At 69.7% G+C, this 54,091-nt stretch carries 58 protein-coding genes (2 of these 58 cut by a window edge); 33 read left to right on the forward strand and 25 right to left on the reverse strand.

Annotated elements, in window-relative coordinates; all coding sequences use genetic code 11:
- Both ASD78_RS11110 and recC read right to left on the reverse strand, forming a co-directional pair.
- On the reverse strand, positions 1-2,676 hold the 5' portion of the coding sequence (locus tag ASD78_RS11110) for an exodeoxyribonuclease V subunit beta (RefSeq protein WP_056101334.1). The gene continues 1,020 nt to the left of window position 1, outside the view; 2,676 of the gene's 3,696 nt are visible here — the first part of the coding sequence; it begins with the start codon at positions 2,674-2,676; its stop codon lies off the left edge, out of view.
- Positions 2,673-6,011: an exodeoxyribonuclease V subunit gamma gene (gene recC / locus ASD78_RS11115; protein WP_056101455.1), complete on the reverse strand. Its 3,339-nt coding sequence runs from the start codon at positions 6,009-6,011 to the stop codon at positions 2,673-2,675. The genes ASD78_RS11110 and recC overlap by 4 nt, the downstream gene beginning before the upstream one ends.
- A 306-nt stretch (positions 6,012-6,317) precedes the next feature.
- Here recC and ASD78_RS11120 point away from each other — a divergent pair, with 306 nt between their 5' ends.
- The 6 genes from ASD78_RS11120 to ASD78_RS11145 all read left to right on the forward strand — a co-directional run bounded on the left by ASD78_RS11120 (position 6,318) and on the right by ASD78_RS11145 (position 10,803).
- On the forward strand, positions 6,318-7,106 hold the full coding sequence (locus ASD78_RS11120) for an ATP-binding cassette domain-containing protein (RefSeq protein WP_056101338.1): 789 nt from the start codon (positions 6,318-6,320) through the stop codon (positions 7,104-7,106).
- Positions 7,106-7,855 carry an MlaE family lipid ABC transporter permease subunit gene (locus ASD78_RS11125; RefSeq protein WP_055905449.1) on the forward strand — a complete coding sequence of 250 codons (750 nt, stop codon included), beginning with the start codon at positions 7,106-7,108 and terminating at the stop codon, positions 7,853-7,855. Before ASD78_RS11120 ends, ASD78_RS11125 begins: the two co-directional genes overlap by 1 nt.
- A gap of 95 nt (positions 7,856-7,950) precedes the next feature.
- Positions 7,951-8,514, forward strand: coding sequence for an outer membrane lipid asymmetry maintenance protein MlaD (gene mlaD, locus ASD78_RS11130; protein WP_056101342.1), 564 nt, complete (start codon positions 7,951-7,953; stop codon positions 8,512-8,514).
- Entirely contained in the window at positions 8,511-9,167 is a 657-nt protein-coding gene (locus tag ASD78_RS11135; RefSeq protein ID WP_056101345.1) for an ABC transporter substrate-binding protein, read from the forward strand. The genes mlaD and ASD78_RS11135 overlap by 4 nt, the downstream gene beginning before the upstream one ends.
- A gap of 2 nt (positions 9,168-9,169) precedes the next feature.
- Positions 9,170-9,451, forward strand: a complete 282-nt coding sequence (locus ASD78_RS11140; protein WP_055905457.1) for an STAS domain-containing protein — start codon at positions 9,170-9,172, stop codon at positions 9,449-9,451.
- Between the two features lie 74 nt (positions 9,452-9,525).
- A complete protein-coding gene (locus ASD78_RS11145; RefSeq protein ID WP_343123538.1) occupies positions 9,526-10,803 on the forward strand; it encodes a VacJ family lipoprotein in 1,278 nt (425 codons plus the stop codon).
- 492 nt (positions 10,804-11,295) lie between these two features.
- Here ASD78_RS11145 and rmuC read toward each other — a convergent pair whose 3' ends face one another.
- Positions 11,296-12,651 (reverse strand): DNA recombination protein RmuC, encoded by a 1,356-nt coding sequence (gene rmuC, locus ASD78_RS11150; RefSeq protein WP_056101349.1) that lies wholly within the window; start codon positions 12,649-12,651, stop codon positions 11,296-11,298.
- A 95-nt stretch (positions 12,652-12,746) separates the two neighbouring features.
- Here rmuC and ASD78_RS11155 point away from each other — a divergent pair, with 95 nt between their 5' ends.
- Positions 12,747-13,094 carry a hypothetical protein gene (locus ASD78_RS11155; RefSeq protein ID WP_056101351.1) on the forward strand — a complete coding sequence of 116 codons (348 nt, stop codon included), beginning with the start codon at positions 12,747-12,749 and terminating at the stop codon, positions 13,092-13,094.
- 53 nt (positions 13,095-13,147) lie between these two features.
- On the opposite strand, the gene ASD78_RS11160 is transcribed toward ASD78_RS11155, so the two are convergent.
- Positions 13,148-14,089, reverse strand: a complete 942-nt coding sequence (locus ASD78_RS11160) for a LysR family transcriptional regulator (protein WP_082575565.1) — start codon at positions 14,087-14,089, stop codon at positions 13,148-13,150.
- A 94-nt stretch (positions 14,090-14,183) separates the two neighbouring features.
- Between ASD78_RS11160 and ASD78_RS11165 the strand changes: the two genes are divergently transcribed.
- The 3 genes from ASD78_RS11165 to ASD78_RS11175 all read left to right on the forward strand — a co-directional run bounded on the left by ASD78_RS11165 (position 14,184) and on the right by ASD78_RS11175 (position 16,290).
- On the forward strand, positions 14,184-15,116 hold the full coding sequence (locus ASD78_RS11165; protein ID WP_056101353.1) for a DMT family transporter: 933 nt from the start codon (positions 14,184-14,186) through the stop codon (positions 15,114-15,116).
- Between the two features lie 28 nt (positions 15,117-15,144).
- Complete coding sequence (locus ASD78_RS11170) at positions 15,145-15,843, forward strand: hydrolase (protein ID WP_082575566.1); 699 nt, start codon at positions 15,145-15,147, stop codon at positions 15,841-15,843.
- A gap of 114 nt (positions 15,844-15,957) precedes the next feature.
- A complete protein-coding gene (locus ASD78_RS11175) occupies positions 15,958-16,290 on the forward strand; it encodes a hypothetical protein (RefSeq protein ID WP_056101355.1) in 333 nt (110 codons plus the stop codon).
- A 432-nt stretch (positions 16,291-16,722) separates the two neighbouring features.
- On the opposite strand, the gene ASD78_RS11180 is transcribed toward ASD78_RS11175, so the two are convergent.
- Positions 16,723-17,892, reverse strand: coding sequence for a class I SAM-dependent rRNA methyltransferase (locus ASD78_RS11180; protein ID WP_055905470.1), 1,170 nt, complete (start codon positions 17,890-17,892; stop codon positions 16,723-16,725).
- A 214-nt stretch (positions 17,893-18,106) separates the two neighbouring features.
- Between ASD78_RS11180 and ASD78_RS11185 the strand changes: the two genes are divergently transcribed.
- From ASD78_RS11185 to ASD78_RS11205, 5 genes are all read left to right on the forward strand, one after another.
- A complete protein-coding gene (locus ASD78_RS11185) occupies positions 18,107-18,871 on the forward strand; it encodes a rhomboid family intramembrane serine protease (protein WP_056101359.1) in 765 nt (254 codons plus the stop codon).
- Positions 18,872-18,953: 82 nt separating this feature from the next.
- Positions 18,954-19,325: a hypothetical protein gene (locus ASD78_RS11190; protein ID WP_055905476.1), complete on the forward strand. Its 372-nt coding sequence runs from the start codon at positions 18,954-18,956 to the stop codon at positions 19,323-19,325.
- A 23-nt stretch (positions 19,326-19,348) separates the two neighbouring features.
- Entirely contained in the window at positions 19,349-19,909 is a 561-nt protein-coding gene (locus tag ASD78_RS11195; protein WP_056101361.1) for a cysteine hydrolase family protein, read from the forward strand.
- Between the two features lie 35 nt (positions 19,910-19,944).
- A complete protein-coding gene (locus ASD78_RS11200; protein WP_056101363.1) occupies positions 19,945-21,663 on the forward strand; it encodes a M28 family metallopeptidase in 1,719 nt (572 codons plus the stop codon).
- A gap of 150 nt (positions 21,664-21,813) precedes the next feature.
- Positions 21,814-22,506, forward strand: a complete 693-nt coding sequence (locus ASD78_RS11205) for an aspartate/glutamate racemase family protein (RefSeq protein WP_056101366.1) — start codon at positions 21,814-21,816, stop codon at positions 22,504-22,506.
- A gap of 468 nt (positions 22,507-22,974) precedes the next feature.
- On the opposite strand, the gene ASD78_RS11210 is transcribed toward ASD78_RS11205, so the two are convergent.
- The gene (locus ASD78_RS11210) at positions 22,975-23,451 is read right to left on the reverse strand and encodes an Lrp/AsnC family transcriptional regulator (RefSeq protein ID WP_055905489.1); all 477 of its coding nucleotides are present in this window, start codon (positions 23,449-23,451) and stop codon (positions 22,975-22,977) included.
- 123 nt (positions 23,452-23,574) lie between these two features.
- Between ASD78_RS11210 and phhA the strand changes: the two genes are divergently transcribed.
- Positions 23,575-24,468, forward strand: coding sequence for a phenylalanine 4-monooxygenase (phhA, locus tag ASD78_RS11215; protein WP_056101368.1), 894 nt, complete (start codon positions 23,575-23,577; stop codon positions 24,466-24,468).
- Between the two features lie 171 nt (positions 24,469-24,639).
- On the opposite strand, the gene ASD78_RS11220 is transcribed toward phhA, so the two are convergent.
- Positions 24,640-25,365 (reverse strand): hypothetical protein, encoded by a 726-nt coding sequence (locus ASD78_RS11220; protein ID WP_156087713.1) that lies wholly within the window; start codon positions 25,363-25,365, stop codon positions 24,640-24,642.
- A 145-nt stretch (positions 25,366-25,510) separates the two neighbouring features.
- Between ASD78_RS11220 and ASD78_RS11225 the strand changes: the two genes are divergently transcribed.
- Positions 25,511-26,647, forward strand: coding sequence for a histidine kinase (locus tag ASD78_RS11225; RefSeq protein ID WP_055905498.1), 1,137 nt, complete (start codon positions 25,511-25,513; stop codon positions 26,645-26,647).
- Positions 26,644-27,276, forward strand: coding sequence for a response regulator transcription factor (locus ASD78_RS11230; RefSeq protein ID WP_055905500.1), 633 nt, complete (start codon positions 26,644-26,646; stop codon positions 27,274-27,276). Before ASD78_RS11225 ends, ASD78_RS11230 begins: the two co-directional genes overlap by 4 nt.
- A gap of 221 nt (positions 27,277-27,497) precedes the next feature.
- On the opposite strand, the gene ASD78_RS11235 is transcribed toward ASD78_RS11230, so the two are convergent.
- The 7 genes from ASD78_RS11235 to ASD78_RS11260 form a co-directional block, all read right to left on the reverse strand.
- Positions 27,498-27,884 (reverse strand): HU family DNA-binding protein, encoded by a 387-nt coding sequence (locus ASD78_RS11235; RefSeq protein WP_055905503.1) that lies wholly within the window; start codon positions 27,882-27,884, stop codon positions 27,498-27,500.
- Positions 27,885-28,006: 122 nt separating this feature from the next.
- Positions 28,007-28,135 (reverse strand): hypothetical protein, encoded by a 129-nt coding sequence (locus tag ASD78_RS21695; RefSeq protein WP_255355392.1) that lies wholly within the window; start codon positions 28,133-28,135, stop codon positions 28,007-28,009.
- A gap of 25 nt (positions 28,136-28,160) precedes the next feature.
- Positions 28,161-28,859 carry a YafY family protein gene (locus ASD78_RS11240; protein ID WP_055905506.1) on the reverse strand — a complete coding sequence of 233 codons (699 nt, stop codon included), beginning with the start codon at positions 28,857-28,859 and terminating at the stop codon, positions 28,161-28,163.
- 320 nt (positions 28,860-29,179) lie between these two features.
- Complete coding sequence (locus tag ASD78_RS21215; RefSeq protein ID WP_056101375.1) at positions 29,180-30,541, reverse strand: NIPSNAP family protein; 1,362 nt, start codon at positions 30,539-30,541, stop codon at positions 29,180-29,182.
- A 67-nt stretch (positions 30,542-30,608) separates the two neighbouring features.
- On the reverse strand, positions 30,609-31,094 hold the full coding sequence (locus tag ASD78_RS11250; RefSeq protein ID WP_056101465.1) for a hypothetical protein: 486 nt from the start codon (positions 31,092-31,094) through the stop codon (positions 30,609-30,611).
- Positions 31,095-31,309: 215 nt separating this feature from the next.
- Positions 31,310-32,689 carry an ATP-binding protein gene (locus ASD78_RS11255; protein ID WP_055905512.1) on the reverse strand — a complete coding sequence of 460 codons (1,380 nt, stop codon included), beginning with the start codon at positions 32,687-32,689 and terminating at the stop codon, positions 31,310-31,312.
- On the reverse strand, positions 32,686-33,351 hold the full coding sequence (locus ASD78_RS11260) for a response regulator transcription factor (protein ID WP_055905515.1): 666 nt from the start codon (positions 33,349-33,351) through the stop codon (positions 32,686-32,688). Before ASD78_RS11260 ends, ASD78_RS11255 begins: the two co-directional genes overlap by 4 nt.
- 166 nt (positions 33,352-33,517) lie before the next feature.
- On the opposite strand from ASD78_RS11260, the gene ASD78_RS11265 reads away from it, so the two are divergent.
- The 3 genes from ASD78_RS11265 (at position 33,518) to ASD78_RS11275 (ending at position 35,563) form a co-directional block, all read left to right on the forward strand.
- Complete coding sequence (locus tag ASD78_RS11265; protein WP_156087714.1) at positions 33,518-33,874, forward strand: hypothetical protein; 357 nt, start codon at positions 33,518-33,520, stop codon at positions 33,872-33,874.
- Positions 33,871-34,413: a GNAT family N-acetyltransferase gene (locus ASD78_RS11270; RefSeq protein WP_055905520.1), complete on the forward strand. Its 543-nt coding sequence runs from the start codon at positions 33,871-33,873 to the stop codon at positions 34,411-34,413. The genes ASD78_RS11265 and ASD78_RS11270 overlap by 4 nt, the downstream gene beginning before the upstream one ends.
- A gap of 121 nt (positions 34,414-34,534) precedes the next feature.
- Complete coding sequence (locus ASD78_RS11275) at positions 34,535-35,563, forward strand: MBL fold metallo-hydrolase (RefSeq protein WP_082575574.1); 1,029 nt, start codon at positions 34,535-34,537, stop codon at positions 35,561-35,563.
- Between the two features lie 193 nt (positions 35,564-35,756).
- Here ASD78_RS11275 and dinB read toward each other — a convergent pair whose 3' ends face one another.
- Positions 35,757-36,872 (reverse strand): DNA polymerase IV, encoded by a 1,116-nt coding sequence (gene dinB / locus ASD78_RS11280; protein WP_056101379.1) that lies wholly within the window; start codon positions 36,870-36,872, stop codon positions 35,757-35,759.
- 21 nt (positions 36,873-36,893) lie between these two features.
- Positions 36,894-37,334: a hypothetical protein gene (locus ASD78_RS11285; protein WP_055905526.1), complete on the reverse strand. Its 441-nt coding sequence runs from the start codon at positions 37,332-37,334 to the stop codon at positions 36,894-36,896.
- 151 nt (positions 37,335-37,485) lie between these two features.
- Between ASD78_RS11285 and ASD78_RS11290 the strand changes: the two genes are divergently transcribed.
- From ASD78_RS11290 to ASD78_RS11330, 9 genes are all read left to right on the forward strand, one after another.
- On the forward strand, positions 37,486-37,983 hold the full coding sequence (locus ASD78_RS11290; RefSeq protein WP_055905529.1) for a hypothetical protein: 498 nt from the start codon (positions 37,486-37,488) through the stop codon (positions 37,981-37,983).
- A 74-nt stretch (positions 37,984-38,057) separates the two neighbouring features.
- Positions 38,058-38,300 carry a hypothetical protein gene (locus ASD78_RS11295; RefSeq protein ID WP_055905534.1) on the forward strand — a complete coding sequence of 81 codons (243 nt, stop codon included), beginning with the start codon at positions 38,058-38,060 and terminating at the stop codon, positions 38,298-38,300.
- Positions 38,301-38,441: 141 nt separating this feature from the next.
- On the forward strand, positions 38,442-39,485 hold the full coding sequence (locus tag ASD78_RS11300; RefSeq protein ID WP_055905539.1) for a class 1 fructose-bisphosphatase: 1,044 nt from the start codon (positions 38,442-38,444) through the stop codon (positions 39,483-39,485).
- A gap of 185 nt (positions 39,486-39,670) precedes the next feature.
- Entirely contained in the window at positions 39,671-41,158 is a 1,488-nt protein-coding gene (locus tag ASD78_RS11305; protein WP_082559785.1) for a sigma-54 dependent transcriptional regulator, read from the forward strand.
- A 306-nt stretch (positions 41,159-41,464) separates the two neighbouring features.
- Positions 41,465-42,190 carry a 2OG-Fe(II) oxygenase gene (locus ASD78_RS11310; protein WP_056101382.1) on the forward strand — a complete coding sequence of 242 codons (726 nt, stop codon included), beginning with the start codon at positions 41,465-41,467 and terminating at the stop codon, positions 42,188-42,190.
- A 94-nt stretch (positions 42,191-42,284) separates the two neighbouring features.
- Positions 42,285-42,785, forward strand: a complete 501-nt coding sequence (locus ASD78_RS11315) for an ankyrin repeat domain-containing protein (RefSeq protein ID WP_056101387.1) — start codon at positions 42,285-42,287, stop codon at positions 42,783-42,785.
- Positions 42,786-42,905: 120 nt separating this feature from the next.
- Positions 42,906-43,160 (forward strand): DUF2164 domain-containing protein, encoded by a 255-nt coding sequence (locus tag ASD78_RS11320; protein WP_056101389.1) that lies wholly within the window; start codon positions 42,906-42,908, stop codon positions 43,158-43,160.
- A gap of 156 nt (positions 43,161-43,316) precedes the next feature.
- The gene (locus ASD78_RS11325) at positions 43,317-43,913 is read left to right on the forward strand and encodes a hypothetical protein (RefSeq protein WP_056101392.1); all 597 of its coding nucleotides are present in this window, start codon (positions 43,317-43,319) and stop codon (positions 43,911-43,913) included.
- A gap of 270 nt (positions 43,914-44,183) precedes the next feature.
- Positions 44,184-44,666 (forward strand): GNAT family N-acetyltransferase, encoded by a 483-nt coding sequence (locus ASD78_RS11330; RefSeq protein ID WP_056101394.1) that lies wholly within the window; start codon positions 44,184-44,186, stop codon positions 44,664-44,666.
- Between the two features lie 89 nt (positions 44,667-44,755).
- Here ASD78_RS11330 and ASD78_RS11335 read toward each other — a convergent pair whose 3' ends face one another.
- From ASD78_RS11335 to ASD78_RS11350, 4 genes are all read right to left on the reverse strand, one after another.
- A complete protein-coding gene (locus ASD78_RS11335) occupies positions 44,756-45,190 on the reverse strand; it encodes a response regulator (RefSeq protein WP_055905564.1) in 435 nt (144 codons plus the stop codon).
- A complete protein-coding gene (locus ASD78_RS11340) occupies positions 45,183-46,325 on the reverse strand; it encodes an ATP-binding protein (protein ID WP_055905566.1) in 1,143 nt (380 codons plus the stop codon). Before ASD78_RS11340 ends, ASD78_RS11335 begins: the two co-directional genes overlap by 8 nt.
- A 144-nt stretch (positions 46,326-46,469) precedes the next feature.
- Positions 46,470-47,573, reverse strand: coding sequence for a PA0069 family radical SAM protein (locus tag ASD78_RS11345; protein WP_055905570.1), 1,104 nt, complete (start codon positions 47,571-47,573; stop codon positions 46,470-46,472).
- Positions 47,574-47,668: 95 nt separating this feature from the next.
- The gene (locus tag ASD78_RS11350; RefSeq protein ID WP_056101398.1) at positions 47,669-48,439 is read right to left on the reverse strand and encodes an SIMPL domain-containing protein; all 771 of its coding nucleotides are present in this window, start codon (positions 48,437-48,439) and stop codon (positions 47,669-47,671) included.
- Between the two features lie 429 nt (positions 48,440-48,868).
- On the opposite strand from ASD78_RS11350, the gene cls reads away from it, so the two are divergent.
- The 3 genes from cls (at position 48,869) to ASD78_RS11365 (ending at position 51,507) form a co-directional block, all read left to right on the forward strand.
- Positions 48,869-50,305 (forward strand): cardiolipin synthase, encoded by a 1,437-nt coding sequence (cls, locus tag ASD78_RS11355; RefSeq protein ID WP_056101401.1) that lies wholly within the window; start codon positions 48,869-48,871, stop codon positions 50,303-50,305.
- A 127-nt stretch (positions 50,306-50,432) separates the two neighbouring features.
- Positions 50,433-50,711, forward strand: coding sequence for a hypothetical protein (locus tag ASD78_RS11360; protein WP_055905577.1), 279 nt, complete (start codon positions 50,433-50,435; stop codon positions 50,709-50,711).
- Positions 50,712-50,763: 52 nt separating this feature from the next.
- A complete protein-coding gene (locus tag ASD78_RS11365; RefSeq protein WP_056101406.1) occupies positions 50,764-51,507 on the forward strand; it encodes a pyridoxine 5'-phosphate synthase in 744 nt (247 codons plus the stop codon).
- Positions 51,508-51,532: 25 nt separating this feature from the next.
- Here the strand turns inward: ASD78_RS11365 and ASD78_RS11370 are convergent, their stop codons facing one another.
- The 5 genes from ASD78_RS11370 to ASD78_RS11390 all read right to left on the reverse strand — a co-directional run.
- Entirely contained in the window at positions 51,533-51,943 is a 411-nt protein-coding gene (locus tag ASD78_RS11370; protein WP_056101408.1) for a biopolymer transporter ExbD, read from the reverse strand.
- A gap of 131 nt (positions 51,944-52,074) precedes the next feature.
- Entirely contained in the window at positions 52,075-52,491 is a 417-nt protein-coding gene (locus tag ASD78_RS11375) for a biopolymer transporter ExbD (RefSeq protein WP_055905585.1), read from the reverse strand.
- Between the two features lie 18 nt (positions 52,492-52,509).
- Positions 52,510-52,929 carry a biopolymer transporter ExbD gene (locus tag ASD78_RS11380; RefSeq protein WP_055905587.1) on the reverse strand — a complete coding sequence of 140 codons (420 nt, stop codon included), beginning with the start codon at positions 52,927-52,929 and terminating at the stop codon, positions 52,510-52,512.
- 51 nt (positions 52,930-52,980) lie between these two features.
- Complete coding sequence (locus ASD78_RS11385; RefSeq protein ID WP_055905590.1) at positions 52,981-53,733, reverse strand: MotA/TolQ/ExbB proton channel family protein; 753 nt, start codon at positions 53,731-53,733, stop codon at positions 52,981-52,983.
- 74 nt (positions 53,734-53,807) lie between these two features.
- On the reverse strand, positions 53,808-54,091 hold the final stretch of the coding sequence (locus ASD78_RS11390) for an energy transducer TonB (protein WP_055905593.1). It continues 388 nt past the right edge of the window; the window shows 284 of its 672 coding nt (coding positions 389-672); its start codon lies off the right edge, out of view; its stop codon occupies positions 53,808-53,810.

The following is a 54,091-nucleotide window of genomic DNA, read 5'->3' on the forward strand; positions in this document are numbered from 1 at the left end:
GATGTCGTCCAGCATCGGCGCCAACGGCGTAGCCGCGCCCAGGTACAGCGGCCCGGTCGCCAGCCACAAGGCGTGCTTGGCACGGGTCAGGCCGACGTAGAGCAGGCGCGCATCCTCGGCCGCGGCCTCGCGCAAGGAACGGCTGCGCGCTTCGTTCCAGCTCGGGGTGGCCGCGTCGTCGTGCTCGCCTTCCAGCTGCAGCACGCGACCGTCGTCGTCGGGGTATTCGCAATGGCGGCCGCCGCGCGATTCGCGCCCGATCGCCGCGAACGGCAGGAAGACCAGGCCGAACTCCAGGCCCTTGCTCTTGTGCAGGGTCAGGATCTGGACCCGGCGCGCGTCGGATTCCAAACGCAGCTGCTGTTGTTCGTCGTTGTCGTCGGCCTCGGCGATGCGCAGGCGCAACCAGTCGACCAGGCCGTGCAGGCCCAGCGCCCGGGCGTCGGCCTCCTGCAGCGCTTCGCCCAGTTGCAGCAGGTTGGTCAGCCGGCGTTCGCCGTCGTCGAGCGCGAGCAGACGCGGCGCCTGCTGCGCGCACAGGTCGGCGACCAGGGCCAGCGGGCCGTGGCGCTGCCAGCGCTCGCGCCATTCCAGCGCGCGCAGCTGCCAGTCGCGCTGCCACAGCTCGTCGCTGTCCAGGCGCGCGATCGCGTCCGCGTCCAGGCCCAGGAATACGCTCGCCAGCGCCGCGCGCAGGCGGCCGCCGTCGCCGGGTTGGAGCAGGGCGTCGAACAGGGCCAGCAGTTCCTGCGCCTGTTCGGTCGCGAACACGCTGCGGCGCCCGGCCGCGACCGCCGGAATGCCGGCGGCGACCAGGGCGCGCTGCACGCGTGCGGCCTCGTCGTGGCTGCGCACCAGCACGGCGATGTCGGCCGGCTGCAGCGGACGGCCGTCGAGAGTGGCGCGGCCGGCGCGGGCGTCCACGAGCCAGGCGTGGATGGCGGCGACGCAGGCGCGGGTCGCGAGTTCGCGCGATTCCGGCGCGCTCCACTGCGCTTGCTTGCGGCCGTCGTCGGGCGCCGGCAGGCGACGCAGGGTCAGCGCAGGCGCGCGGCGGCCGGCGCGCAGCAAGGCCTCGTCGGCGACCACGCCGCCGGGCTCGACCGCATGGAAACCGATGCGCGCATCGACGAAGGCGTCCGCGCCGGCGCGCCGGTACAGGGCTTCGACCGCGCGCAGCAGCGACGGCCGCGAGCGGAAGTTGCGGCGCAGCGGCGGCGCCTGTTCGGCCCGGCCCGCAGCCGCGAGGTAGGTGTGGACGTCGCCGCCGCGGAAGCCGTAGATCGCCTGCTTGGGATCGCCGATCAGAAACAGACTGTTTAGGGGCGGGGTATTCAGAAGCGGGGTATTCAGAAGCGGACTATCCAGGAGCGCGCTGCCGTCGTCGCGGCTAGCCGGGCCGAACACGCGTTCGAAGATCGCCCACTGGCGCGCGTCGGTGTCCTGGAACTCGTCGACCAGGGCGACCGCGTACTGCGCGCGCAGCCGAGCGATCAGCGCGTCCGCGTGCGGGCCGGCCAGGGCATCGGCGACGCCGTCGATCAGGTCGTCGTAGGTCTGCACGCGGCGCACGCGCTTGAGCTCGGCCAGGCGCGCCGCGGCTTCCTCGCGCACGCGGTGCACCAGCGCCAGGCCTTGCGCGTCCAGCCATTGCGCGCGCGCGGCGGCGGCGGCGAGGTAATCGGCGAGGGCGGCGAACAGCGGCGAACTCGGAGTCTGCGCCTGCTTGCCCTTGTTGGTGCGGTCGGCCAAGGCGGCCGGGGTCATGCGGTCGATGCGCGGTTCGATGCGTGCGCTGGCGTCGCCGTTCGCGCACCAGCGCGCCAGCGCCTCGCGCAGGGCGCCGGGCAGTTCGGCGCGCCAGGTCTGTCCGTTGAGCACCTTGGCGGCCATCGCCGCTTCCAGATCGGCGAAGGCCTGCGCGCCGTGTTGCAGATAACTCCGGCGCAGGGCGTCGGCGCGCGTCTGCAGCAGCGGCAGCGGATCGGGCGTGGCCGCGGGCAGCGGCGGCCGTAGCCGCGCTGCGCGCAGCAGCGCGCCCAAGTCGGCGGCCAGCGCCGGGGGGCCGGCCGGCCAGCGCGCCTGCAGCAGTTCGGCGGCGACCGCATCGGTGCCGAGCGCGCGCCACAGGTCGACCGCGACCTCCTCGCGCAGCTCGCGGTCGCTGCCGATCATCTCCGGCGCCAGGAAGGCCTGCCCGGTTTCCAGGGCGTGCTCGCTGAGCACGCGCGCGCAGAAGCCGTGGATGGTGACCACCGCGGCCAGGTCGATCTCGCGCGCGGCGCGTTGCAGGCGCACGCGCAACGCCGCCGGCGCTTCCTCGTTCAGACGCGCGGCGATCAGGGCGCGGGTGACCGCGCGCTCGCCGTCGTCGTCGGCTGCGGGCAGCGCGGGATCGTCGGCGGCGATGCGCGCGGCCAGCAGCAGGCGCCGGCGCAGGCGTTCGCGCAGTTCCTGGGTGGCCGCGTCGGTGAAGGTCACCGCCAGGATCTGGCCGACGCGCAGGCCGCGCTCGATCACCAGGCGCGTGACCAGGGTCGCCAGGGTGTAGGTCTTGCCGGTGCCGGCGCTGGCTTCGATCAGGTGCAGGCCGTGCAAGGGCAGGCGCAGGAAATCGTCGTCCGCGACGGCGGCGACCGGCGCCGGGTCGAACAGGTCGCGCGGGCGTTCGCTCATCGCGCGTCCTCCTCGCTGCGGCCGTGCACGACGGCATCGAACACCAGCCGCGCGATGGCGCGGAACTCGTCGGCCAGGGCCGCGCCCTCGGCGGTGGCGGCGAACGGATCGCGCCCGCGCAGCGCCAGACGCGCGCCGCCGGCCTCGGCCTCGCTCCAGCTGTGGCTGCCGCCGTGCCATTGCAGCGCGGCCTGGTTCCAGGCGTCGCGGCCCTCGCTGTCGGCCAGGTACCACAGCCAGCCCGCGCGCGGCAGAAACGGCAGCGGCTCGCGCAGGCCGTGCGCGCGCAGGCGCAGCAGCGCGTCCAGCGCGGCGCGCGCCTGCGCGGGTGCGAGCGCCGCGCGCAGGCTGGGCCCGACCCCGGCGCCGGCCTGGGCGAACTGCGCCAGCGGGCGCGTGTCGCCCAGCGCCGACAGCACCAGCCAGTCCAGGCCGTGGGCGATCTGGGCCGGGCCGTGCAAGGCGCCGAAGCGCAGGCGCGCCAGACCGGCGGCGTAGAGCTCGTCGATGCGGCCGTGCAGCCGCTGCGCGCCGAATTCGAGTTCGAAGTGCCGCGACTGCGGCGCCTGATCCTCGCGCCAGCGCGCGAAGGCCTCGGCGTAGGGCCGCACTTCGGCGAGCAGGCTGTCGAGCTGGCGCCGGCCCAGCGGCCCGGACGGCAGCAGCGCGCGGGCGCGCAAGCGCGCCTGCAGGCCCTCGCCTTGCCCGTCCAGCAGGGCGTCGTACACCGCCTGCTGCAATTGCTGGCGCTGCAGGCCGCGGCCAGGCAGCAGCAAGGGTTCGACATCGTCGTCGGCGTCGCCCGCGTCGGGCAGGCGCAGGTTGAGGCGCTGGCGCAGGAACGCGCCCGGCGGGTCGCGCAGGAACGCGCGCAGGTCGGCCAGCGCGATCCGCGGCGCGGCCTCGACCGGGGCCAACGGACGGTCGATCCAGGGCCCGAGTTCGCTGCGTTCGCCGGCGCCGGCCTGCGCCGCCGGGCGCCATTCGCCGCGGTAGCTGTAGCGGCGCGGTTCGAGCGCGCCGTCGGCCCCGTCGCCGGCGCCGAACGCGGCCGGCGAGAACGGCTGCAGCGGTTCGTGCACGATCAGGGCGACGCGCGCGGCGTCGGGTTCGCGGTGGTAACGCGCGGCCACGTCCAGCAGTTCCGACACCAGCGGCGAAGGCTCGCGCGCACTGCCGTCGCGCGGGTCGGCGCCCAGGTAGCTCAGGTACAGCACCTCGGACGCCGCCACGAACAGCTGCAGGAACAGGAAGCGATCGTCCTCGCGCAGCGAGCGGTCGCCGTGGCGGCGCGCGGTGGTGCCCAGTTCGGCGGCGAGGCGGTTGAGGCCGCCGACCGGATCGCGGCGCGGGTAGTCGCCGTCGTTCATGCCGAGCAGGCAGATCGCGCGGAACGGGATCAGGCGCATCGGCACCATGCGGCCGAAACTGACGCCGCCGGTGAGCAGCGGCGCGCGGGTGTCGGCGTCGCTCAGGGCGGCGCGGAAATGCGCGCGCACCACTTCGGCCGGCACCGGCGCGTCGAAGCCGGCGCGCCCGGCATCGCGGGCGAAGCCTTCCACCAGCAGGCGCAGGCGTTCCAGGGTGCGCAAGTCGCCGGACTCGCGCGGCCGCTGCGGCAACAAGGCCTGCAACAGGCTCAGCAGACGGTCGCGCCACTGCGCCGGCGTCATCGCCGCGGCCAGCGCGCGTTCGTGGCGGGCGAGCACGCGCAGCAAACGGATCAAGGCGTCGAGCGCGTCCAGCGCGCTGCCTTCGAGTTCGGTGTACGGCGCGACCCCGGCGATGTCCTCGTCGCCACCGCTGGCATGCCCGATCAGCAGGCGGTCGAGGGCGAAGCGCCAGGTGTAGGCGTCGTCGGCCGGCGCCTGGTGGCGGGCGCGGTGGGCGTCGTCGATGCCCCAGCGCGCGCCGGCCTCGTGCAGCCAGGCATGCAGGCGTTCGAACGCGGGCGCGTCCAGGCCGGCGGCGTCGGCAATCGCGGGCGTGGCCAGCAGGTCGAGGATCTCGCTCAGGCCGAAGCGCGACACCGGCAGCGCGAGCAGGCGCAGGAACACGTCGGCCAGCGGTTCGGCGGCGAGCGGGCTGACGTCGGCCAGCGCATAGGGAATGAAGCCCGGGCGCCCGGCCAGGCCGCCGAACACCGCGGCGATGTGCGGCGCGTAGGGATCGATGTCGGGCGCCAGCACCGCGATCTCGCGCGGCTGCAGCGGCGGATCGAAGCGCGGGTCTTCGAGCAGGCCGCGCAGTTGGTCGTGCAGCACCTGCACTTCGCGCAACCGGGTATGGCAGGCGTGGACCTGCAGGCTGGGGTCGGCCGTATCGACGCTGTCGCGCCAGGCCGGCAGCGCCGGCGCGCGCCGGTGCAGCAGGTCGCGCTGCAGGCGCTTGAGCAGGCTGTCGCGCGCAGGATCGTCGGCCGGATCGGTTTCCGGATCGGCATAGGCGGCGATCTCGCCCGAGGGGTGCACCACCTCGTAGCCGCCCAGCACCGCCATGAAGTCGCGGCCGGCCGCGCCCCAGGCCTGCAGCAGCGGGTTGTCGTCGTCGGCCTCGGCCGGTGCGCCGGCTTCGTCCAGGCGCAGGCGCTCGGCGTAGCTCGCCAGGTCGCCCCAGTACTTGCGGGTCGGCGTGGGCAGATAGAAATGCAGCACGCCGGCGCGGGCCTGGGTCGCGATCACCCGCAGCACGTCGGGCGAGACGTTGAGGGTGGCGAAGGCGAACAACCGCGGCGGCAGGCCGGCCGGCGCCGGCGCATCGTCGCCGCCGTGGCGCGCCAGGTAGTCGCCGATGCGGCGCGCGCGGTACAGGCGCCCGCCGGCGACGCGGCGCCACAGCGCGGCCTGGGCATCGTCGCGCGCCTGGCCCGCGTCCCAGGCCAGCAGCCAGTCGCGGCGCCAGGCCTGGTACTTCTCGAACAGGCCCGCCAGCTCGCCGGCCAGCGACCAGGGCTTGAGCGGGTCGGCGCCGGCCAGATAGCCGCGCAATTCGGCCAGCGCCGGTTCGCGCAGCGTGGCCGGATGCGAGAGCTCCTTGTAGAGGCGCCAGCGCAGCGCGTCGGCGCCGATGTCGTCCTCCACGCCGGGCACGTTGGCGTCGAGCGCGCGCTGGACGAACTCGCCCGGAGTCAGGAATTCGAGATTGGCGGCGATGCCGTAGGCCTGGGCCAGGGTCGCCTGCAGCCAGCGCCGCATCGCCACCTGCGGGATCAGGACCACGTCCGGCGCCAGCGCCGACTGCCCCGGCGCGGGCGTGCGCAGTTCCTGTGCCAGCAGCCCGGCCAGCACGTCCAGCGCATTGGAATGGTAGAGACGGAAGTCGGGACGGCCGGGCATCGCGACATCTTGCCGCAGCGCGGACACGGGTGTGGCGATCCTTTGCGGCGATCAAGCCTGCGCCAGCGGGCGGTCCGATGCCGCCCGGCGCCACGCCGCATGCGTAGCGCCGGCGCTTAAAGCCTTCTTAATCCGTGCCGTCCAGCATCGACGGCACGACGATGGTGCCGTTTGCGTGGCGTCGCCGTGGAACCTGCGACAATGACCGCGCTGCATCCCCGTTCAGCCTCAGCCCGCCAAGCTGCCGAAACTTGCGACCCCACGCGGGCCGCGTACGGCCGCACCTCTCCGGATGACGCCCACAGCATGACGACCGAAACGCCCATCGTCCGCCTGACCGACCTGCGACTCGATCGCGGCGGCCGTGCCGTGCTGCGCGACATCAACCTGTCGATGCCGCGCGGCAGCATCGTCGCGGTGCTGGGCCCCTCCGGCAGCGGCAAGTCGACGCTGCTGTCGGCGCTTACCGGCGAACTCGCGCCGGCCGCGGGCCGGGTCGAAGTGCTGGGCCAGGACGTGCCGCGCCGTTCGCGCGCGCTGCTGGAACTGCGCAAGGGCCTGGGCGTGCTGCTGCAGGGCAACGGCCTGCTCACCGACCTCACCGCGGCCGAGAACGTGGCCCTGCCGCTGCGCACCCATACCGATCTGCCCGATGCCCTGATCCAGCGCCTGGTGCTGATGAAACTCAACGCGGTCGGCCTGCGCGCCGCCGCCGACGCCTACCCGCGCGAACTGTCCGGCGGCATGGCGCGCCGGGTCGCGCTGGCACGCGCGCTGGCGCTGGACCCGCCGCTGATGATCTACGACGAACCGCTGACCGGCCTGGATCCGATCGCCTCCGGCGTGGTCATGAGCCTGGTCCGCCGCCTCAACGACACCCTCGGCCTGACCAGCATCATCGTGACCCATCACGTCCACGAAACCCTGCCCGTGGCCGACCACGCCATCGTGATCGCCAACGGCGGCATCGTCTTCTCCGGCACCCCGGCGCAGCTGGAAGCCAGCACCGACCCGCTGGTGCAGCAGTTCCTGCGCGGCGAACCCGACGGTCCGATCGCGTTCGACGCCGCGCCGCGCACGGCGGAGGCCGCCTGATGGCCTTCGTCGAAGCCACCCGCCAGCTCGGCCGCGCCGGCCTGTTCACCCTGTCGGTGTTCCGCGCGTCCAAGCCGACGCCCGACTTCTTTCGCGAGCTGACCCGCGAGATCTACAAGATAGGCGCACGTTCGCTGCCGATCATCGCCGTTGGCGGCGCGTTCGTGGGCTTGGTGCTGACCCTGCAGGGCTACCGCACGCTCGCCACCTTCGGCGCCAGCAACTCGCTGAGCACCCTGCTCGGCCTGTCGCTGTACCGCGAACTCGGCCCGGTCCTCACCGCGCTGCTGTTCATCGGCCGCGCCGGCAGCTCGATCGCCGCCGAACTGGGCCTGATGCGTGCCACCGACCAGATCACCGCGCTGGGCCTGATGGCGATCGACCCGGTCGGCAAGGCGGTCGCGCCGCGCTTCTGGGCCGCGGTGCTGAGCGTGCCGCTGCTGACCGGCTTCTTCTGCAGCTTCGCGATCGCCGCCAGCTACCTCGAGGCGGTGCACGTGATCGGCCTGGACCCGGGCTACTTCTGGCCCGCGCTGAAGGACAACGTCGATTTCGTCGACGACTTCTGCGTGGCCTTGTTGAAGTCCGGCGTGTTCGGCGCCACCTCGGCGCTGGTCGCGGCCTACGTCGGCTATCACGCCGAACCGACTATCGAAGGCACCTCGGTCGCGACCACCAAGGCGGTGGTCAACGCGTCGCTGCTGGTGCTGATGTTCAACTTCGTCATGTCCGCGTTGCTGTTTAGATAGCGAGTCCCTTCGCAAGAACCCGCACATCCCTGTGCGGACTTTCCAATGCAACACCCGCTGTTACGCGACAACGCTCGACACCTGGAGATCCACCCATGTCCGTCCGCAGTCCCCGCATCGAATTCGCCGTCGGCGCGTTCCTGTTGCTCGCCCTGGCCTCGCTGCTGGTGCTGGCGATCGCCTCCACCAACGGCAAGTGGGGCTTCGGCGGCGACAGCTACGCGCTCAAGGCCCGCTTCACCACCATCGGCGCGCTGCGCCCGAACGCGCCGGTCAAGATCGGCGGCGTCGCGGTGGGTCAGGTCGCCCAGATCGAGCTCGACCCCAAGACCTTCGAGTCCAAGGTCACCCTGGCGATCAACAGCCAGTACAAGGACCTGCCCGCCGACACCTCGGCCGGCATCTTCACCAGCGGTTTGCTGGGCGAGAGCTATATCGGCCTGACCCCGGGCGGCGATCCGGAGCCGCTCAAGCCCGGCGACGAGATCTTCCTGACCCAGCCCGCGGTCGACCTGATCCAGTTGGTCGGCAAGTACATGTTCAGCGGCGGCGGTGCCCAGGGCGGCGACAAGAAAGACGCCGCGGCGCCCGCCACCAACGACGTTCCGGCGTACCTGCAAGGCGACGCCGCCCCCACCCAAGACGAGAGCAAGAAATGAAGCGCACCCTTATCTCCCTTGTGATCGCGTCGGCGCTGCTCGCCGCCGCGCCCGTCACCGTATTCGCGCAGTCGGCGCAGGCCGCGACCACCGCACCGGCCGGCTCGCCCAGCCAGATGGTGCTGGCCAACAGCACCCGCATCCTGAGCACGCTGGAAGCGCGTCGCGCCGAGTTCACCAAGAACCGCGCCGCGCTGAGCCAGTTCATCAGCACCGAGTTCAACCAGATGTTCGACCGCGACTACGCCGCGCGCCTGGTCCTGGGCACGCACGGCCGCGGCGCCTCCGACAGCGACGTCAAGCTGTTCGCCGACGCGCTCAGCACCAGCCTGATGCAGCGCTACGGTTCCTCGCTGCTGGACTTCAACGCCAAGCTCAAGGTCCGGATCAAGTCCGAAACCCCGCTGCGCGGCGGCGCGATCGTGAAGGTGTCCAGCGAATACCTGCGCCAGGGCGGCGAGCCGGTGCCGGTCGACTACCTGATGCGCAAGATCGGCAGCAACTGGAAGGTGTTCGACGTGATGGTGGAAGGCGTCAGCTTCGTGCAGACCTTCCGCAACCAGTTCGACACCCCGCTCAAGCAGAAGTCGATCGCGCAGGTCGCCGCCGACATCCAGGCCGGCCGTCTGCAGGCCCAGGCCCAGAGCAACTGAGCATGAGCGCGGCCACCGTCCGACGCGAAGGCGAAGCGCTGGTGTTCACCGGCGCGCTCGACCGCGCCGCGGTGGCGGCGCTGTGGCGGCAGGCGCTGCCGTTGCTCAAGGACCTGCGCCGCCTGGAGCTGGGTGCGGTCAGCGAAGTCGACAGCGCCGGCCTGGCGCTGTTGGCCGAACTCGCCGCGCGCGCGCCGGGCGTGAGCGTGATCGGCACGCCGCCCGGTTTGACCGAGCTGCGCACCGCGTACCGACTCGACGAGGGACTGGGCTTTTCCAGCTGATCCCGAACACACCGTTGCGGTCGCTATCGCCCCAGGGATGTGGCCAGGCCGCCCTTAGCGAATAGACTGCGACCATGCGCTCCCCCACCCCCACGCTTTCCTCCGCCATCGCTCTGGCTTTGGCCCTGGCGCCGCTCGCCGCCAACGCGCAGCAGATGTCGGCGCAGCAGCGCACCACCTACGAAGCCTGCCTGGCGGCCGGCGACGGCAGCGCCGACGCGGCCCTGGCCTGCCGCCTCAAGATCGAGGACGGCAAGACCGGCGCCGACGCAAGCGCGACGCCGACACTGGACGAACTTGCGGCCAGGACCGAAGCCGACGCAGCCGCCAAGGACGCCGCATCCGCGGCGGCCGACGCGAGGGCCTCGGCCACCGAAGCCGCGGATGCTTCAAACGCGGGAACCGCCGCGGTCGACGCTGGCGCGGTACCCGAACCGGTCTCCGCGCTGGAGGCCTCCACGCCGGCCGAGGTCGAGCACGCGTCCGACACCGCCGCCGCCGCGGGCACCGCTGCCGCGCAGGCCAGCCCGGCCGACCCGCGCACCGACGCCGAGCGCGACTTCGATGCGCTCTACGGCGCGCAATCGCAGGAATACGATCCGGTCGCCGACCCGACCCTGCCGGCGCCGGCCTCGCTGCCGACGATCTACGACCCGTGGGAGCGCTACAACCGCAAGATGCACCGCTTCAACAACGCGGTGGATCGCATCATCGCCAAGCCGCTCGCGCGCGCCTACGTGCGCGTGGTCCCGCGCCCGGTGCGCCTGGGCGTGAGCAATTTCTTCAACAACCTCGGCCAGCCGGTGTCGGCGGTCAACGCGCTGCTGCAGGGCAAGCCCAAGCAGGCCGCGCAGTCTTTGGGCCGTTTCGCGCTCAACACCACGGTCGGCATCGGCGGCATCTTCGACCCCGCCAGCGACGCCAAGCTGCCCAACCGCAGCGAAGACTTCGGCCAGACCATGGGCGTGTGGGGCTGGAAGCGCTCGCGTTACCTGGAACTGCCGCTGTTCGGCCCGCGCACCGTGCGCGACGCCTTCGGCGCGGTCGGCGACGCGCCGCTGAGCCCGCTGCGCCAGGTCGATCCGGATCGCATCCGCATCCCGCTGCAGGGCCTGCAACTGGTCGACGTGCGCGCCCAGCTGATGCCCACCGACGCCCTGCGCGAAGGCGCCGAGGACGACTACACCCTGGTCCGCGACTCGTGGATGCAGCGCCGCGACTACCAGATCTTCGGCGACCGCATGGACGCCGAAGACCAGGGCCTGCCGGACTACCTGCGCGACGACAGCAACCCCAGCGTCCCGGCGGATGCGATGCCGATGATGCCGACGGACGCGAATTACAACCGTTGATGGTGGCTGCGCGCGCTCAAGCAGCCGCGCAGTAAAACGCCCGACGCTCTATAGCCCCTCTCCCGCTGGCGGGAGAGGGGTTGGGGTGAGGGCCGTCGCAAGCGCGTAGCTCCAACCTAAGCCGCTGCCCTCATCCGCCCTCCGGGCACCTTCTCCCGCAAGCGGGAGAAGGGAAAGCTCAAGCCTCGTCGTCGCCCTCGACGAATCTGTAGCCCCTCTCCCGCYCGCGGGAGAGGGGTTGGGGTGAGGGCCGCCRCAAGCGCGTCACTCCAACCTCAACCGCTGCCCTCATCCGCCCTTCGGGCACCTTCTCCCGCAAGCGGGAGAAGGGAAAGCTCAAGCCTCGTCGTCGCTCGACGAATCTGTAGYCCCTCTCCCGCTCGCGGGAGAGGGGTTGGGGTGAGGGCCGMCGCAAGCGCGTCACTCCAACCTCAATCGCTCCCCTCATCCGCCCTTCGGGCACCTTCTCCCGCAAGCGGGAGAAGGGAAAGCTCAGGCCTCGTCGTCGCCCTCGACGAAATCGTCGTTACCCAGCAAGCGCCGCGCCTCGTCCGACGGCATCGTCTCCACGCCCTTGAGCTTGCGTTCGATCGCGCGCGTACGCACGCCGGCGCCGTCGATGCTCTTGCGCACCGTGTCCAGCTGCGTGCGCGTGCGTTCGAGCACGTCGGCGAACTTGCCGAACTCGCTCTTGACCGCGCCCAGCAGCTGCCAGACCTCGCTGGAACGCTGTTCGATCGCCAGCGTGCGGAAGCCCATCTGCAGGCTGTTGAGCAGGGCCAGCAAGGTGGTCGGTCCGACCAGGGTGACGCGGAAGTCGCGCTGCAGCGCCTCGAACAAACCGGGCCGGCGCAGCACTTCGGCGTACAGGCCTTCGGTGGGCAGGAACAGCAAGGCGAAATCGGTGGTGTGCGGCGGCGCCAGGTATTTGTCGCGGATGCGCTTGGCTTCGACCCTGACCTGACGCTCCAGCCCGGCCGCGGCGATCGCCAAGGCCTCGGCATCGGCACGGTCCTGCGCGTCGAGCATGCGCTCGTAGTCCTCGCGCGGGAACTTGGCGTCGATCGGCAGACGAACCGGCTGCTCCGGCGTGGTGCCCGGCAGGCGCACCGCGTACTCGACGCGCTCGCCGCTGCCCGGCACGGTGGCGACGTTGCTGTCGTACTGCTCGATCGTCAGCACCTGCTCCAGCAGTGCGCCCAACTGCACTTCGCCGAAGGTGCCGCGGGTCTTGACGTTGGTCAGCACGCGCTTGAGGTCGCCGACGCCGTTGGCCAGCTGCTGCATCTCGCCCAGGCCGCGCTGGACCTGTTCCAGGCGCTCGGACACCAGCCGGAACGACTCGCCCAGACGGGTTTCCAGCGTGGTCTGCAGCTTCTCGTCCACGGTCGCGCGCATCTGCTCGAGCTTGGCGGTGTTGTCGGCCTGCAGTTCGCGCAGACGCTCCTCCAAGGTCGTGCGCAACTCGCCGATGCGCAGCTCGTTGCGCTGGGTGAGTTCGTTGAGGCGCTGGCCCAAGCCCTCGGCGAACCGCTGCTGCGATTCCGCCGCCTCGCTGCGTCCCTTGCGCGCGTCGTCGGTCAGCGTGACCACCAGCTGATCCAGACGCTGGTCGGTGCGCTGGGTCAGTTCGGTCAGGCGCCCGCCGAAGCCTTCGATGCGCTGCTCCTGCGCCGACGACAGGCTATCGAGCTGCTGGCGCAACTCGCCGCGCCCCTCGCGCTGCTCCTCGCGCAACGACTGCTCCAGCCGCCCGTCGGGCTTGCGCAGCAGGAGCACGATCAACAACACGATCGCCGCCAGCACGGCGATCAACAACAGGGTCAGCAGCAGCGGGGTTTCGGCCATGGCGACAGTGTAGCCCGGGGCTTCTCAAGGACTAAGAATGCGCGGTGTCCCGAGGCTATGCTTGGCCCAGCCGCACCATCGATCCAGGAGATCCGATGCTTACCCCGCGTCAGCGACTGGCCAGAATCGCGCGCATAGGGCTGGCGATCCAGGTCATCGCGATCCTGCCCGCCGTTGTGGCCATGATGGTCAGCTGGAACTCGTCGAATCAGGATTCGGCGTTCGTGCAATGGTGCGTTTCTTACTGGTGGTCGCTGTTGCTGTTGGCTGCCTTCGTCTACACCGCAGTCGCGTATGCACTGAGCTTCCTGCTGCGCTGCCCGCATTGCCGCTATCGGCTGTCGCGCGCGCACACGCCCACCTGGGCCATCACCAGCCACAACGCGCACATCCGGTATTGCGCGCATTGCGGTCTGGCACTGGACGCCTCGCGCAGCGACTGACGAAACCGGCGACGAATCGCAGCGGCGCCCTTGCCGCTCGACCCTGCGCGCAGTCACGGTGCGGCGCTTAGCCACCCCGGATTCTCCTTCCACCGCGCCTCCAAAAACTCCACGAACGCCCGCACTTTCGCCGGCACGTAGCGCCTTTCCGGCATCACCGCGTGCACATCCAGCCCGTTGATGTGCCAGTGCGGCAGCACGCGTTCCATGCGGCCGTCGCGGATCTCGTCGGCGATGGCGAATTCGGGAATGCGGGCGATGCCGGCGCTGGCCAGCACGGCGGCCTTGAGGGCGAGGCTGGAGTTGGCGTCCAGGCGCGCGCCCAGGGCGACGCGGACGACTTCCTCGCCGTGGCGCAGTTCCCAGGTGCGGCCGGTCGCGGCCAGGCTGAAGTGCAGGCAGTCGTGCGCGCCGAGTTCGTCGGGGCGCTGCGGGCGGCCGCGGCGGTCCAGGTAGGCGGGTGAGGCGCACAGCAGCACGCCGCTGTGGGCGATGGTGCGCGCGACCAGGCTGGAGGCCTCGAGGCGGCCCAGGCGGATCGCCAGGTCCTGGCTTTCCATGACCAGGTCGGTCGGGCGGTCGTCCAGTTGCAGGTCCAGGTCGACTTGCGGATGCAGGGCCAGGAACGGCCCGACGTGCGGGGCCACGTGCATCACGCCGAAGGTCATCGGCACCGACACCCGCAGCCGGCCCTGGGCGAGATCGCCGGTGCCGGCGACCGCGTCCTCGGCCGCGCGCGCCTCGGCGAACGCCGACTGGGCATGGCGCAGGTAGGCCTGGCCGGCCTCGGTCAGGCTGAGCCGGCGCGTGGTCCGGTGCAGCAGGCGCGCGCCCAGGCGCCCTTCCAGCGCCGAAACCTGCTTGCTGACCGCGGCCTTGGACAGGCCCAGGGCGTCGGCGGCGCGCACGAAGCTGCCCAGTTCGGCCACCCGCACGAAGGCGAGCAGGCCGGCGAGATCGGGGACGGGCAGGCGCCCCTGCGGGATTGTTGACATGGGGAAACAGTCTAACCACGTCCGGGCCGATTATCCGCAGGTCCAGAATCCGTAACTTGGCCTCGTCCCGCCCATCCCGCCCCGGTACGACGCCATGAACCTCACCACGAAGCGCTTAATTCTCACCCTGCTGGCCGGCAGCCTGGTCGGTGCCATCTTCGTGATCGGCAAGCTGCTGCTGGGCCGCGGCCTGAGCCCGCTGATTGTTTCCCTGATCCAGACCGGCGGCGCCGCCGCGGTGCTGATGGCGGTGCAGACCGTGCGCGGCGAACGCCTGCCGTTGGACCCGGCCTCGCGCCGCTTCTATCTGATCGCCGCGCTGATCGCGGTCGCCGGTTCGGCCCTGCTCGGCAACTGGGTGCTGGCGCGGATCCCGGCCGGCATCTTCACCGTGGTGGTGACCCTGTCGCCGCTGTTCACCTCCTTGTTCAACGCCCTGGTCGAGCGCCGCTGGCCGAGCCCGACCGCCGCCCTGGGCACCGCCCTGGGCCTGGCCGGCGTGCTGCTGGTGCTGGTGCCGCGCGCGCGTTCGGTCGAGGCCGAACAGGCGCTGGCCCTGACCATCGCCCTGGGCGTGCCGGTGCTGCTGGCGATCGGCAACGTCTACCGCAGCCGTTACTGGCCGAGCGGACTGAGCGCGCCGATGTCCAGCGCCGGCACGATGCTGGTGCAGGCCCTGGCGGTGCTGCCGCTGATCGCGGTCAGCGGCCAGCGCGCGGACCTGCAGCAGCTGGCCGCCTCCTGGCCGCTGCTGCTGGCGATGGTGCTGGTCACCCTGTCGGCCAACGTCGCCGCCGCCGCCCTGCAGCGCATCGCCGATTCCGTCGCCTACAGCCAGATCGGTTACGTGGTCGCGCTGACCGGCGTGATCTGGGGCGCGCTGCTGTTTGGCGAGCGCCTGGGCTGGGGCTTCGCACCGGCGGTGGCGCTGGTGTTCGTCGGCGTGGTCCTGGCCAACCGCCGCGTCGCCGCTCCCGTTTCTGTTCCCGCTGCGTCCGCACTGCCCGCTCTGGGCGTCGCGCGCTGATCCATCAACCCCCACTCGGACTTCTGTCATGTACCTCGCATTCGCCCGCTACGCCTTCGCCGCCATCGTTGCCCTCGCCGCCGCCGCGCCCGCCCACGCCGACCTGCGCGAGCCGCTGACCCGCGACAACAGCGTGCTGCTGATGGTCGACTACCAACCGCAGTTCGTGTTCTCGGTGCAGTCGATCCCGGTGGTCGAACTGATCAACAACGCGGTCGGCCTGAGCAAGGCCGCCAAGGCCTTCGAGGTGCCGACCACCTACGCCACCATCAGCGCGCAGAGTTTCGGCGGCCCGCTGTTCCGCCAGTTGACCGACGCGCGCCCGGAGTTGACCCCGGTCGACCGTACCTCGATCGACGCCTGGCAGGACCCGCGCGTGCGCGCCGCGATCGCCGCCACCGGCCGCAAGAAGCTGCTGGTCAGCGGCCTGTGGACCGACAGCTGCGTGACCCTGCCGGTGCTGTCGGCGCTGAAAGATGGCTACGAGGTCTACGTGGTGGTCGACGCCAGCGCCGACGTGTCGCGCGAATCGCACGAGATGGCGGTGCAGCGCATGATCCAGGCCGGCGCGGTGCCGGTGACCTGGATGGCGGTGATGCTGGAATGGCAGGGCGACTGGGCGCGCGGCAACACCGGCGCGCAGGTGCAGAAGATCGCCCAGGAGCATGGCGGCGCCTGGGGCCAGGGCATCGACTACCACCAGCGCATGGTCGCGCCGCGCAAGTAATCGCGCACCGGCGCAGGCCGACGGCCGGATCGCGACAAGTCGTTGCGGCCGTCGGCGTTACAGTGGCGGCTCCCTCATCGTGATCGCGGCGCCTTGCCGCCGCCCGGAGTCGCCATGGCCGCCTGGTTCACCGTCGCCGCACCTTTGATCCCCGAAATCCTGCGCCTGGCGCGGCCCTACTTCACCCGCCCGCCGCCGCAGGCCATCGCCCCGCCTTCGGACGTGGTTGCGCTGCAGATCACCGAATTGCAGGACGTGGCCGCGCAGAACGCCGAATCGATCAAGGTGCTGGCGGCGGAAATGCAGAAGACCATCACCTCGCTGCAGCAGGCGTCGATGACGCTGGAGCAGCGGCTGCGGCGCGCGCATCGCTTGAGCCTGGCGTCGCTGGCGGTGGCGGCTGTGGCCCTGGTAATCGCGGGGGCGGCTTACGCGACCGCGGCTTGAGGCCGGGCTTGCTTCGGATGGGAGCATGGTCGCGGTGACGGCTTACACCCCAGCGACTGAGGCCGAGCCCGCTTCCTGTGGAAGCGGCGTAAGCCGCGATCGATGACCGGCGCGATTACGACCCGCATGGATCGTGCCGCCATGAATGGCATTCACCAACGACGCGGACCGTGCCCGCTTCCTGTGGGAGCGGCGTAAGCCGCGATCGACGACCGGCGCGATTACGACCCACAYGGATCGTGCCGYCATGAATGGMATTCACSARCGACGCGGACCGTGCCCGCTTCCTGTGGGAGCGGCGTAAGCCGCGATCGACGACCGGCGCGATTAGCTTACGCCGCTCCTACAGAGAGCAGGACGCGCCCATTCGAGCTTTCGCGAGGGCGCGGCTGTCGCCGCAGCCCGCGACTCGCGCGAGTTACGACGTTCCGCTCAGTCCAGCACGCGGCAGAACACCGCCTTGAGATAACGCGATTCCGGCACCTGCGCCAGCCAGGGGTGGTCGGCGCCGGCGCCGGACACCTTCAGCACCTGCACCGTGCGCCCGGCGTAGAAGGCGGCGCGGCGGATCATGTCGAGGAACTGCTCCTCGCTGACCAGGCCGGTGCAGGAGAAGGTCGCGAACAAGCCGCCGGGCTTGACCACGCCCAGGGCGAGCTTGTTCATATCCAGATACTTTTTCAGCGCCGGGATCACCTGCTCGCGGTCGCGGGTCATCTTGGCCGGGTCCAGGATCACCACGTCGAAACGCTCGCCGGCGTTCCCCATATCGCGCAGGTAGGGAAAGATGTCGGCCTGGACGAACTTGACGTGGGCGTTGTTGAGCTTGGCGTTGCCCTTGGCGATGTTGATGACGTCGGCGTCGATGTCCACGCCGATCACTTCCTCGGCGCCGCGCGCCTTGGCGTAGACGCCGAAACCGCCGGTGTTGCAGCACAGGTCGAGCACGCGCTTGCCTGCGACCTGCTGCGACAGCCATTCGCGGTTCTCGCGCTGGTCGGCGAAGAAGCCGGTCTTGTGCGCGCCAGCCGGGTCGGCGCGGAAGCGGATGCCGTACTCGGTGATGACGGCCGGCGGCACGGCCTCGGTGCCGCGGAAGTCGAAGCTCTCCTGCTTTTGCACGTGCTCGTCGGCGAAGGCGTAGAAGCGGCAGCCCGGGAACTGCGCGCGCAGGGCGTCGTAGATCCATTCGCGGTAGCGGAACGCGCCGGCGCTGAAGTACTCGACCACCAGCAGGTCGCCGTAGCGATCCACGACCAGACCGCTGAGGCCGTCGCCTTCGCTGTGGACCACGCGCCAGGCGTCGCTGACCTCGTCCAGGCGCAGCACGTCGCGGCGCAGCGACACCGCCGCGGCGATCTTGCGCGCGAACCAGTCCGCGTCGACCGCCACGTTCGGATCGTTTTCGAGCATGCGCAGGGCGATGCGCGAATGGCCGTTGTAGAAGCCGCGGCCGATCCAGTCGCCGTCCACGCCGAAGACTTCGACGATGGAGCCGGGCTTGGGACGCTGGGCGGGCTTGTCGACCAGGCGCTGGAAGATCCAGGGATGGGTGGATTTCCAGGCGTTCTTGAGGCGTACGGAGGGCAGGTCGCTATTCATCGGCGCATTTTACGCGGGTTGCGTGCGCAGCCGGGGGATTTGCCCGGAAATCGCCGCAGTTGCCGGCCTTTCGACGCGGCGCGCGCTTGCGCCCCGCCGCAGGCCCCGCCGGTCGGGCGACGAAACGTGCGCGGCATCCCTGTCCCACCCGCGGGACGAACTGGCCCGCGGGGCGCGGCTTGTATTCGCCGGCGCCGGTGCCAATCTCGCAAACATGCACCTGCCCACTCACGAAGCCCCGCCCGACACCCCGACCCAGCGCAAAGCCGACCGCGGCCGGCTGTTGCGCGCGCTCAACGCCAGCCTGGCCTTCGTGCTGGTGCTCGCCGCCGTCTACACCGCCCAGGGCCAGTTCGACGTGGGCGCATGGGCGGTGCAGCCGTGGTCGCCGGAGGGCCTGCTCGGCGTGCTGACCGCGCCGCTGCTGCACGGCTCGATCGAGCACCTGGCCACCAACGCGATCTCGCTGCTGATGCTGGGCACGCTCGCCGGCGGCGTGTATCCGCGCGCCACCGTGCGTGCGCTGCCGCTGATCTGGCTGGGTTCGGGCCTGGGCGCGTGGTTGCTCGGCAGCGTCGGCAGCCATCACCTCGGCGCCAGCGGCCTGACCCACGGCCTGATGTTCCTGGTGTTCGTGCTGGGCCTGCTGCGTCGCGACCGGCCGTCGATCGCCGCGGCCATGATCGCCTTCATGTTCTACGGCGGCATGCTGCTGACCATCCTTCCGCGCGAGCCGGGCATTTCCTGGCAGGCGCACCTGGGCGGCGCGGTGGCGGGCGTGATCGCGGCCTTCCTGTTCCGCCGCAGCGACCCGCTGGCGCCGCGCAAGCGCTACAGCTGGGAAGACGAGGAAGACAGCATGGTGCCGGCCGTGGACGAGCTCGAACCGCCCAGCCCGCGCGAAGTGCCGGTGCTGTGGAACCGCCCCGATCCCGAACCGGGCGTGGTCCTGCGCTTCCCGCCGCGCCGCGAACCATGAACGCCGCGGCTTAACCCCATCGCGGCGGCAGGCTAGAGTGATGCGTAGATCGCACCACTTTCGGCCACAAGGAGTCCGCCCAATGCGTCTGGTTTCCCCCAGCCTGGTCCTGTGCGCGCTGGCGCTCGCCAGCCCGCTCGCCGCCGCCAAGGGCGCCTGCCTGATTCAGGGCAATCTCTACGGCGCACCGTTCATGGAATGCAGCGAAGTCGACACCGCCAACCCGTCCGGCGCCTACAAGGCGCAGTGCGAATCCAACGTCGGCTCGATCCAGAACGCCGGCGGCAACGCCACCGCCACCGTCGGCCCCGCTTGCCCGGCCGGAGCCGGCGGCGTCTGCGAGAACCCGATGGGCCAGAAGGTCCGCACCTACTACTACGCCCGCAACGCGCAGATGCTGGCGATCACCCAACGCAGTTGCGAAAGCACCGGCGGCACCTGGCGCACGCCCTGAGCGCGTCTTTCGGCGGATCCCCCATGACCCCTGCCCTGCTGGTGATCGACGTCCAAAGCGGCCTGTTCGACGGCGAGCCGCGCCCGGACGACGCCGACGCGGTGATCGCGCGCCTCAACGCGCTGATCGCACGCGCGCGCGACGCCGGAACCCCGGTGATCTTCGTCCGCCACGAACGCATCGGCACGCTGCTCGAACCCGGTACGCCGGGCTGGGCGTTCCAGGCCAAACTCGACGTGCACGACGACGACCTGGTGGTCGGCAAGACCTCGCCCGACGCATTCCTGCACACCGGTCTGGAATCGCTGCTGCAATCGCTGGGCGTCGACCATCTGGTGATCGGCGGCTATGCCAGCGACTTCTGCGTCGACACCACCACCCGTCGCGCCGCCGCGCTCGGCTACCCGGTGACCCTGGCCGCCGACGCCCATACCACCCACGACAAACCGCACCTGACCGCCGCGCGCATCCGCGAGCACCACAACGCGACCCTGGCCGACATCGTCAGCTTCGGGGTCGAGATCCGCGCGGTCGACAGCGCCGATATCCAGTTCGTACGCAACGGCGGCGTCGCCCTGCGCTGAACCCGCGTGCGGCCGCGCAGCGCGGATCCCATGCGATGCTACCGGCCTTCCACGCGCCCCCGCCGAGCATGCCGCGCCTGTCGATCTTCCGCCGTCCGCTGCTGCTGCTCGCCGCCGCCCTGGCGTTGAGCGCCTGCCAGCGCGCGGCGCCCGACGAGGGCTACGACGAATCCGCCGCGGCCGATGCGCGCCGCATCGAAGCCGATGTGCGCTACCTCGCCGACGATCTGCTCGAAGGCCGCGAGACCGGCAGCCGCGGCCACGACCTGGCCGCGCTCTACGTCGCCCAACGCCTGCGTGCGATGGGCCTGCGTCCGGCCGGCGACGACGGCGGCTACACCCAACGCGTGCCGCTGCTGCGCGCGCAGCGCCTGGCCGAGGGCAACGAACTGGTGATCGAGCGCAACGGCGCGACCACCGCGCTGCGCTTCCGCGACCAGTTCCTGCCGCTGCTCAACTACGACCAGCCCGAAGCCCGCGTCGAAGCGCCGGCCGTGTTCGTGGCCCAGGCCGTGCACGCGCCGGAACTGCGCCACGACGATTTCGCCGGCCTGGACCTGCGCGGCAAGATCGCGGTGCTGTTCGGCGGCGCGCCGGCGCGCTTCGCGCCCGATCAGCGCGCGTTCTACGCCAGCACCGAAGAGAAGCTGCGCGCCGTGGCCGAACGCGGCGCGGTCGGCGCCGTGTTCGTGGCCACCACCGGCGACGAGCAGACCTACCCCTGGGCGCGCTCGGCCGAAGACTGGCAACGCCCCGGCATGCGCCTGCGCGGCAGCGACGGCCGCGCGATCGACAGCACGCCGTCGCTGCGCGTGGTCGCACGGGTCAGCGCGGCGGTGGCCGACGTGCTGCTGTCCGGCAACGGCCACACCGCCGCCGAGCTGTACCAGGCCACCGATGCCGGCCGCCTGCGCGGTTTCGATCTGCCCGGCCGCATCGTCCTGGCCGCACGCAACACGGTCGCGCCGCTGGAATCGCGCAACGTGGTCGCGCGCCTGCCCGGTTCCGACCGCCGGCTGTCGGCCGAGCACGTGGTGTTCAGCGCGCACCTGGACCACGTCGGCATCGGCCCGCCGGTGGACGGCGATGCGATCTACAACGGCGCCGTCGACAACGCCCTGGGCGTGGCGGTGATGCTGGAGGCCGCGCGCAAGCTCGCCGCCGCGCCGACCCCGCCGCGGCGTTCGATCCTGTTCGTCGCGGTCACCGGCGAGGAAAAGGGATTGCTGGGCGCGCAGTGGTTCGCCCAGCACCCGACCGTGCCGGCCGCATCCCTGGTCGCCAATCTCAATCTCGACATGCCGATCCTGCTGGCGCCGACCCGCGACGTGGTGCCGGTCGGGATCGAGCATTCCAGCCTGGCGCCGCTGGTGCGCCAGGCCGCCAAGGACGTCGGCGTGGCGCTGTCGCCGGACCCGGCGCCGGAACAGAACATGTTCGTGCGCAGCGACCAGTACGCCTTCATCCGCGCCGGCGTGCCGGCGGTGTACCTCAACGGCGGCGTCGAGGGCGCGCGCTTCGGCGCCGACCCGCGTGCAGCGCAACGCAACTACTTGAGCCAGCGCTACCACCAGCCCGGCGACGACACGAGCCAGCCCATCCAGTACGCCGACGCGGCGCGGCTGGCCCGCCTCAACGCACGCCTGGGGCGGCTGATCGGCGACGCGCCGCAACGCCCGACCTGGAACGCCGGCGACTTCTTCGGCCAGCGTTTCGGCACCGATGGTTCCGGAGGCGATGCGCATGCCGATTGATCGCAACGTCCGCCTCGCTCCGCTGCGGCGATGGTCGTTCCTGCTAGCGCTCGGCGTGAATATGGGCAGCGGCGATGATGCGGTTCGCTACGCTCACCACATCCTACCCATGGCCGACGCGGCGACTGCGCCCGTCCTTATACTCGGCCCATGAAAACACTCGGCCTGCTCGGCGGCATGAGTTGGGAATCGACGGTTCCCTACTACCGCCAGATCAACGAAACCGTGAAGGAACGCCTGGGCGGCCTGCATTCGGCGCGGCTGCTGCTGTACAGCGTCGACTTCGCCCAGATCGAGCGCCTGCAGCATGCCGGCGACTGGAAGCAGGCCGGGCGCGTGCTCGGCGAGGCCGCGCGCGGGCTGCGCCTGGGCGGCGCGGAGCTGCTGGTGATCTGCACCAACACCATGCACAAGGTCGCCGCGCAGGTCGAAGCGATCTCCGAGCTGCCGCTGCTGCACATCGCCGATCCGACCGGCGCGGCGATCCGCGCCGCCGGCCTGCAGCGCGTCGCCCTGCTCGGCACGCGCTTCACCATGGAGCAGGACTTCTACCGCCGGCGCCTGAGCGAAAACCATGGCCTGGAGGTGCTGGTGCCGGACGAGGCCGGGCGCGAGCTTGTCCATCGCGTGATCTACGACGAGCTGTGCCTGGGCACGATCCGCGACGCCTCGCGCCAGGCTTACCGCGAGATCATCGCCGGCCTGGTCGCGCGCGGCGCCCAGGGCGTGATCCTGGGCTGCACCGAGATCGGCCTGCTGATCGGCCAGGACGATATCGAGGTGCCGGCCTTCGATACCACCGCGCTGCATGCGCAGGCGGCGGCGCTGGCGGCGATCGGGTAGTCCACCGTGCGGCCATGGGCCGCTCTCCGTGGGAGCAGCGTAAGCCGCGATCGTCTCTCCACTCCCCAGCGCACCACCCGCCTTGGGGTAGGAGAGGCGTAAGCCGCGACCGCGAACTTCGCCTGCTGGCGGGTTTCGCTCCGAATTCGCCTTCTGCCTTCTGTGGGAGCGGCGTAAGCCGCGATCGTCTCTCCACTCCCCAGCGCACCCCCGCCTTGGGGTAGGAGCGGCGTGAGCCGCGACCGCGAACTTCACCTGCCGGCGGGGTTTCGCTCCGGGTTCGCCTTCCGCCTTCTGTGGGAGCGGCGTAAGCCGCGATCGTCTCTCCACTCCCCAGCGCACCCCCGCCTTGGGGTAGGAGCGGCGTGAGCCGCGACTCGTCCATGAAGCGGCGCATCCGCCCAACTCCCATCGCGGCTCACGCCGCTCCCACAGACAGCTCCGGTCCTTTGACGCCTCGACTCCGCGCTACTTCGCCGGCAGCGGCAGCCCGCGGAACGCTTTCACCGTACGCAGCACGAAGCTGGAATTGATGTCGGCCACGCCCGCCTGGTTGAGCAGGCGGTCGAGCAGGAAGTGCGAGAAGTGCTCCAGGTCGCGCACCGCCACCAGCAGCAGGTAGTCCATGTCGCCGGTCAACGCATGACAGGTGACGACCTCGTCCCATTCGTTGACGAAACGCCGGAACGACTCCAGCGCGTCGGTATCGTGGTGGTTGAGCTGCACGCGCACGAAGGCCTGCAGGCCCAGGCCGATGCGTTCGGGATCGACCTCGGCGCGGTAGCCGGCGATCACGCCCTCGCGTTCCAGGCGCTGGACCCGGCGCAGGCAGGCCGAAGCCGACAAGTGCACGCGCTCGGCCAGTTCGGCATTGGTCTGGCGGCCCTGGCGCTGGAGTTCGGCCAGCAGCAACAGGTCGGTGCGATCCAGCTCGACGGCGGCCATATTCGTGCAACTATTTCGTTAATGACGCAAGAATCATGCGCCACAACCGAGTTCCGGCGCAACAACGCAAGCTTCTTGCGCGTATCCGGCGATACAGTCACGGATCAACCAGGAAACACCGCCATGAACGCCACCACGCCGCAGCGCGTCGAACACCAGCTCACCGACAAGGGCTACGTGCCGGTCTATACGACCGCCGTGGTGGAGCAGCCGTGGTCGACGTATAGCGCCGGCGACCATGCGATGTGGGCGCAGCTGTTCGAGCGCCAGCAGCAGGTGCTGGTCGGCCGCGCCAGCGACGAGTTCCTGACCGCGCAGCGCGCCATGCACATGACGCCCGACCGCATCCCCAAGTTCGACGACCTCAACGCCGTGCTGCGCGCGGCCACCGGATGGGAGCTGGTCGGCGTCGAGGGTCTGCTGCCGGAACTGACCTTCTTCGATCACCTGGCCAACCGCCGCTTCCCGGTGACCTGGTGGATCCGCAAGCCCGAGCAGATCGACTACCTCAGCGAGCCTGACCTGTTCCACGACCTGTTCGGTCACGTGCCGCTGCTGATGAACCCGGTGTTCGCCGACTACATGCAGGCCTACGGCCGCGGCGGCGTGAAGGCGCACGCGATCGGGCCCGAGGCCCTGGTCAACCTGACCCGGCTGTACTGGTACACGGTGGAATTCGGCCTGATCAAGCAGGCCGACGGGCTGCGCATCTACGGCAGCGGCATCGTCTCGTCCAAGAGCGAGTCGATCTACTGCCTGGATTCGGACGCGCCCAATCGCATCGGTTTCGATCTGGAGCGGATCATGCGCACGCGCTACCGCATCGATACCTACCAGAAGACCTACTTCGTGATCGACAGCTTCGAACAGCTGATGGACGCGACCGCGCCGGACTTCACCCCGCTCTACGCCCGGCTCGCCGAGCAGGGCTCGGTGCCGGCCGGCGACGTGCTGGCCGGCGACACCGTCTACCACCGCGGCACCGGCGAGGGTTGGCTCAACGACGGCGACGTCTGAGCGGAGCCGGGTGCCGGAACTCCGCGACACCGACGCGCGGACGACTGGATGCAGCGCAAGGAGCGGCCGGGGCGCCGCTCCATCGGGCCTGCGACGGCCGTGACGGACATGCCCGCGACGCACCGGCGTAGGTGCCCCTAGCCGAACGCAATGTCGTCGCCGTGGCCGCGATCACGCCGGGCGCGAACTTCCGTCCGCGATCGCGGTACCCGACGCAGCGACGGGTTTGCGCGGCGCATGCTTGCGGTCCAGCCACACCTTTGCGATCACCGCCGCGACCAGCGGACCGAACCAGGCGAAGTAATGCAGGGCCACGCCGTCCGCCGCCGGCAGCAGGCGCGGCAGGCCGATCGCCAGGAAGGCGACGTGAGTGGCGATGCCGTTGCCCAGCATCGCGCTGTAGTGCTCGATCATCCACCAGCGCGGGCGCGCGGCCAGCCGCTGGCGATGCCGGCGCTTCTTGAGCGTGTCGTAACCGATGAACAGCCCGATCGATGAGAAGCCGATGAACAAGGGCGAGCCGTCGCGCACGCCCAGCGCGAGCACGCCCAGGCCGGCCAGCAGCGCCAGCACGCCGGAGGCGACGTACACCGGTCCGGTGTAGCGCACGACATCGTGCTTGTCGCGGATCGCGCGCCACGCGGCCCAGACGCCGTTGGCGGTGATCGCCACCAGGTATCCCAGGAACACCGCGATGTAGAGCTGTCCCTGCAGGTAGCGCACCATGGCCATCGGCACCGCAGTGATCAGGATGCCCAGCATCGCCAGCAGATAGACCTGGCCGAAACGGCGATGCAGCGGGCTGCCCTTGCGCAGCGCGGCGGCGGCCCAGAACGTGCCCAGCGCGACCACGCCGATGGTTCCGTGCGTGGCCACCAGCATCGAGTAAGCAGTCATGACAGCGGCTCCTTGGCGGTTTCGCACAGCCTCCGCTGCTGCCGCGGCGCGGCGCAGTGTCGGCGGTCACCGCCGCGACCTGCCGGAAGTCACCTTTCGCCGAACGGGCATTGCCAGCGGTCGCGGGCGCACGCAGCATGGCCGCATGAAGTCGCTATTCGAACGAGTGATCCTGGGCAACGCGTTCCTGCGCGTGATCTTCCAACCGCTCAACCTGCCGGCCTTGCTGACCTGGCTGGCGGTGGCGCTGTCGTTGCGTTACGACAACGCCGACGACGGGCTCTGGCAGTGGCTGGCGATGGCGGGTTTCGGCCTGGCCTTCCTGATCGGCGATTTCGTGCCGCGCGACCGGCGCGTGGCGACCGCGCTGCTGCTGGCGGCCGAAGCAGTCTGCGCGCTGGCGGTGACCTGGACGGCGCCGCGCGGCGGCACCGCGCCGGCGCTGCTGGTGATCCTGTCGGCGCAACTGGCAATGATCTATCCGGCGCGGGTCACGCTGACGGCGACCGTGTTGATCGATCTGGCCCTGTACCTGCTGCTGCGCGCATCGGGCCACAACTCGGCCCTGATCGTGGTGCTGATCTTCGCCGGCTTCCAGGCATTCTCGTCGCTGATCGCGCACTACGCGCGCCGAGCCGAAGAGGCCCGCGACCAGCTCTCGCGCGTCAACGCCGACCTGCTGGCCACGCGCGCCCTGCTGGCCGACAGCGCGCGCGACGCCGAGCGCCTGCGGGTGGCGCGCGAACTGCACGACGTCGCCGGGCATAAACTCACCGCCATGACCTTGAACCTGCGCGCGCTCGCCGCCGATCCGGACTACGCCAAGCGCTCCGAAATCGCGATCGCGCAGCGCCTGTCGACCGAACTGCTGGGCGACATCCGCAACGTGGTCCAGGCCCTGCGCGACACGCGCGGGCTGGACCTGGGCGTGGCCCTGCGCGCACTGGCCGCGCCGCTGCCGCGGCCGCGCCTGGAGCTGAGCATCGCCGACGATGTCCACCTCACCGATCCGGCCATCGCCGAAACCATCCTGCGCCTGGTCCAGGAAGCGCTGACCAACAGCGCCCGCCATGCCGATGCCGAACACGTACGGGTGACGATCGTGCGCGACGGCAAGCGGCTGCGGGTCGGCGTCGAGGACGACGGCCATCTGCGCGGCACGCTGTGCGAGGGCAACGGCCTGGCCGGCATGCGCGAGCGCGTGACCGCGGCCGGCGGCACCCTGGTCCTGCAGACCACGCTGCGCGGCGCGCTGCGGATCGACGCGGAGCTGCCCGCATGAGCCCGCCGCGGATCGCACTGGCCGACGATCAGGCCCTGGTCCGCGCCGGTTTGCGCGCCTTGCTGGAGCTGCAGGGCGTGAGCATCGCGTTCGAAGCCGACGACGGCCAGGCGCTGCTGGACCGTCTGCAGGAAACGCCGGTCGACGTGGTGCTCAGCGATATCCGCATGCCCGGGCTGGACGGGATCGAGGCCTTGGTGCGGCTGCGCGAACGCGGCGACCGCACCCCGGTACTGCTGCTGACCACCTTCGACGACGGCGACCTGCTGCTGCGCGCGACCGAGGCCGGCGCACAGGGCTTCCTGCTCAAGGACGCCGCGCCGGAGGATCTGTACGACGCGATCGTGCGCGTCGCCGCCGGCGACACCCTGCTGCAGCCGGTCAGCACCGAGCCGGTGCGCGCGCGTTACCGCTACCACGCCGACGACGCGCCGCGCGCGCTGTTCACCGAGCGCGAAGTCTCGGTGCTGCGGCTGATGGCCGGCGGCTATTCGAACAAGGAAATCGCACGCGCGATGTTCCTGGCCGAGGGCACGGTCAAGAATTACGTGTCGGTGATCCTGGAGAAGCTGGACACCCGCGACCGCACCCGTGCGGTGCTGAAGGCGATCACGCTACGGGTGATCTGAGGCTGCGCAGGCGCGGCCGAAGAGGGCCGCTGCAATGAGCCAAGCCGGCAAACGGCTGGCTGGTGCGAGCTCGATGGGAGCGGGCTCGATAAGTACGGACTTGATGGGTACGGGTTCTCGGGCCCGGGCCCGGGTCGGCGTGGCGACCACAACCCTCTCCCGCGAACGGGAGAGGGCGGTGTGCGGAGGCGGCGCGGGGCCGCGCTCCGCGAGACGGGCGATCAGGCCGCGGCGTCCTTGAGCTTCTTCAGCGGACGCACCTTGACCTTCACCGAAGCCGGCTTCGCAGCGAACCACTGCTCTTCCTTGGTGAAGGGGTTGATGCCCTTGCGCTTCGGCTTGGCCGGCACGTTGACGGCCGTGATCTTCAGCAGGCCCGGCAGGGTGAACGCACCCGCGCCCTTCTTGCTGATCGACGCGTGCACGGCGCCTTCCAGCGCCGACAGCACCGAGCGGATGTCCTTGGCGACCACACCCGTGGTTTCGGCCAAGTGGGCGACCAGGCCCGACTTGCTCAGCGCTTCCTTGATCGGCTTCGGAGCGGCCGGCTTGGCGGCAGCCTTCGGAGCCGCCTTCTTCTTCGCTACAACTTTCTTCTTCGTCGCCATTTAATTGTCCCGGTGATGCTCGATGAATGGATGGTTTGCCAGGAAACCCCTTCGGCAAGGCGGAATGTAGGACAACACGGCGGCCGCGCCAAGCGCCGAATGGCGGAAAGAGCGCTTTTTTTTCACTTGCGCGCCTGAGCGGTCGCCGACGCGGGTGCGGAACGGCTCGAAATCGGGTCGAAAACGCGCCGCGCCGCAGCAGGAATGGCACCGCGAAAGCGGCCCGAATGCGCCGCGTCGACCGTCGTCACGCGCTCCTCGCGCGCGCCCCGCGGTTCAACGGACGTCGGCAGGATTGGCGCCGACCGAACGCAGATAGGCGTCGAGGCCGCGCTCGCGGCTGTCGCCGAAGGTCTCGCCGGTGGCCGCGTACTCGACGATGCGGTCGGGCCGGAAGTTGCGGAAATCGCCGCGCAGGCGGCACCAGGCGCCCAGGGTCCAGCTGCCGCCCCAGAACGACAGGCACAGCGGTTCGACCTCGCGCTGGCTGGCGCGCGCTTCGCCGTCGCGGTAGAGCAGGCGCAGCACGCGCAGGTCGGAAATCGCCGCATGCAGGACGTCGATCAGGCCGCTGGCCTCGATCCGGTCGCCGAGCTGGGGCGCGAAGATGCGGGTGCGCCGGCTGCGGTCCTTGAGCTCCGGCGGCAGCACCGCCTCGATCTTGAGCAGGGCCGCGGTCGCGCTTTCGCCCAGGCGCTCGCCCGCGAACGCGCGCACGAAGCGCGTGCCGACCACCAGGGCTTCGAGCTCGTCGGGACTGAACATCAGCGGCGGGATGTCCGACCCCTTGCGCAGCACGTAACCGACTCCGGCCTCGCCCTCGATCGGCACGCCGGAGCGCTGCAGGTCGGCGACGTCGCGGTAGACCGTGCGCAGCGATACCGCCAGCGTCTTTGCGAGCTGCTGGGCGGTGATCGCTTGGCGGCGTCCGCGCAGGGCATGGATCAGCAGGAACAATCGGTCGGCGCGGCGCATGCCGCATGATCCCGCGACGCGGGTCCGGGCTCAACACGGGCGGGGGAACGGGGCATGGCGGTGGGTGTTTGGGTGTCGGCTGGGGGGAGCGATTGAGATTCGTCTGGCTGGGTGGGAGAGGGTGTGGATGTCGCTGGATGCGCGCGCTTGTGGGGATGGCGGGTAGCGGCATTGCGCGGTGGCGCGGCGCTTGCGCTTGCCCCAGCCCTCTCCCGCGAGCGGGAGAGGGGGCCAAGAGCGCGCTGATAGGCACTATCGAGCGCTTGAACTGCGCGAAGTCCTGAGGCTCGCGCTTCGACGTCGGCGATCCGACGCTCGCCTTACGAAGCGACCGCTAATTCCGTGTCCGAATCGCGGCCGTGGCGCGGGTCGCCGACCGCTGCGGCCATCGCCATGGCGCGGGCCACCGTCGCGGCCGCGGCCTTCTGCGGCGCGTCGACGTCGGCCAGCTCCGAGCGCGCCGCCGGGCCCAGTCTCAGCAGCACCGGTGCCGCGGCCAGGTCGCCCAACATCGCTTCCACCAGCACGTCGCGCCAACGCGGGTCCAGGTTCAGCGCGCGCGTCGCGTTCGCCCAATGGTCTTCGTCGGCGTAGCGCGCGAACCACACGAACACCCGCTCGCCCTCGCGCACGGGCAGGCGCGGGAAGCTGTTTTCGCTGGGGTCGGTCAGGTAGGTCGCGACCAGTTCCGCGCCCGAAGCGCGCAGCAGCGGCGCGAACGCAGAGTCGAACAGCTCGCCGAAACCGTCCTCGGCCGGCGCGTTCAGCGAGCAGATGCCGGCGACGTAGACCGCCTCGGGCAACTGGCTGGCGCCGACCGGCGCGCGCGCCGCCGGCGCCGGCGGGAAGCCGGAGCCCGGGCGCGCGGGCTTGAGCAGCAGCACGTCGTCGTTGTCGAGCAGGGTCGCGTTGGCGGCCTCGCGGTGGCGCTGCCAGACCGGCCCGGAGTAGAACGAATTCAGCGCCGCGGCGCGCTCGCGCATGCCCGGGAAGCCACGCACCCAGACGTAGCGGTCGGGCCCGTCGAGGTCGCGGAACTGGCCGATCACGTGGATGCCGACCGCTTCCTGGGTTTCGATGAACTCCCGTTCGAACAGGCCGATCAGATCGTCGCGCCGCCCCGGGTTCATCGTGTACTGGCGCAGTTCGATCACCGCGTCGTCGTGGACCAGGCGGCCGCTCTCGTCGATCCGGCGCATCCACATGTGCCAGTTGGTTTCCCAGGTCTTGCCGCCGTCGGCGGAGAAGGCCTGGTGCCAGTGCGCGGCGTTGGCGCTGATCTGGTCCCAGGTGAACTTGGCCAGGACCGGGCGGCCTTCGTGCTCGGCCGCGCCGACGAAGGTGCCGACGCCGTCCTTGAACGCGCCCACCACCGGCGGTTCCAGCACACCGTCGTGGTTGCCGGCCCAGTACAGGCTCCATTGCCGGGTTTCCGGATTGAACAAGCGCAGGGTCATGCCGAGGAATTTCTCGGCGCTGCCGGGGCGGCCCCAATCGCTGACGAAGTCGTCGACGTTGCCCAGGCCGCCGAGGATGGGCTCGCAGCGCTGGCTGGCCTCGAACACCTCCCAATCGGTCGAGCCGGCCAGGCGCTCGCGCAGGCGTTCGTTGCGGATCGTCCAACGGCCGTGGAAGAAGTCGAAATCGTGGCGGCCGTCGTTGGCGGATGTGCTGTCGTTCATGACATGTCTCGCTGCGCGCTTGCGCGCGTGGGGTTCACGGGATCGTTCTGCGGGCGTAGTGCGGCGCTCAGGCCAGCCGGGTCATGTGCATGACCCAGTTGGTTTCCCAGGTCTTGCCGCCGTCGGGCGACAGCGCCTGTTCCCAGCGCAGGCTGCGTTCGTTGATGTCCGACCAGACCGCGCGCGAGGGCAGCATCCGGCCCTGGTGCGCTTCCTGGCCTTCGAACACGCCGACGCCGTCGCGGAAGGCGCCGATCAGCGGCGGTTCCAGTACGCCGTCGCGGTCGCTGGCCCAATACACGTACCACTGCCCGGTCTGCGGCCGGTACAGGCGCAGCGCCATGCCGACGATGCCGCCGCCCCAGTCGGTGGTGTAACGGTCCATGCTGCCCAGGCCGCCGAGCACCGGTTTGCATTCGTCGACGGCGTCGAACTCGATCCACTCGTCGCTGCCGGCCAGGCGCTCCTTGAGGCGGCGGTTCTTGACCTGCCAGCGGCCGTGATAGAAGTCGAAATCGTGGCGGCCGTCGCGGCGGTCGTCTTGATGGGACATGGCGGGGCGTCCTGTCGGGGAAGGGGTGGCGGCGTGCGCGAGCACGGCGGTCGCGGGCAGCGCGGCGGCGATCGCCGCCGCCTGGGCGGCCACGCCCCATTGCAGGATTCGTCGTCGTTGCCGGTCCATGCTGACGCTCCGCCCGTGCCTATCGCACCGGCACAGACTGCGCCTGGGCTGCTGCCAGCCTGCTGTCAGTAGCCTGACTTGCGAATTCACGGCACCGGGTCGGGCGCACGCGGGAAAAACACCGCGATACAGAAGCCGCAGCCGTCGATGCCGTCGCAGGGATGCAGGCTCGCACCGTGGATCTGGGCGATGCGCGCCACCAGCGACAAGCCGATGCCGCTGCCGCTGTCGGGACGTCCGGGTGTGGACTGGCCGGGCACGCGGAAGAAGCGGTCGAAAATACGGTTGCGGTCGGCTTCGGGCACGCCGGGGCCGTTGTCGGCGACGCGCAGCTCGACGCCGGCCACGCCGTCGCGGGTCGCCTGCAGGCACGACACCGCGACCTGGCCGTCCATACCGGCGTAGCGCACCGCGTTGTCGATCAGGTTTCGCAGCAGGATGCCGAGCTGGTCGACGTCACCCAGGATCCTGCAGGGCTCGGACTGCAGGCTCACGCGCTGGCGGCGGTCGCGGGCCAGGGTTTCGAAGTCCCGCACCACCAGCACCACCAGTTCCGACAACGACACCGGCAGCAGCGGCGCGGCATCGACGCCGGCGTCCAGCCGCGCCATGTCCAGCAGCTGCTCCGACAGTCGCGCGCTGCGCTGCACGCCGGCGGCGAGCCGCTGCAGCGCGGTGTTCTTCTCCTCGATGGTCTCGGCGCGCAGCGCCAGATCGGCGTGCGCGGTCAGCACCGCCAGCGGCGTGCGCAGCTCGTGGGCGGCGTCGGAAATGAAGCGGCGCTCGTGCTGGACCGCGTTGTCGACGCGCTGGAGCTGGCCGTTGAAGGCGTCGACCAGCGGCCGGAATTCGCTGGGCAGGTCGGGCGCGACCAGCGGGGTGAGATCCAGCGGCTTGCGCTGCAGCAGGGTGTTGCGCAGCGCGGTCAGCGGCCGCAGAGAGCGCCCGATCACGCCCCACACGGCGATGCCGAACAGCACGAAGATCAGCGCCGCCGCGAGCACGCTCCAGGCGATCCAGCCGCGCATCTCGTTGGCGATCTGGTACTTGGAGCGGCCGACCTGGACGGTGATGCCGCGCTGCGGATCGGTGAGGCTGTACACGCGCCAGCGCTCGCCGTCGATCACGCGCGTGACGAAACCGTCGGCGTAGTCCGGCTTCAGCGGCTCCAACGGCGCGGCCGGCGAATAGACCACGTTGCGGCCCTCGACCCAGACCTGGAAACTCATCTTCCAATCGCGCGCGCCGTTGGGGATGGGCGGACGCGCGCGCGCCGGCAGGTTCTTCAGGCCGTCGGGCATCGAGCCCAGGACCTGCGCGGCGATGTCGCGCAGCGAGGCGTCCCACAGGCCGGTGCGCTCCATGCGCTGCTGCCAGACCTGGCAACCCATCCAGACCAGCCAGGCCACCATCACCGCCTTCAGCAGCACCCAGGTCAGGCGCCAGCGCAGCGAACGCGTCCTCATGCCGAGGCGCCGCCGATGCGGTAGCCGTAGCCGTGCACGGTCGCGATGACGCCGTCGCCGAGCTTGCGCCGCAGCTGGTGCACGTAGACCGCGATGGTGTTGCTCTCGATGGTGCCGGAACTGCCGTACACGGCCTCTTCGAGCTGCTCGCGCGTGACCACGCGGCCCTGGCGTTCCATCAGCAACATCAGGGTGCGGAACTCGTGCGCGCTCAGCGTCACCGGCTCGCCGTCGCGGCTGACTTCGCGCCGCGCCGGATCCAGCACCAGGCCGCCGCAGCTGAGCACCGGCGACACCCGGCCCTGGCTGCGCCGCATCACCGCGCGCAGTCGCGCGTACAGCTCGTCGGGCTGGAAGGGTTTGACGATGTAGTCGTCGGCGCCGGCGTCGAGGCCGACGATGCGGTCGCTGAGCTTGTCGCGCGCGGTCAGGATCAGCACCGGGGTGGCGTCGTAGCGCCCGCGCAGCGCCGACAGCACGCTCAGGCCGGAACTGCCGGGCAGGCCCAGGTCCAGCAGCACCGCGGCGTAGGTGTGGTCGACCAGCGCGGTCTTGGCCAGGCCGGCGTCGCCGACCCAATCGACCTCGAAACCGTTCTGGCGCAGGCCGTCACGCACCGCCTCGGCGAGCATGACGTCGTCTTCGACCAGCAGGATGTTCATTGCGGCAACCGTATCCGGACTTCGTGATGGGAGCGAGCGGAGCGAGTGCGGAGCGTGACGCGGCGCGATTAAGAAGTTCTTAAAGCCTTTAAAAACTTCTTAAAACCCGGCGCGCAGGATCGATCGTGCCGGCCCACCCCACGGGCCGTATCGAACGGAGATCGCCATGCTCGTGTCGTCTCGTCCCGTATTGGCCCTGATCCTAACCCCGGCGCTGCTCGCAGGCTGCGCCTCCATCCCGCGCAGCAGCACCCCGCTGGCCGAAATCGCCGCCCTCGACTGCGACCGCCTGGCCGAAGAACAGGCCCTGGCCGAGCGCACCCGCGACGCCGCCAGCCGGGCCCGGCGCGGCGCCTGGAAGGCGGTGCTGCCGATCGCGGTCGGCGTGCGTTACGCGTCGGCGGGCTCGGCGCTGTCCGACGCGCAGCGCCGGCTGCAGCTGATCGGCGCCCGCCGCAGCGCGCAGCAGTGCGCGCCGGCCGCCGGCGAAGCCGGAATCGTCGACCTGGGAGCCGAGGTATGAACCTGTCGTCCCCCACCGCGAACACGCCCGAACGCAGCCATCTGGCCCTGGTCGCCGCCCCCGCCGGCATGCACGCCCGCAGCGTGCAACGTGCCGACCTGCCGGCCTTGCTGCGCCTGTGCGAAGAGCACGCGGCGCAGAGCGCATTCGAGCGCCTGCCCTATGGCCATGCCCGCGACGGCCTGCTGGAACTGCAGGAAGCGCTGTTCGAACCGCCGCTGCGGGCTTGGGCCTGGGTCGCCTTCGTCGACGGCGAAGCCGCCGGCTACGCCAGCGCCACGGTCGGCTTCTCGCTGCTGGAACGCGCCTACCACCTGTGCCTGGAAGGCCTGTATGTGCGCGCGGCCTGGCGCGGACACGGGCTCGAACCGCTGCTCTTCGAACAGGCGCTGGCGGCGGCCGAGCGCTTCGGCTGCATCAACCTGCAGTGGCAGGCGCCGGCCTGGAGCGAAGCCGCACGCGCATTGGACCTGCCGCGGCGCGCGACCCGCATGGAAGCGCTGCGCTACGTGCTGCCGGTCGCCGCCGAGGCCGGATGACGCCATGTCCGATCCCGATCCCACCACGGGCGCCTGGCCGGTGCCCATCGCCATGGCGCGTCGACCGCGCCGACACCGCGCGCGCCGCGCGCTCCTCCTCCTATTGATCATCACCGCCCTCATGACCGCACTCTCGCTCAGCGCTTGCCGCAGCACCGCCTACCCCGACTCGCCGCAGTACCGCGAAGGCAGTTTCCGCAATCCGATCAAACCCAAGACCGTGGGCTGGCGCGAAATGCCGGCGATGCTCTGGCGCTTCGCCTTCGACAAGCCCGCCGACACCGTGCCGGAAACGGCGCCGCCGGTGGCGACGCTGACCCGCGAGCAATTGCTGGCCGCGCCCGACGGCAGTCTGGTGCGATTCGGCCATTCGACCGTGCTGCTGAAGCTGGACGGCGCGTTCTGGCTGACCGACCCGGTATTTTCCGAACGCGCCTCGCCGGTGCAGTGGGCCGGTCCCAAGCGCTTCCATGCGCCGCCGATGACGATCGCGCAGCTGCCGCCGATCAAGGGCGTGATCCTGTCCCACGACCACTACGACCATCTCGACAAGGCCGCGGTGCTGGAACTGGCGGCCAAGACCGAACACTTCCTGGCGCCGCTGGGCGTGGGCGACCTGCTGATCGACTGGGGCGTGGACGCGGCGAAAGTGCAGCAGCTGGATTGGTGGCAGTCGACCACGATCGACGGCGTGCGCTTCGTCTCCACGCCCTCGCAGCATTTCTCCGGGCGCGCGATGTTCGCCGACAATCCGACCCTGTGGACCTCGTGGGTGATCCGCAGTTCGTCGCTGAACCTGTATTTCAGCGGCGACACCGGCTACTTCGACGGTTTCAAGGCGATCGGCGAGAAGTACGGCCCGTTCGATCTAACCCTGCTCGAATGCGGCGCCTACAACCCGCAATGGTCGGGCGTGCACATGCTGCCGGAGCAGACCCTGCAGGCGCATCTGGATCTGCGCGGCCAGCGCCTGCTGCCGATCCACAACGGCACCTTCGACCTAGCCATGCACGCCTGGACCGACCCGATGGAACGCATCACCGCCCTGGCGCGCGACACCGGCGTGGAGACGCTGACGCCGGTGATGGGCACGCCGGTGAACCTGCACGCGCCGCCGGCGACCTCGGCATGGTGGCGCACGGCGCGTTGATCGGTCGCGCGATGCGATAAGCCACGGGTGTGCGGCCTGCGCGGTAGCTCGTAGTGGCGATGATGCGGTTGCCACCGCATCCTACGGCCTCCGACGCGGCCGTAGGATGCGGTAAGCCGCAAGGCGCACCGCATCGGCCACGATGATTCGCGATCCCGGCGATGCGCGAATCGGCGCATTCGCCGACCGCGCTTTACTCAGCCATCGCGAACAGATCGGACTGCGCGGCGTAGCCGTCCTCATCGACGAAGCCCGACAGACCCACGCCGACCAATCGATACAAGGTGTCGGCCGGATGCTCGACGCGCGCGCGCAAGGCGCAGGCGATGTCGGCCAACTCCTGTTCGCTGGCCGGCGGCGCCGGCTGGGTCAGGCTGCGGGTGAGGGTGCGGAAGTCGGCGGTCTTGAGCTTGAGCACCACCGTGCGCGCCAGCCGTCCGGGCTCGCGCCGGTAGCCGGCCCAGGTTTTCTCGGCGAGGCGGCGGATATGCGGTTCGAGTTCGTCCAGGCGCAGATCGCTGGCGAAGGTGTCCTCGGCCGAGATCTGCAGGGTCGGCCGCTCCGGTTCGACCGGGCGCTCGTCGATGCCCAGCGACAGCTCGTGCAGGCGCCGGCCCCAGCGGCCGAAGCGCTGCTCCAGCGCAGTCCCGCCCAAGGCGCGCAGGTCGGCGACCACGCGCACGCCGAGCTCGGCCAGCTTGGCCTCCATCACCTTGCCAACACCGGGCAGGCGACCCACCGGCAGGGGTTCGAGAAAGGCTTCGACCTGATGCGGGCGGATCACGAACAGGCCGTCGGGCTTGCGCCAGTCGGACGCGATCTTGGCCAGGAATTTGTTCGGCGCCACCCCGGCCGACGCGGTCAGCCGGGTCTCCGCGCGGATCGCGTCGCGGATCGCTTCGGCGGTGGCGGTGGCCGACGGCAGGCCGGTCTTGGTGCGGGTGACGTCGAGGTAGGCCTCGTCCAGCGACAAGGGTTCGATCAGGTCGGTGTGGCGGGCGAAGATCTCGCGCACCTGGCGCGAGACCGCCTTGTAGCGCACGAAATCCGGCGGCACGAACACCGCCTGCGGGCACAGGCGCTCGGCGCGCACCGCCGGCATCGCCGAGCGCACCCCGAACACGCGCGCCTCGTAGCTGGCCGCGCACACCACCGAGCGCGCGCCGCGCCAGGCCACCACCACCGGCACGCCGCGCAGGGAAGGATCGTCGCGCTGCTCGACCGACGCGTAGAACGCGTCCATGTCGACGTGCAGGACTTTACGGCTGGGGGCGGACACGGCGGCGCGGACGATGCGGAAGGCCCGCATCGTACCGCGCCGCCCCCCACGTCAGTACGTCGGCTCCAGCGCGCCGCCGGCGCTGATGCCGGCGCCGTAGGTGCCGTCGGCGAGCGAATAGATCTGCGCGTTCGGCAGCGCCGCGATCAGGGCGTTGTACGCCGCCTGCACGGAGGCCTGCCAGACCGCGGTCTCGCCGATGATGAACACGGAGTTGGGGTTGTAGTTCTGGCCCTGCAGGATCGCCACCACCGTCGGCACGTCGGCGGCCGAGAACTGGTTGTTGGCGGCGTCGTAGATCGCCAGATGGACGCCGATCACCTGGGTGCCGGCGGCGTTCTGCGCGGCGATGCCGATGCAGGAGGTGAAGGCGGTGAACTGGATCGTCGGTTGGGTGTCGCCGCCGGCGGTCGGTGCGACGTTGGCGGCGGCCGCCCACTCGCATTCGGCGATGGCCAGCGGCGCGGCACCGGCGTTGATCGTGTAGGGCATGTCGGGCTCCGTTGCGTGGAAGGGAAGCGCCGTTATCGCCGCTGATCGCGCGCGGCGGTATGCGGAAGCGGCGTGCAGACGGCGGCGTTCACGCGCTGCCGATCGCGCCCGTCGCGCTTCACGGCGCAGACGGCGCGGCGTTGTGGTCGGTATGGACACCTACGCGTCGTCGCACCCGCCCGAGCCCGCCCTGCGGCCCGCCCTCTCCGTCGTGGCGCACGCGCCGGCGGCGCTGTTCCTGGGCCTGCCCGCCCCGGCCACGCCCGCCTTCGACGCGCTGTGCGCGTTCTGCGAGGAACACCGCGTCGCGGTGCTGGCCTCGCTGCCCTGGGTCGCGGCCGAGATCGCCGGTCATGACGGGTTCGGCGCCATGCTGCGCTTCGTACGCGCCCTGGGCGGGCGCCGCGTGTACGTGCCGCGCGATCGCCATGGCTTCGCCGAGCGGCTCGGGGTCGAACTCAGCGCAGCCACCCACGCGCGCCTGCTCGCCCACGCCAGCGAGGCCGGCACGGTCGAAATCCCCTCGGCCTGGGGCGTGTTCATCGCCCTGCGCCGGATCGCGATCCGCGCCGCGATGGCCGCCGGCGACGATCTGCGCCTGGTCGCGCAGTCTTTCGGGGTCAGCGAGCGCCACCTGCGTTGCCGCTGATGCGTCGCCCGTTCACGGCCGCGACGACGGCGCGTTAATCCCTAGGCACGCTCACTTACGCAAAGGAAACCGCCATGCCCGTCGTCGTCCGCGTCTCCAACCAGAACGGCGCCATCGTGCTGCCCAACTCCGACACCTTCACCCCCGCCGGCACCCGCGCCACCGTCACCACCACCCAGCTGGACGGCGTGCTGACCGTCGGCCAGCAGTATTGGGTCGGGGTAACCGCGCCCAGCGCCAACGTCGGCAACTACACCTGCAAGTACGTGTCGGTGGACGTGATGACCTACTCGTTCGACAACCTGCTCAGTGCCTGAGCCGGGACGGGTCGTGGGGGGCCGCTTCCGGGCGGCCGCGCCCGTCCCGGCCCGGGCTCCACAGCGGTGCTGATGCCCGGCGGGATGCCGCCGCCGGGCCCATGGGCGACAATGACGGTCTGCCCACCGCACGCGCCCCTCATGACCCAGGCTCCCAGCTCCGCCGTCTCCCTCACCCGCTACCTGATCGAGGAGCAGCGCGCCGGGCGCATCAACCCGGACCTGCGCCTGCTGATCGAAGTCGTGGCCCGCGCCTGCAAGACCATCTCGATCGCGGTCGGCAAGGGCGCCCTGGGCGGCGTGCTCGGCGATGCGGGCACGCCCGGCGCGGCCAGCATGAACATCCAGGGCGAGGCGCAGAAGAAGCTCGATGTGCTCAGCAACGAGATCCTGCTCGAAGCCAACGCCTGGGGCGGCCACCTCGCCGGCCTGGCCTCGGAAGAGATGGACACCTCGCATCCGATCCCCGACGTCTATCCGCGCGGCAACTACCTGCTGCTGTTCGATCCCCTCGACGGCTCCAGCAACATCGACGTCAACATCTCGGTCGGCACCATCTTCTCGGTGCTGCGCTGCCCCGACGGCGTGACCCAGGCCCAGGACGAGCACTTCCTGCAACCGGGCACCGAACAGGTCTGCGCCGGCTACACCACTTACGGCCCGAGCACGATGCTGGTGCTGACCATCGGCAACGGCACCCACGCCTTCACTCTGGATCGCGAAGTCGGCAGCTTCGTGCTGACCACGCGCAACATGAAGATTCCGGAAGAGACCAAGGAATTCGCGGTCAACATGTCCAACCAGCGCTACTGGCAGGCGCCGATGCAGGCCTATGTGGGCGATCTGCTGGCCGGCAAGGAAGGCCCGCGCGGCAAGGACTTCAACATGCGCTGGGTCGCGTCCATGGTCGCCGACGTGCACCGCATCCTGACCCGCGGCGGCATCTTCAGCTATCCGCTCGACGCCAAGTGCGCCGCGCAAGGCGGCAAGCTGCGCCTGATGTACGAGGCCAACCCGATGAGCTTCCTGGTCGAACAGGCGGGCGGCGCGGCCAGTACCGGCCGCCAGCGCATGCTGGAAGTGCAGCCCACCGGCCTGCACATGCGCGTGCCGGTGTTCCTGGGCAGCAAGCAGGAAGTCGAGACCGCGGTGCGCTACCACGCCGAGCACGACGCCCAAGCCTGACTGGGCGCGCGACAGCGCGTTCGCCGCGGATGAATCGCTACTGGCGCGATTCGTGCATGCCTCTGCGAAATCCAATCGCCGCGATGCTCGTCATCGCGGTGACCGCTCCTGGTCACCCACGGCGTTGAATACTCTTGCCCACACGGATAGCGGCGCGGCACACGCTACGGGAGGGGAGAAGCACGATGGCCAACGGTGGACCGCGCGAGCCTCATGCTCAAGATGCTCGAGGCGCGGGTAAGCACGATCCGGCAGGCACGCAAGCGGACACGCGCGAGCCATCGCCCCGAGTTTCGCGGGCACGCGAACTGATCTACGTCACCCGCGGCACCGCCGGGCGGGTGCTCTCGCTAGGATGGCTGCAACCATTGGGCTGGAACCTGCGCCGGGCCCCCGACCTGCGCAGCGTGCTGCGCATCCTGCAACGCGATGCCCGCCAGCCGCACGCGGCCCTGCTGGACCTGCGCGAGGGCTTCACCCATCACGATCTGGCCGAATTCGGGGTCGCGCTATCGGCCCACAACGTCGGCTGGGTCGCCGGCGTCGACGCCGCCCAGCTCGACCAGGAGCCGGTGCGCCGGCTGATCCGCGACTACTGCTACGACTACGTCACCCTGCCCTGCTCCGAGGCCCTGCTGAACACCATCGTCGGCCACGCCCACGGCATGGCCACCCTGGCCTGCGAGCACGGCGACACCACCAGCGAGGCCGGCTTCGACGGCATGATCGGCGAGAGCGCCGCGATGCGCGCGCTCTGCCGCACCCTGCGCAAGGCGGCGATGACCGAGGCGCCGGTATTCATCGCCGGCGAAACCGGCACCGGCAAGGAACTGGCCGCGGCCGCGGTGCACCGGCATTCGCGCCGGCACGCGCATCCGTTCGTCGCCATCAATTGCGGCGCGATCCCGCACAGCCTGGTGCAGTCGGAGCTGTTCGGTTACGAGCGCGGCGCCTTCACCGGCGCGCAGCAGCGCAAGCTGGGCCGGATCGAAATGGCCAACGGCGGCACCCTGTTCCTGGACGAGATCGGCGACCTGCCGCTGGAAAGCCAGGCCTCGCTGCTGCGCTTCCTGCAGCAGGGCAGTATCGAACGCCTGGGCGGCCACGAGCAGATCCCGATCGACGTGCGCATCATCTCGGCCACCCATCACGACCTGGAGGCGGCGGTCATCGACGGCCGCTTCCGCGCCGATCTGTTCCACCGCCTGTGCGTGCTGCGCCTGCAGCAGCCGCCGCTGCGCGACCGCGGCAGCGATATCGACCGCCTGGCCGAGCACGCGTTGCAGCGCTACTCGCAGGAGAGCCAGCGCAGCCTCAAGGGCTTCTCGCCCTGCGCGCGCCACGCCCTGCATAGCCATCCCTGGCCCGGCAACGTGCGCGAGCTGATCAACCGCGTGCGCCAGGCCGTGGTCATGGCCGAGGGCCGCCTGATCACCGCCGCCGACCTGCACATCGACAGCGCTACGACCGCTCCTCCGCTGACGCTGGACGAAATCCGCGATGCGGCGACCAAGGATGCGATCGAACGCGCGCTGCGGCGCAATCGCGGCCGCCTGGTCGATGCCGCGCGCGAGCTCTCGGTGTCGCGGGTCACGCTGTACCGGTTGATGCTGCGGCATGGTCTGCGCGTCGGCGACGATCCGGGGACGCCGGATACGATCGGTGTGGCGTAGTGCCTGGAGCCGTTCGCGACGGGCTAGTGCGACGCGAGGTTCGTGCCAGCCATTCAAATAGTTGATTTGACTAGTTTTTTACGTGAAACGGCCCGTCTGCGCCGGCGTTCGGCGACATAAATGCTTCGTTGTCGGTACGTAGAAATGGCACAACGCCGGTGGCGTGTGAGTGCTTTTCCTATGGATCAGTGAGCCCTGGCCTCGTTACGTGATGCACTCCCGCACGAGCTTTCGATGTTGCGTTTTCGCAACGTCGATTCGGCATGCGAGGATGCCGCTTTCCCGATCCATAGCGTAGAGCCGCGCATGACCGACGCCCCGCCGCAGGACGCCCTGAACGATTTCATCGAGGTCTATCCGCAGGCGCTGGACCGCGCGACCTGCGCGGCACTGCTGCAACGCTTCGACGCCAGCCGCGACGCCGTGCCCGGCCGCGTCGGCGGCGGCGTGCTGCCCGAACTCAAGGACAGCCGCGATCTCACCATCAGCGGCCGCGAGGATTGGCGCGACGCCGAGTCGCAGTTGAACCAGGCTGTGTTCAAGGGCCTGCTGCGCTACCTGCGCCGCTACCCGCACACCCTGATCGCCCCGTTGATGCTGGAAGTGCCCGGCGCCGACGGCCAGGGCCGCCACCGTCTCACCGGCGAGCGCCTGGCCGCGATGGACGACGCCTCGCTGGCGCCGGTGGTGCAGACCGTGATGCGCCCCGGCGCGATCAACCTGCAGCGCTACACCGCCGACCGCGGCGGCTATCCCTACTGGCATTGCGAGCTGTTCCCGCGCGACCCCAACGCCGAAACCCTGCACCGCCACCTGCTGTGGACGATCTACCTCAACGACGGCTTCGAGCAGGGCGAGACCGAATTCCTCTACCAGCAGCGCAAGATCGCGCCGCGCGTCGGCGATCTGCTGATCGCGCCGGCCGCCTTCACCCACACCCACCGCGGCAACCGGCCCAAGGGCGGCGACAAGTACATCGCGACCAGTTGGATTTTGTTTCAGCGGGCCGAGCGCTTGTATGGCGGAGGATGAGCGAACGGCCGCTTTCGGCGACCGCGAGCCCAATCACAGCGCCGTGACTTCGTACTGAAATCCACGGCAACCTCCACGCATGGCGGTGCGGCGAATGCCTGAACTCAATGACCTGTTGTTGAAAGCTGCCCGCGAAGGAGACGAAGCGGCGGCTCGTCTCGCCATCGACGGTGGCGCCGCGATCGACGCGACGAACGGCGTAGGATCGACGCCACTCGTCTACGCGGCCACCAACGGCCACGAAGCGCTGGTCAGACGATTGATCGCCGCCGGCGCCGACATCGCGCACCGTACGGATTTCGGGCAGACCGCGCTGCACCAAGCCGCCGCCTGGCAGCATCCGGCCATCGTCGAAATCCTGCTCGATGCCGGCGCCGCGATCGACAGCGTGAGCGATACCGGCATCACCGCCTTGATGATCGCAGCGGCGCGAGGGAACATGCCGCTGGTCCACCTGCTGCTGGAGCGCGGCGCAGCCGTCAACCACCGCGACGCCGACGGCTTCAATGCCTGGGCGTGCGCAGCGGAGAAAGGTAACGGCGAGATCGCAGCGCTCCTGATCGAGAGAGGGGCCGAGCCGTTTATCCTGGAATAGGACCGACTCACCGGCTGCGCCTGCGCTTAGCCAGACCTTCCATGGCGGTGCGGAAGTCGGAACCACTCCTCATGCCGGCTCCGTCAGCGGCATCGATTCATTCGTTGAGCCATACGACCCATGACCGACATTGCCTTCAGCAAAGACGAAAAGGCGCTCATCGTCCGCAAGATCCAGCTGTACTTCTCCGAGGAACTCAAGCAGCCGATCGGCCAGTTCGACGCCCAGTTCCTGCTCGACTTCGTGTCCCGGGAACTGGGCGCGTACTACTACAACCGCGGCCTGTACGATGCCCAGGCGGCGTTGAACGCCAAACTCGAAGACGTGCAAGACGCCATCTATCAGCTTGAGCAGCACACCGACTTCAGAAGGTGAGCCTGTGGACCGCCTGTTCGAACCGAAGTCGCCCTGGTCGAATCCGTCGATGCTCCCTGGGAAAGCTTCCCGAGCGAGCTGGATCCCGATGAGAGTTGACCACCCATTCAAGCCGAACCCGCCTTACGGCTGGGCCCAGCTCAGGCGGTAGCGACCATGGCCAAGGAGTCGGCGTGGATGTTCTGGCGCAATCTGACAAAGCTGGTCGTTATCGCGATCTTCCTTGCCGCCTGCTTCTTCATGCTGGCGCGCGTCATCGGCTATGGCTCGCCTTGGCTCGGCTTGTTGCTGATGTTCTATTTCATGGCCTTGGCAAAGTTCGCCGAACCGGTGTTCGTTCTGCGCCTGCCCCGCTTTCTGCGCGCCGTGCAGCCGAGCCTGCCCGACGACCGGCTGTATCGCCGGCTGGGCGTTCGCGGATTCGGCGCGCTATTGCGTAACACGCCGCTTCGGTATCTGAACGACTCTGTGTATCGTTCTGCCGGAAGGCGAAGCCTGACGGAACTGCGGCGCCAAGCGGAGTCCGCAGAGGCGACCCATTTATGGGCCGCGATCTTGTTCACGCCGTACATCGTCTACGTGGGCGCCCGCGGGCTCGTGGCGGAAGCGATTCTGTTCGTGGCGGTGCAGATCGTGTTCAACGTCTACCCGATCCTGCATCTGCGTTTAGTTCGCGCCCGGCTGAGCAAGCTCGGGTTGCCTGTAGGCTCTCGAAAGGACGTCGCCGGGCCCGGTATCGATGGCCCCGCCTGATTCAAGTGTGGTGGAGAACGTCCGTGTTCGAGCTGCAAACTCATATCGCCGCAAGCTTCTCCACTCAGGGGCTGACGACCACCCTGGGTGCGGAGAGGCGGGCAAGACCCTGACGGTCTGTCAGGGCCGGGTGGTCGGGGAGCGGGATTCGCGCCGGGAGACGGTTGCGGTGATGCAGGCTACGATCATCAATATCCCGGGCGGTGGCTGACCGCCTGTTCCAGCGAGCCGCGAAGCGGTTTCGGCCGTTTCGAGCATTGATTGCCATCGATGGACTTCCTTATCCGCCCAGCAAGCGCATCCGACGCCGAGGAGATCAGTGGGCTGATCACCGGTTGGGCGCACCATTACCTGCAGGATCCGGCGCCCCCGGAAGCCGCTGCATTCCTGGCGACGCTGACTCCTTCGGCCACGGCCGAGCGCATTGAGGCGCCGAGTTTCCGTTACTACGTTGCGGAAGGTCCGCGCGGTCTTCTGGGCGTCATCGCCTTGCGCGAGAGCTCGCATCTCTACCACCTGTTCGTCCGCGCGGATGCTCATGGGCAGGGCATTGCCCGCGCGCTTTGGACACATGCCAAGGCCGAGTCCGGCAGCGACGCATTCGTAGTCAACTCGTCCCTGCCCGCGGTTCCGGTCTACGAGCGCTTCGGCTTCGTCGCCAGGGACACACCGCAAACGAAGAATGGCTTGGTGTACGTGCCGATGGAGTACGTGCAAGAGCTCAAGGCATTGGATGTTTCGCTGCAAAAGTAGCCACGCCTATCGTCCGAGCCGAAGCGGCTCGCGGCTTGGTCATGCCCGGCGAGATCCCGATGAATGCCAGTAGCGCAGAAGCCATCTGCTCAAGGCGTACGCGGATGGTTCAACACCAACCAGTACAGCCCGACCTGCTTCACCGCCCACACGAACTGCTCGAAATCCACCGGCTTCTGGATGTAGCTGTTCACGCCCAGGGCGTAGCTGGCTTCGACGTCGAAGGGCTCGGTGCTGGTGGTCAGCACGACGACCGGCAGGGTGCGGGTGGATTCGTTGGCGCGGATCGCCTGCAGCACTTCGCGGCCGTCGACCTTGGGCAGGTTGAGGTCCAGCAGGACGATCGACGGCAAGTCGGCGGGGTCGCGCTCGGCGTAGCGGCCGCGCGCGAACAGATAGTCCAGCGCCTCGGCGCCGTCGCCGACCACCATCAGCTTGTTGGCGACCTTGGCCTCCTCGAAGGCGAGCCGGGTCAGCTCGACGTCGTCGGGATTGTCTTCGACCAACAGGATGACCTTATGCATGCACGGTGTCCTCTACCGCCGCAGCGGTGGGCAGTTCGATAAAGAAGGTGCTGCCGACATCGGGACCCGACTGCGCGCGCAAGTGGCCGCGGTGACGGTCGACGATGCGCTTGGCGATCGCCAGGCCCAGGCCATGGCCGCCGCCCTGGTCCGGCCCGTGCAGGCGCTGGAACGGCTCGAACAATTTATGAGCATATCGCATGTCGAAACCGGCGCCGTAGTCGCGGATCGCGATACGCAGGCGGCCGTCGTCGCGTTCGCCGGAGATCTCGATCCGGATCGGATCGCGCTCGCGCGAGAACTTCCAGGCGTTGCCCATCAGCTGGGTCAGCATCAGTTTGAGCAGGCGCTCGTCGCCTTCGACGAACAAGCCGGGTTGCACCTGGATGTCGGCGCGGCGATGCGGATCGGCATCCAGCAGTTCGGCGCCGACCCAGTCCGCGAGCAGGCTCAGGTCCACGCGCGCCAGGCGCATCGTGGTCCGGGTCACGTGCGAGAGATCGTTGAGCGCGGCCAGCAGCGCGGTCATGCGGCCGGCCGCAGCGCGGATGCGGTTCAGATAATCGCGGTCGGTCTCGTCCAGGCGTTCGGCGGCGCGGTCGGCGAGCAGACCCGAGAAACTTTCGATCGAGCGCAGCGGCGCGCGCAGGTCGTGCGCGACCGCGTCGGCGAACAGCTGCAGATGGCGGTTGGACGCGTCGAGCGCATGGGCGAACTCGTCGGCGTCGCTGCGCGCCTGATCCTCGGCCGCCACCTGGGCGCCGATGTCGCGGATCTGCACCAGCAGGCAGCGCGGCGCGCCCTCCGCACTGCGCACCAGGGCGACGTTGGCGTGAGTCCAGACCGCCGCACCGTCGCGGCGTATGTAGCGTTTGCGCGCGTCCAGCGCCGGAATGGCGCCATCGGCCAAGCCTTCCAACAGACTGCTGGAAAGCGCGATGTCGTCGGGGTGTGTGAATTCGGCGGTGGTCCGGCCGACCATCTCGGCGGAGCTGTAGCCCAGCAGGCTTTCGAGGGCCGGATTGATCTCGACCCAGCGCCCCTGCAGATCGACGATGGCCATACCGATGCCGGAGGCCCGCATCGCCATGCGAAAACGGTCCTCGCCCGTTTCGTGAGCGGCGGCTTCGGTCATTCTTTGCGGACTCGGAGTTCCTCTGGCGGGCAAGTGTAACGGCTGCGACCGTGATGGCGCGGTGCAGGCAGGGCTCTGCGCTGAACCGCCAACAACCGCCACGACGCGGTGCGCCAAGGGGCGCATGCCCCCGGCCGATAGGACTCAGAACAGTTCGCCCTGGGGCGAATCCGGGCGCGGCGCCACGAACTGGCTGGTGTCCAGCGCCGGCAGCCGGCCGTAGCCGATCCGGCGCCAGGCCTTGCTGAAACGCTGTTCGATCAGCTGTGCGAACGGCCCCTCGCCGCGCATGCGCTTGCCGTAGGCGCTGTCGTAGTCCTTGCCGCCGCTCATCTGCCGGACCAGGCTCATCACGTGCTCGGCGCGGTCGGGATAGTGCAAAGCCAGCCATTCGCGCCAGATCGTCTTGAGCTCGTGCGGCAGGCGCAGGACCACGTAGCCGGCCGCGCGCGCACCGGCCTCGTGAGCGGCGGCCAGGATGTGCTCAAGCTCGGCGTCGTTGATCATCGGGATCATCGGCGCCGCCATCACCCCGACCGGCACCCCGGCGTCGGCGAGTTCGCGCATCGCGCGCAAACGCGCGTGCGGGGCAGAGGCGCGCGGCTCCATCTTCGACGACAGGTGGTTGTCCAAGGTGGTGACCGAGAAGTACACGGTGACCAGCCCGCGCCGGGCCATCGGCGCGATCAGGTCGAGGTCGCGGACCACGCCGGCGTTCTTGGTGATCAGGCTGAAAGGGTGCGAGCACTCGCTGAGCACTTCGATCAGCGAACGCGTGATCTTGTAGCGGCGTTCTATCGGCTGATAGGAGTCGGTGTTGATGCCCAGCGCGATCGGCGCGCATCGGTACGACCGCCGCGCGAGTTCGGCGCGCAGGCGCTCGGCGGCGTTGGTCTTGGCGTAGAGCTTGGTCTCGAAGTCCAGGCCCGGCGACAGCTCCAGATAGGCGTGCGAAGGCCGGGCGAAGCAGTACACGCAACCGTGCTCGCAGCCGCGGTAGGGATTGATCGACTGGCCGAAGGCGATGTCCGGCGATTCGTTGCGGCTGACGATGCTGCGCGCGCGCTCTTCGGTGACCTGGGTGTCCGGCCGCGATTGTTCGTCGGCCGCGTCGTGAAGCGAACCCCAGCCGTCGTCCTCGCCCTGCGCGGTGGTGACCGCGTAACGGCCGGGCACGTAGGACGCCGCACCGCGGCCTTTGATCGCGGCGGGCTGGATCGAGAGCTGGGATCGGCGGGCGTCGTCCATGCCGCCAGGCTACGCCGCGAGCGTCGCAGGCGGTGCGACGGGGCTGAACAGGGCTCGCGGGGAACGCTTGGTTCGACCGCTCCGGCGCGCCGCCCTCACTCGATCGCGAACGTCACGTCCACCGATGCGGTCACGCTGATCTGCCCGACCGACAAGGTCGCCCCGTCCGCGCTTTCGCCACCGCCGCCGTTCTGCACGGTGTTCTGCATCATCTGGCCGCGGTTGCCGCCCCAGGACGCGCCGCCGCGCCACCAGCCGCCGGCATAGGATTCGGACACGCTCTGCACGGCGCCGCGGCGCGCGCCGAGTCCGGAGGTCAGCGCGTCGGCCTTTTCCTTCGCTGCCTGCACCGCCAGCGCGCGTGCGGCGTCGCGATGCTTGCGTAGTTGCGAGGTGCGGAACTCGACGCCATGGATGTACTGCACGCCATTGTCGAGCAGGCCGGCGAGCACCGCCTCGTAGTCGCCGACCCGGGTCAGTCGGATGCCGATGTTCTTGCGCACCACATAGACCACCGGCGTCACGCGCGAGCGCTCGCGTGCGGCGCGACTGGTGTCGTCGTCCTCGAACTGGGGTTCGATGCTGACGAAATCGGTCTGCACGTCCTTGCTGGGCACACCGCTGCGGGCGAGAAAGGCCAAGGCCGCCGCCACACGCTCGTCGTTGAGGCGTTTGGCCGGAGCGAGCTCGACGTCGCGGGTCTCGACCCCGACGTTGAGCAGGATTTCGTCGGGGGCGACCTTGATTTCGGCGCTGCCGGACACGTTGACGCTGCGCGCGGCAGCGGCGCCCACATGCGTTTGCGCCGCGGCGGGCAGCAGCGGGCAAGCCAACAGGATCGGCAACAGCAGCGATGCGATTTTCATGCGAGGAAGTCCTGGTCGGATGGGAGAGTCGGCGGGTGCGCGCCGGATCTGTCCGCCGCGCCCCCAGGACGTCGCTCGCTCACGGCGCGGTCGCCGTGCCCTTGCCCGTCCGCGCCATGCTGCCTGACGTACGTGCCGGCAGGCCCGGCTCGCATCGTACCGCTCGCGGGGCGGCCCGCACTTTGCGCCGCTATCGCCGGCCCGGGACGGGAGATCGTGGCGGGCGTACGCCGCGCCGAAGCGCAAAGCGAGGCCGCCCGCGTTCGCGCCGGCATAGACGCCGAGCTGGACGCTGTCGGCCTCCACCGATGTCCTGCCCTGCGGCGACGACACCGGACCTTACGGCTTTGCGCCGAAGCGAATGCGACTTAGTCTAGCGACGGCACGCGCAGCCTGTTCCGATGCCGCGGCCGCCCCAGGATAGGACCGATGATGGATACGCTCAAACAAGCCTGGGAGGCGATTACGGCGATCCCGCACCTGGGCTTGTACCTCACGCTCGGCTGGGCCGCGTACCTGATCGGGCTGGGCTTGTGGATCGTGCTGCAGAAGCGCGAGCCGGTGGCGACGATCAGTTGGCTGGTCAGCCTGGCCGCCCTGCCCTACCTGGGCTTCTTCATCTACTACCTGCTCGGTCCGCAGCGGATCCACCGCCAGCGTCTGCGCCGGGTGCGCGCGCGTGCGTCGCTGCCGGCGGCGTTGCCGGGGCTGTCGTCGTCGCCGGAGGCGGTCGAACTGGCGAAGCTGGCGCAGGCGACCACCGGTCTGCCGCCGACCACGGCCACCCAGGCGCGTCTGCTGATCGACGGCGGCGCCAAGTACGCGGCCTTGCTGGAAGCGGTGGCGCAGGCGCGCGAGCACATCCATCTGGAGTATTACATCTTCCAGCCCGACGCCTGCGGCGCGGCGCTGCGCGATGCCCTGGTCGAGCGAGCGCGCGCAGGCGTACAGGTGCGCCTGCTGCTGGACGCGGTCGGTTCGGGCTCGACGTCCAACCGCTTCCTGCAATCGCTGGTCGACGCCGGCGGCGAAGTCGCCTGGTTCCATCCGATGAAGCTGCGCTGGTTCTGGAAGCGGCCGTGGTTGAACCTGCGCACGCATCGCAAGATCGTGGTGATCGACGGCCGGGTCGGTTTCACCGGCGGCATCAACATCACCGACGAGGAAGACGAGCGCATCCGCAAGGACGCCTACCGTGACCTGCACCTGCGCCTGGAAGGCGACATCGTGCGCGAGCTGCAGTTGGTGTTCGTCGAGGACTGGGCCTACGCCACCGGCCAGCCGCCGCTGCGCTTGACCCACCCCGCGCCGCAGCCGGGCGAGATCGCCGCGCAGGTGCTGGTGTCGGGTCCGGATTCGTCGTGGGAGGCGATCCACCGCCTGCACGTCGGCGCGATCTACGCCGCGCGCGAACGGGTCTGGCTGGTCACGCCCTATTTCGTGCCCGGCGAGGCCGCGCGCATGGCCCTGACCTCGGCCGCGCTGGGCGGACTGGACGTGCGCCTGCTGGTGCCGCGGCGCAGCGACAGCCGCCTGGTCACCTACGCCGCGCGCTCGTATTTCGACGAACTGCTCGAGGCCGGCGTCAAGATCCACGAATACGGCCCGCGCATGCTGCATACCAAGGCCCTGCTGTGCGACGAGGACCTGGCCATCATCGGCAGCGCGAACTTCGATCACCGCAGTTTCCGGCTGAATTTCGAGATTTCGGTGATGTTCCACGACGGGCCGCTGGCGGCGGAGCTGGCCCACCTGATCCAGGCCGAATGCAGCTACGCCCCGCGCGTGCGCGCCGACCGCGAGCAGCCGCTGTGGCGCCGGCGGTTGCCCGAGGCGCTGGCGCGGCTGGTGTCGCCGCTGCTGTGAACGCGCACTGGGTCACGTCGCGTACGACGGGCGGTCGTGGCGGCACCATCATCGGGCTGTAGCCCGGCGACCGGCGCGCTACACTCGCGGCGACTGGCAACCACCTACCGACGGGAGCACCGCCGCCATGTATTGGCTGTTTCTGCTGCTGGCCCTGGCCGCGCTCGTAATCGCTTTCAAGACTTCCTCGGGCGTGCTGCTCGTGGTCTGCCTGCTGGCCTCGCTGGGCTTTTTCCTGGCCTGGGTGCTGGGCCTGGTGGCCGCGCGCATCGGCAGCCAGAGCCGCGACGAGGGCATGATGCTGGACCCGGCCGAGCTGCGCCGCCTGCGCGAGCAGGCCGAGGCGCGCAAGCTCGCCGCAGCGTCGTCGCAGCCGGCGTCGTCGGAGCCGCAGCAGCAGCGCTGAGGCCTGGTTCGGCAGGCTTGGGAAACCGGTCGCCGCGCCCTAGACTGCGCGCATGACCGTACTCAGCGTCAACGTCAACAAGATCGCCGTGCTGCGCAATTCGCGCGGCGGCAACGACCCGGACGTGGTCGGCGCCGCGCGTGCCTGCCTCGATGCCGGCGCCCATGGCATCACCGTGCATCCGCGTCCCGACGCGCGCCACATCCGCGACTACGACGTGATGGCGCTGGCGCAGCTCACCCGCGAGCGCGCGGTCGAGTTCAACCTGGAAGGCAATCCCTTCGCGCCGCCGCGCGCGGGCTATCCGGGCTTCCTCGCCCTGTGCGCGCAGGCGCGGCCGGCGCAGGCGACCCTGGTGCCGGACGGCGACGGCCAGCTGACCTCGGACCACGGTTTCGATTTCCGCCGCGACGGCGAATCGCTGCGACCGCTGATCGGCGAGCTCAAGGCCATGGGCTGCCGGGTCAGCGTGTTCGCCGATGCCGGTTCCGATGGCTTCGAGATCGCCGCGGCGATCGGCGCCGACCGGGTCGAGCTCTACACCGGTCCCTACGCCGAAGCGCATGCGCGCGGCGATGCCGGCACGGCCCTGGCGTTGTTCGCCGATGCCGCCCGGCGCGCGCAGGCCGCCGGCCTGGGCGTGAACGCCGGCCACGACCTCAACCAGGCCAATCTGGGCGAGTTCCTGCGCGCAGTGCCGCAGGTGCTGGAAGTGTCGATCGGCCACGCCCTGATCGGCGAGGCCCTGTATGCGGGCCTGGACGCGACGGTGCGGGCCTACCTGCGACTGCTGTAGGCCGCACCGCGCGCTCGCGCCGCGGTCACTGCAGGGCGATGTTCTTCAGGCCGCTTTCCTTGGCCGCGGACACCGCGGTGGCGAAGCCCTGGTAGTCCGCATCGGCGTTGGCCGCGATCTCCAGCACGGTACGCGGGGCTCGGCCGGCCAGGGTGTCGAGGGCGTCTTGCAGCGACACCGCGGCGACCGCTTGGCCGTCGAGCACATAGCTGCCGTCGACCTGGACCGACAACTGCACGCGCGGTGGCGGAGCTTCCGCGGTCGGCGGCGTGGCCACCGGCAAATTCAGGTTCAAGGTGCCGGTCATCACCGGCGCGGCCACCATGAAGATCACCAGCAGCACCAGCATCACGTCGACCAGCGGGGTGATGTTGATTTCGGCGACGGCGCGGGCGTCGTTACGGGACGGGGAATCGAAATACGCGGAGACGGCCATTGCACTACCCCCACTGGGCGGAATGCCCGGTTCCACGCTAAACCGGTTCCGGCCCGGCTGGCAAGAGCGCAAAAAAAACGCCGCCCGGAGGCGGCGTTTTCACGACGGTAAGCGTCAAACTTGTCGATCGGTCAGTCGTTCTGCACGAAGCCGATCTTTTCCATATTGGCGTTCTTTGCCTTCGCCAGCACCTTGGCGAGGATGCCGTAATCGGCATCGGTGCTGACGTCGATCTCCAGCATCGGCTGGTTGGTGGGCTCACGCTGGACTTCGACTTCCATCATGCTCTGGAGCGCCGTGATCGGTTGCGGCGTGTCGTTCCAGAAGACCTGACCCGAGGCGTCGATCCGCAGGCGGATCGGCTCCTTCGGCGGAGTCGGGGGCGGCGGCGTGGTCGTGCGCTGCGGCAGGTTGACTTCGATCGGATAAGACATCACGGGCGCCGTCACCATGAAGATGATCAGCAGCACCAGCATCACGTCCACCAGGGGCGTGACGTTGATGTCAGCCATCGGAGCGCCTGCACCGGAGCCGGAACTGAAAGCCATAAATAGTCTCCGTTTGCCTTAGCGTTCTTTGATCGCTACGAAGCCGACCTTACGCATGCCTTGGCCCTGCGCAATCTTCACCACTTCTTGCACGATGCGGTATTTGGTCGTCTTGTCACCGCGGACGTTGATCTGCGGTTGCGGCGTCTTCTGAGCCTCGATCGACAGCCGGCTCTCGAGCAGGTCCTTGGTGATCGGTTCGTCGTTCCAGAACAACGAACCGTCTTCCTTGACCGCCAGAGTGATCGGCGGAGTCGGGGGCGCGGTGGCCGCCGGCTTGTTGAGGGTGGCTTCGGGCAATTCGACCTTGACCTTATGCGACATCAGAGGCGCCGTGATCATGAAGATGATCAGCAGCACCAGCATCACGTCCACGAGGGGCGTGACGTTGATCTGTGCCATCGGGCCGCCGCTGTCGCTGTCTGTACTGAAGGCCATGTCCGAACTCCAACTACTACAAGTAAGGTGAAGACGTCGCGGTTAGGCGACTTAGCGCTTCGCGGCCAGTTCGCCGACGCGCGAACCGGTAGCGAAGAAGTCGTGCAGGTCGTGCGCGAACGTATCGAACTTGTTGTTCGTAACGCGGTTCAGGCGCACGAAGAAGTTGTACGCGAGCACCGCCGGGATGGCGACGAACAGACCGATGGCGGTCATGATCAGCGCCTCGCCGACCGGGCCGGCGACGGCGTCGATCGAAGCCTGGCCGGTCGCACCGATCTTGATCAGGGCGTGGTAGATGCCCCACACGGTGCCGAGCAGACCGACGAACGGTGCGGTCGAACCCACGGTGGCGAGCACGGTCAGGCCGCTTTCCAGACGCGAGCTTTCGCGGGTCACACCCTGACGCAGGGCGCGATCGACGAACTCGGAACGGTTGAGCGACTCGACCAGGCGCGAACCTTCGTGGCGCTGGTGGTGAGCGGCAGCCTGGGCGGCATCGAGCGCGATCTTGGAGAACGGCTCGCTACGCGACTGCTCTTCCATGAAGCGGATGGCGTCCTGCGCGTTGGGGGTTTCCCAGAACGTGCTGACGACGCGGTCGGAACTGCCGCGAAGACGCAGGTTCTTCACGAAGTTCACGACGATCCAGTAGACCGACAGGATCGACATGATCGCGAGCGTGAGGAACACGACCCAGCCGACCAGGTCGAAGTTTTGCAACAGATGGGCAAAGCTCATCTGCTGGAGGGCTTCGGCGTTGGAGCCCCCGGCAGTAGCAGCGGTGGTGGTTTCCTGCAGCATGACGCTTACCTTTGAATGTCGTGGATAAGGAAAGAAGTAGTACGTAGAGCGTTACACCCGTCTCGCGAACCCGATCAGTTCGGCGGGACGAAATCGACCGGGACGCGAACCTTGCTGGGCACGCCCACGCCGTTGCGCATCTCGGGGTTGAACTTCCACTTCCGTGCGGCATCCATGGCGGCGCGGTCGAGGTTGCGGTTGCGGCTGGATTTCTCGACGGAGACGTCGAGCACATTGCCCGAGGCATCAATGCTGATGACCAGGACCACGGTGCCGCCCACGCCCTGACGCGCTTCGGTCGGCGGGTATTTCGGCGGATTGAGGCGCTTGGACGACGGATCGACGCCCGAGCTGATCG

Origin of the sequence: Lysobacter sp. Root667 (assembly GCF_001427715.1) — a bacterium.
Taxonomy (GTDB): domain Bacteria; phylum Pseudomonadota; class Gammaproteobacteria; order Xanthomonadales; family Xanthomonadaceae; genus Lysobacter.

Excerpts from the sequence above, each read along its gene's own strand:
- recC (WP_056101455.1), bottom strand. The coding sequence starts at position 6,011 with ATGCCCGGCCGTCCCGACTTCCGTCTCTACCATTCCAATGCGCTGGAC.
- ASD78_RS11120 (WP_056101338.1), top strand. The coding sequence starts at position 6,318 with ATGACGACCGAAACGCCCATCGTCCGCCTGACCGACCTGCGACTCGAT.
- ASD78_RS11125 (WP_055905449.1), top strand. The coding sequence starts at position 7,106 with ATGGCCTTCGTCGAAGCCACCCGCCAGCTCGGCCGCGCCGGCCTGTTC.
- mlaD (WP_056101342.1), top strand. The coding sequence starts at position 7,951 with ATGTCCGTCCGCAGTCCCCGCATCGAATTCGCCGTCGGCGCGTTCCTG.
- ASD78_RS11135 (WP_056101345.1), top strand. The coding sequence starts at position 8,511 with ATGAAGCGCACCCTTATCTCCCTTGTGATCGCGTCGGCGCTGCTCGCC.
- ASD78_RS11140 (WP_055905457.1), top strand. The coding sequence starts at position 9,170 with ATGAGCGCGGCCACCGTCCGACGCGAAGGCGAAGCGCTGGTGTTCACC.
- ASD78_RS11145 (WP_343123538.1), top strand. The coding sequence starts at position 9,526 with ATGCGCTCCCCCACCCCCACGCTTTCCTCCGCCATCGCTCTGGCTTTG.
- rmuC (WP_056101349.1), bottom strand. The coding sequence starts at position 12,651 with ATGGCCGAAACCCCGCTGCTGCTGACCCTGTTGTTGATCGCCGTGCTG.
- ASD78_RS11155 (WP_056101351.1), top strand. The coding sequence starts at position 12,747 with ATGCTTACCCCGCGTCAGCGACTGGCCAGAATCGCGCGCATAGGGCTG.
- ASD78_RS11160 (WP_082575565.1), bottom strand. The coding sequence starts at position 14,089 with ATGTCAACAATCCCGCAGGGGCGCCTGCCCGTCCCCGATCTCGCCGGC.
- ASD78_RS11165 (WP_056101353.1), top strand. The coding sequence starts at position 14,184 with ATGAACCTCACCACGAAGCGCTTAATTCTCACCCTGCTGGCCGGCAGC.
- ASD78_RS11170 (WP_082575566.1), top strand. The coding sequence starts at position 15,145 with ATGTACCTCGCATTCGCCCGCTACGCCTTCGCCGCCATCGTTGCCCTC.
- ASD78_RS11175 (WP_056101355.1), top strand. The coding sequence starts at position 15,958 with ATGGCCGCCTGGTTCACCGTCGCCGCACCTTTGATCCCCGAAATCCTG.
- ASD78_RS11180 (WP_055905470.1), bottom strand. The coding sequence starts at position 17,892 with ATGAATAGCGACCTGCCCTCCGTACGCCTCAAGAACGCCTGGAAATCC.
- ASD78_RS11185 (WP_056101359.1), top strand. The coding sequence starts at position 18,107 with ATGCACCTGCCCACTCACGAAGCCCCGCCCGACACCCCGACCCAGCGC.
- ASD78_RS11190 (WP_055905476.1), top strand. The coding sequence starts at position 18,954 with ATGCGTCTGGTTTCCCCCAGCCTGGTCCTGTGCGCGCTGGCGCTCGCC.
- ASD78_RS11195 (WP_056101361.1), top strand. The coding sequence starts at position 19,349 with ATGACCCCTGCCCTGCTGGTGATCGACGTCCAAAGCGGCCTGTTCGAC.
- ASD78_RS11200 (WP_056101363.1), top strand. The coding sequence starts at position 19,945 with ATGCTACCGGCCTTCCACGCGCCCCCGCCGAGCATGCCGCGCCTGTCG.
- ASD78_RS11205 (WP_056101366.1), top strand. The coding sequence starts at position 21,814 with ATGAAAACACTCGGCCTGCTCGGCGGCATGAGTTGGGAATCGACGGTT.
- ASD78_RS11210 (WP_055905489.1), bottom strand. The coding sequence starts at position 23,451 with ATGGCCGCCGTCGAGCTGGATCGCACCGACCTGTTGCTGCTGGCCGAA.
- phhA (WP_056101368.1), top strand. The coding sequence starts at position 23,575 with ATGAACGCCACCACGCCGCAGCGCGTCGAACACCAGCTCACCGACAAG.
- ASD78_RS11220 (WP_156087713.1), bottom strand. The coding sequence starts at position 25,365 with ATGACTGCTTACTCGATGCTGGTGGCCACGCACGGAACCATCGGCGTG.
- ASD78_RS11225 (WP_055905498.1), top strand. The coding sequence starts at position 25,511 with ATGAAGTCGCTATTCGAACGAGTGATCCTGGGCAACGCGTTCCTGCGC.
- ASD78_RS11230 (WP_055905500.1), top strand. The coding sequence starts at position 26,644 with ATGAGCCCGCCGCGGATCGCACTGGCCGACGATCAGGCCCTGGTCCGC.
- ASD78_RS11235 (WP_055905503.1), bottom strand. The coding sequence starts at position 27,884 with ATGGCGACGAAGAAGAAAGTTGTAGCGAAGAAGAAGGCGGCTCCGAAG.
- ASD78_RS11240 (WP_055905506.1), bottom strand. The coding sequence starts at position 28,859 with ATGCGCCGCGCCGACCGATTGTTCCTGCTGATCCATGCCCTGCGCGGA.
- ASD78_RS21215 (WP_056101375.1), bottom strand. The coding sequence starts at position 30,541 with ATGAACGACAGCACATCCGCCAACGACGGCCGCCACGATTTCGACTTC.
- ASD78_RS11250 (WP_056101465.1), bottom strand. The coding sequence starts at position 31,094 with ATGTCCCATCAAGACGACCGCCGCGACGGCCGCCACGATTTCGACTTC.
- ASD78_RS11255 (WP_055905512.1), bottom strand. The coding sequence starts at position 32,689 with ATGAGGACGCGTTCGCTGCGCTGGCGCCTGACCTGGGTGCTGCTGAAG.
- ASD78_RS11260 (WP_055905515.1), bottom strand. The coding sequence starts at position 33,351 with ATGAACATCCTGCTGGTCGAAGACGACGTCATGCTCGCCGAGGCGGTG.
- ASD78_RS11265 (WP_156087714.1), top strand. The coding sequence starts at position 33,518 with ATGCTCGTGTCGTCTCGTCCCGTATTGGCCCTGATCCTAACCCCGGCG.
- ASD78_RS11270 (WP_055905520.1), top strand. The coding sequence starts at position 33,871 with ATGAACCTGTCGTCCCCCACCGCGAACACGCCCGAACGCAGCCATCTG.
- ASD78_RS11275 (WP_082575574.1), top strand. The coding sequence starts at position 34,535 with ATGACCGCACTCTCGCTCAGCGCTTGCCGCAGCACCGCCTACCCCGAC.
- dinB (WP_056101379.1), bottom strand. The coding sequence starts at position 36,872 with ATGCGGGCCTTCCGCATCGTCCGCGCCGCCGTGTCCGCCCCCAGCCGT.
- ASD78_RS11285 (WP_055905526.1), bottom strand. The coding sequence starts at position 37,334 with ATGCCCTACACGATCAACGCCGGTGCCGCGCCGCTGGCCATCGCCGAA.
- ASD78_RS11290 (WP_055905529.1), top strand. The coding sequence starts at position 37,486 with ATGGACACCTACGCGTCGTCGCACCCGCCCGAGCCCGCCCTGCGGCCC.
- ASD78_RS11295 (WP_055905534.1), top strand. The coding sequence starts at position 38,058 with ATGCCCGTCGTCGTCCGCGTCTCCAACCAGAACGGCGCCATCGTGCTG.
- ASD78_RS11300 (WP_055905539.1), top strand. The coding sequence starts at position 38,442 with ATGACCCAGGCTCCCAGCTCCGCCGTCTCCCTCACCCGCTACCTGATC.
- ASD78_RS11305 (WP_082559785.1), top strand. The coding sequence starts at position 39,671 with ATGGCCAACGGTGGACCGCGCGAGCCTCATGCTCAAGATGCTCGAGGC.
- ASD78_RS11310 (WP_056101382.1), top strand. The coding sequence starts at position 41,465 with ATGACCGACGCCCCGCCGCAGGACGCCCTGAACGATTTCATCGAGGTC.
- ASD78_RS11315 (WP_056101387.1), top strand. The coding sequence starts at position 42,285 with ATGCCTGAACTCAATGACCTGTTGTTGAAAGCTGCCCGCGAAGGAGAC.
- ASD78_RS11320 (WP_056101389.1), top strand. The coding sequence starts at position 42,906 with ATGACCGACATTGCCTTCAGCAAAGACGAAAAGGCGCTCATCGTCCGC.
- ASD78_RS11325 (WP_056101392.1), top strand. The coding sequence starts at position 43,317 with ATGGCCAAGGAGTCGGCGTGGATGTTCTGGCGCAATCTGACAAAGCTG.
- ASD78_RS11330 (WP_056101394.1), top strand. The coding sequence starts at position 44,184 with ATGGACTTCCTTATCCGCCCAGCAAGCGCATCCGACGCCGAGGAGATC.
- ASD78_RS11335 (WP_055905564.1), bottom strand. The coding sequence starts at position 45,190 with ATGCATAAGGTCATCCTGTTGGTCGAAGACAATCCCGACGACGTCGAG.
- ASD78_RS11340 (WP_055905566.1), bottom strand. The coding sequence starts at position 46,325 with ATGACCGAAGCCGCCGCTCACGAAACGGGCGAGGACCGTTTTCGCATG.
- ASD78_RS11345 (WP_055905570.1), bottom strand. The coding sequence starts at position 47,573 with ATGGACGACGCCCGCCGATCCCAGCTCTCGATCCAGCCCGCCGCGATC.
- ASD78_RS11350 (WP_056101398.1), bottom strand. The coding sequence starts at position 48,439 with ATGAAAATCGCATCGCTGCTGTTGCCGATCCTGTTGGCTTGCCCGCTG.
- cls (WP_056101401.1), top strand. The coding sequence starts at position 48,869 with ATGATGGATACGCTCAAACAAGCCTGGGAGGCGATTACGGCGATCCCG.
- ASD78_RS11360 (WP_055905577.1), top strand. The coding sequence starts at position 50,433 with ATGTATTGGCTGTTTCTGCTGCTGGCCCTGGCCGCGCTCGTAATCGCT.
- ASD78_RS11365 (WP_056101406.1), top strand. The coding sequence starts at position 50,764 with ATGACCGTACTCAGCGTCAACGTCAACAAGATCGCCGTGCTGCGCAAT.
- ASD78_RS11370 (WP_056101408.1), bottom strand. The coding sequence starts at position 51,943 with ATGGCCGTCTCCGCGTATTTCGATTCCCCGTCCCGTAACGACGCCCGC.
- ASD78_RS11375 (WP_055905585.1), bottom strand. The coding sequence starts at position 52,491 with ATGGCTTTCAGTTCCGGCTCCGGTGCAGGCGCTCCGATGGCTGACATC.
- ASD78_RS11380 (WP_055905587.1), bottom strand. The coding sequence starts at position 52,929 with ATGGCCTTCAGTACAGACAGCGACAGCGGCGGCCCGATGGCACAGATC.
- ASD78_RS11385 (WP_055905590.1), bottom strand. The coding sequence starts at position 53,733 with ATGCTGCAGGAAACCACCACCGCTGCTACTGCCGGGGGCTCCAACGCC.